At 70.2% G+C, this 55,316-nt stretch carries 59 protein-coding genes, 1 tRNA gene and 1 pseudogene; 22 read left to right on the top strand and 39 right to left on the bottom strand.

Going from position 1 to position 55,316, the window contains the following annotated elements; all coding sequences use genetic code 11:
- Positions 1-187 precede the first annotated feature (187 nt).
- Positions 188-269: transfer RNA gene (locus P3T37_RS34190), tRNA-Tyr, on the bottom strand.
- 200 nt (positions 270-469) lie between these two features.
- On the opposite strand from P3T37_RS34190, the gene P3T37_RS34185 reads away from it, so the two are divergent.
- The 4 genes from P3T37_RS34185 (at position 470) to mug (ending at position 5,135) form a co-directional block, all read left to right on the top strand.
- Positions 470-958, top strand: a complete 489-nt coding sequence (locus P3T37_RS34185; RefSeq protein ID WP_280727836.1) for a YajQ family cyclic di-GMP-binding protein — start codon at positions 470-472, stop codon at positions 956-958.
- A 972-nt stretch (positions 959-1,930) separates the two neighbouring features.
- Positions 1,931-2,512 (top strand): hypothetical protein, encoded by a 582-nt coding sequence (locus P3T37_RS34180; RefSeq protein WP_280727835.1) that lies wholly within the window; start codon positions 1,931-1,933, stop codon positions 2,510-2,512.
- A gap of 994 nt (positions 2,513-3,506) precedes the next feature.
- Positions 3,507-4,571, top strand: a complete 1,065-nt coding sequence (locus P3T37_RS34175; protein ID WP_280727834.1) for a phosphatase PAP2 family protein — start codon at positions 3,507-3,509, stop codon at positions 4,569-4,571.
- 15 nt (positions 4,572-4,586) lie between these two features.
- The gene (gene mug, locus P3T37_RS34170; protein WP_280727833.1) at positions 4,587-5,135 is read left to right on the top strand and encodes a G/U mismatch-specific DNA glycosylase; all 549 of its coding nucleotides are present in this window, start codon (positions 4,587-4,589) and stop codon (positions 5,133-5,135) included.
- 3 nt (positions 5,136-5,138) lie between these two features.
- Here the strand turns inward: mug and P3T37_RS34165 are convergent, their stop codons facing one another.
- The 3 genes from P3T37_RS34165 to P3T37_RS34155 all read right to left on the bottom strand — a co-directional run bounded on the left by P3T37_RS34165 (position 5,139) and on the right by P3T37_RS34155 (position 7,625).
- Entirely contained in the window at positions 5,139-5,540 is a 402-nt protein-coding gene (locus P3T37_RS34165; protein WP_280727832.1) for a YccF domain-containing protein, read from the bottom strand.
- A 70-nt stretch (positions 5,541-5,610) separates the two neighbouring features.
- Complete coding sequence (locus P3T37_RS34160) at positions 5,611-6,324, bottom strand: creatininase family protein (protein ID WP_280727831.1); 714 nt, start codon at positions 6,322-6,324, stop codon at positions 5,611-5,613.
- Positions 6,325-6,338: 14 nt separating this feature from the next.
- Positions 6,339-7,625: a hypothetical protein gene (locus P3T37_RS34155; protein ID WP_280727830.1), complete on the bottom strand. Its 1,287-nt coding sequence runs from the start codon at positions 7,623-7,625 to the stop codon at positions 6,339-6,341.
- Between the two features lie 181 nt (positions 7,626-7,806).
- Between P3T37_RS34155 and P3T37_RS34150 the strand changes: the two genes are divergently transcribed.
- Positions 7,807-8,253 carry an ATP-binding protein gene (locus P3T37_RS34150; protein ID WP_280727829.1) on the top strand — a complete coding sequence of 149 codons (447 nt, stop codon included), beginning with the start codon at positions 7,807-7,809 and terminating at the stop codon, positions 8,251-8,253.
- 288 nt (positions 8,254-8,541) lie between these two features.
- A complete protein-coding gene (locus P3T37_RS34145; RefSeq protein ID WP_280727828.1) occupies positions 8,542-8,808 on the top strand; it encodes a hypothetical protein in 267 nt (88 codons plus the stop codon).
- 2,036 nt (positions 8,809-10,844) lie between these two features.
- On the opposite strand, the gene P3T37_RS34140 is transcribed toward P3T37_RS34145, so the two are convergent.
- Entirely contained in the window at positions 10,845-11,633 is a 789-nt protein-coding gene (locus P3T37_RS34140) for a GntR family transcriptional regulator (protein ID WP_280727827.1), read from the bottom strand.
- Between the two features lie 245 nt (positions 11,634-11,878).
- Between P3T37_RS34140 and P3T37_RS34135 the strand changes: the two genes are divergently transcribed.
- The 6 genes from P3T37_RS34135 (at position 11,879) to P3T37_RS34110 (ending at position 17,802) form a co-directional block, all read left to right on the top strand.
- On the top strand, positions 11,879-12,253 hold the full coding sequence (locus P3T37_RS34135; RefSeq protein ID WP_280727826.1) for a hypothetical protein: 375 nt from the start codon (positions 11,879-11,881) through the stop codon (positions 12,251-12,253).
- Entirely contained in the window at positions 12,253-12,459 is a 207-nt protein-coding gene (locus P3T37_RS34130; protein WP_280727825.1) for a hypothetical protein, read from the top strand. The genes P3T37_RS34135 and P3T37_RS34130 overlap by 1 nt, the downstream gene beginning before the upstream one ends.
- A 513-nt stretch (positions 12,460-12,972) precedes the next feature.
- Positions 12,973-13,776, top strand: a complete 804-nt coding sequence (locus P3T37_RS37115; RefSeq protein WP_348533309.1) for an FtsK/SpoIIIE domain-containing protein — start codon at positions 12,973-12,975, stop codon at positions 13,774-13,776.
- Positions 13,773-13,961, top strand: coding sequence for a hypothetical protein (locus tag P3T37_RS34120; RefSeq protein WP_280727824.1), 189 nt, complete (start codon positions 13,773-13,775; stop codon positions 13,959-13,961). Before P3T37_RS37115 ends, P3T37_RS34120 begins: the two co-directional genes overlap by 4 nt.
- A gap of 188 nt (positions 13,962-14,149) precedes the next feature.
- Positions 14,150-15,625, top strand: a complete 1,476-nt coding sequence (locus P3T37_RS34115; RefSeq protein ID WP_280727823.1) for a replication initiator — start codon at positions 14,150-14,152, stop codon at positions 15,623-15,625.
- 290 nt (positions 15,626-15,915) lie between these two features.
- On the top strand, positions 15,916-17,802 hold the full coding sequence (locus tag P3T37_RS34110) for a recombinase family protein (RefSeq protein WP_280727822.1): 1,887 nt from the start codon (positions 15,916-15,918) through the stop codon (positions 17,800-17,802).
- Here the strand turns inward: P3T37_RS34110 and P3T37_RS34105 are convergent.
- From P3T37_RS34105 to P3T37_RS34040, 14 genes and pseudogenes are all read right to left on the bottom strand, one after another.
- Positions 17,783-17,908 (bottom strand): annotated as a pseudogene (locus tag P3T37_RS34105) (YccF domain-containing protein); the annotation flags it as partial. The gene P3T37_RS34110 and the pseudogene P3T37_RS34105 sit on opposite strands and share 20 nt — an antisense overlap.
- 29 nt (positions 17,909-17,937) lie before the next feature.
- A complete protein-coding gene (locus P3T37_RS34100; RefSeq protein ID WP_280727847.1) occupies positions 17,938-19,470 on the bottom strand; it encodes a CehA/McbA family metallohydrolase in 1,533 nt (510 codons plus the stop codon).
- Between the two features lie 177 nt (positions 19,471-19,647).
- A complete protein-coding gene (locus tag P3T37_RS34095) occupies positions 19,648-19,944 on the bottom strand; it encodes a YciI family protein (RefSeq protein WP_280727821.1) in 297 nt (98 codons plus the stop codon).
- 46 nt (positions 19,945-19,990) lie between these two features.
- Entirely contained in the window at positions 19,991-20,851 is an 861-nt protein-coding gene (gene htpX, locus P3T37_RS34090) for a zinc metalloprotease HtpX (protein ID WP_280727820.1), read from the bottom strand.
- Between the two features lie 127 nt (positions 20,852-20,978).
- On the bottom strand, positions 20,979-22,520 hold the full coding sequence (locus tag P3T37_RS34085) for an NADH-quinone oxidoreductase subunit N (protein WP_280727846.1): 1,542 nt from the start codon (positions 22,518-22,520) through the stop codon (positions 20,979-20,981).
- A gap of 69 nt (positions 22,521-22,589) precedes the next feature.
- Positions 22,590-24,152 (bottom strand): NADH-quinone oxidoreductase subunit M, encoded by a 1,563-nt coding sequence (locus P3T37_RS34080; protein ID WP_280727819.1) that lies wholly within the window; start codon positions 24,150-24,152, stop codon positions 22,590-22,592.
- 61 nt (positions 24,153-24,213) lie between these two features.
- Positions 24,214-26,268: an NADH-quinone oxidoreductase subunit L gene (locus P3T37_RS34075; protein WP_280727818.1), complete on the bottom strand. Its 2,055-nt coding sequence runs from the start codon at positions 26,266-26,268 to the stop codon at positions 24,214-24,216.
- Positions 26,265-26,636, bottom strand: coding sequence for an NADH-quinone oxidoreductase subunit NuoK (gene nuoK, locus P3T37_RS34070; RefSeq protein ID WP_280727817.1), 372 nt, complete (start codon positions 26,634-26,636; stop codon positions 26,265-26,267). Before nuoK ends, P3T37_RS34075 begins: the two co-directional genes overlap by 4 nt.
- Positions 26,636-27,286 carry an NADH-quinone oxidoreductase subunit J gene (locus P3T37_RS34065; RefSeq protein ID WP_280727816.1) on the bottom strand — a complete coding sequence of 217 codons (651 nt, stop codon included), beginning with the start codon at positions 27,284-27,286 and terminating at the stop codon, positions 26,636-26,638. The genes nuoK and P3T37_RS34065 overlap by 1 nt, the downstream gene beginning before the upstream one ends.
- Positions 27,283-27,768: a 4Fe-4S binding protein gene (locus P3T37_RS34060; protein ID WP_280727845.1), complete on the bottom strand. Its 486-nt coding sequence runs from the start codon at positions 27,766-27,768 to the stop codon at positions 27,283-27,285. The genes P3T37_RS34065 and P3T37_RS34060 overlap by 4 nt, the downstream gene beginning before the upstream one ends.
- 50 nt (positions 27,769-27,818) lie before the next feature.
- Positions 27,819-28,781: an NADH-quinone oxidoreductase subunit H gene (locus P3T37_RS34055; RefSeq protein ID WP_280727815.1), complete on the bottom strand. Its 963-nt coding sequence runs from the start codon at positions 28,779-28,781 to the stop codon at positions 27,819-27,821.
- Positions 28,778-29,647 carry an NADH-quinone oxidoreductase subunit C gene (locus P3T37_RS34050; RefSeq protein ID WP_280727814.1) on the bottom strand — a complete coding sequence of 290 codons (870 nt, stop codon included), beginning with the start codon at positions 29,645-29,647 and terminating at the stop codon, positions 28,778-28,780. Before P3T37_RS34050 ends, P3T37_RS34055 begins: the two co-directional genes overlap by 4 nt.
- A gap of 8 nt (positions 29,648-29,655) precedes the next feature.
- Complete coding sequence (locus tag P3T37_RS34045) at positions 29,656-30,282, bottom strand: NADH-quinone oxidoreductase subunit B family protein (RefSeq protein ID WP_280727813.1); 627 nt, start codon at positions 30,280-30,282, stop codon at positions 29,656-29,658.
- The gene (locus P3T37_RS34040) at positions 30,273-30,689 is read right to left on the bottom strand and encodes an NADH-quinone oxidoreductase subunit A (RefSeq protein ID WP_280727812.1); all 417 of its coding nucleotides are present in this window, start codon (positions 30,687-30,689) and stop codon (positions 30,273-30,275) included. Before P3T37_RS34040 ends, P3T37_RS34045 begins: the two co-directional genes overlap by 10 nt.
- 394 nt (positions 30,690-31,083) lie before the next feature.
- Here P3T37_RS34040 and P3T37_RS34035 point away from each other — a divergent pair, with 394 nt between their 5' ends.
- Positions 31,084-32,313 (top strand): sensor histidine kinase, encoded by a 1,230-nt coding sequence (locus P3T37_RS34035; protein ID WP_280727811.1) that lies wholly within the window; start codon positions 31,084-31,086, stop codon positions 32,311-32,313.
- A gap of 91 nt (positions 32,314-32,404) precedes the next feature.
- Here the strand turns inward: P3T37_RS34035 and P3T37_RS34030 are convergent, their stop codons facing one another.
- Complete coding sequence (locus tag P3T37_RS34030) at positions 32,405-33,472, bottom strand: trypsin-like peptidase domain-containing protein (RefSeq protein ID WP_280727844.1); 1,068 nt, start codon at positions 33,470-33,472, stop codon at positions 32,405-32,407.
- Positions 33,473-33,736: 264 nt separating this feature from the next.
- Between P3T37_RS34030 and galE the strand changes: the two genes are divergently transcribed.
- A complete protein-coding gene (galE, locus tag P3T37_RS34025; protein WP_280727810.1) occupies positions 33,737-34,723 on the top strand; it encodes a UDP-glucose 4-epimerase GalE in 987 nt (328 codons plus the stop codon).
- A 3-nt stretch (positions 34,724-34,726) separates the two neighbouring features.
- Here the strand turns inward: galE and P3T37_RS34020 are convergent, their stop codons facing one another.
- Positions 34,727-37,204 (bottom strand): serine/threonine-protein kinase, encoded by a 2,478-nt coding sequence (locus P3T37_RS34020; protein WP_280727809.1) that lies wholly within the window; start codon positions 37,202-37,204, stop codon positions 34,727-34,729.
- A 380-nt stretch (positions 37,205-37,584) separates the two neighbouring features.
- Between P3T37_RS34020 and P3T37_RS34015 the strand changes: the two genes are divergently transcribed.
- Positions 37,585-38,232, top strand: a complete 648-nt coding sequence (locus tag P3T37_RS34015; RefSeq protein ID WP_280727808.1) for a TetR family transcriptional regulator — start codon at positions 37,585-37,587, stop codon at positions 38,230-38,232.
- A gap of 190 nt (positions 38,233-38,422) precedes the next feature.
- Here P3T37_RS34015 and P3T37_RS34010 read toward each other — a convergent pair whose 3' ends face one another.
- The 6 genes from P3T37_RS34010 to P3T37_RS33985 all read right to left on the bottom strand — a co-directional run bounded on the left by P3T37_RS34010 (position 38,423) and on the right by P3T37_RS33985 (position 43,981).
- Positions 38,423-39,367: a beta-ketoacyl-ACP synthase III gene (locus P3T37_RS34010; RefSeq protein WP_280727807.1), complete on the bottom strand. Its 945-nt coding sequence runs from the start codon at positions 39,365-39,367 to the stop codon at positions 38,423-38,425.
- Between the two features lie 126 nt (positions 39,368-39,493).
- The gene (locus P3T37_RS34005; RefSeq protein ID WP_348533308.1) at positions 39,494-40,480 is read right to left on the bottom strand and encodes a L,D-transpeptidase family protein; all 987 of its coding nucleotides are present in this window, start codon (positions 40,478-40,480) and stop codon (positions 39,494-39,496) included.
- A 74-nt stretch (positions 40,481-40,554) separates the two neighbouring features.
- Complete coding sequence (mqnE, locus tag P3T37_RS34000) at positions 40,555-41,718, bottom strand: aminofutalosine synthase MqnE (RefSeq protein ID WP_280727806.1); 1,164 nt, start codon at positions 41,716-41,718, stop codon at positions 40,555-40,557.
- Positions 41,719-41,782: 64 nt separating this feature from the next.
- The gene (locus P3T37_RS33995) at positions 41,783-42,745 is read right to left on the bottom strand and encodes a threonine/serine dehydratase (RefSeq protein ID WP_280727805.1); all 963 of its coding nucleotides are present in this window, start codon (positions 42,743-42,745) and stop codon (positions 41,783-41,785) included.
- 7 nt (positions 42,746-42,752) lie between these two features.
- A complete protein-coding gene (locus P3T37_RS33990; RefSeq protein WP_280727804.1) occupies positions 42,753-43,214 on the bottom strand; it encodes an Lrp/AsnC family transcriptional regulator in 462 nt (153 codons plus the stop codon).
- Positions 43,215-43,333: 119 nt separating this feature from the next.
- On the bottom strand, positions 43,334-43,981 hold the full coding sequence (locus tag P3T37_RS33985) for a UbiX family flavin prenyltransferase (RefSeq protein ID WP_280727803.1): 648 nt from the start codon (positions 43,979-43,981) through the stop codon (positions 43,334-43,336).
- Between the two features lie 40 nt (positions 43,982-44,021).
- Between P3T37_RS33985 and P3T37_RS33980 the strand changes: the two genes are divergently transcribed.
- The 4 genes from P3T37_RS33980 (at position 44,022) to P3T37_RS33965 (ending at position 46,603) form a co-directional block, all read left to right on the top strand.
- On the top strand, positions 44,022-44,810 hold the full coding sequence (locus tag P3T37_RS33980; RefSeq protein ID WP_280727802.1) for a cyclase family protein: 789 nt from the start codon (positions 44,022-44,024) through the stop codon (positions 44,808-44,810).
- 54 nt (positions 44,811-44,864) lie between these two features.
- Positions 44,865-45,332 (top strand): hypothetical protein, encoded by a 468-nt coding sequence (locus P3T37_RS33975; RefSeq protein WP_280727801.1) that lies wholly within the window; start codon positions 44,865-44,867, stop codon positions 45,330-45,332.
- A gap of 39 nt (positions 45,333-45,371) precedes the next feature.
- A complete protein-coding gene (locus tag P3T37_RS33970) occupies positions 45,372-45,815 on the top strand; it encodes a hypothetical protein (RefSeq protein ID WP_280727800.1) in 444 nt (147 codons plus the stop codon).
- A 77-nt stretch (positions 45,816-45,892) separates the two neighbouring features.
- On the top strand, positions 45,893-46,603 hold the full coding sequence (locus P3T37_RS33965) for an MOSC N-terminal beta barrel domain-containing protein (protein ID WP_280727799.1): 711 nt from the start codon (positions 45,893-45,895) through the stop codon (positions 46,601-46,603).
- A gap of 4 nt (positions 46,604-46,607) precedes the next feature.
- Here the strand turns inward: P3T37_RS33965 and P3T37_RS33960 are convergent, their stop codons facing one another.
- The 7 genes from P3T37_RS33960 to P3T37_RS33930 form a co-directional block, all read right to left on the bottom strand.
- On the bottom strand, positions 46,608-46,823 hold the full coding sequence (locus P3T37_RS33960; protein WP_280727798.1) for a cold-shock protein: 216 nt from the start codon (positions 46,821-46,823) through the stop codon (positions 46,608-46,610).
- A gap of 102 nt (positions 46,824-46,925) precedes the next feature.
- A complete protein-coding gene (locus P3T37_RS33955) occupies positions 46,926-47,153 on the bottom strand; it encodes a DUF397 domain-containing protein (RefSeq protein WP_348533310.1) in 228 nt (75 codons plus the stop codon).
- Between the two features lie 14 nt (positions 47,154-47,167).
- Entirely contained in the window at positions 47,168-47,359 is a 192-nt protein-coding gene (locus P3T37_RS33950) for a DUF397 domain-containing protein (protein WP_348533307.1), read from the bottom strand.
- A gap of 11 nt (positions 47,360-47,370) precedes the next feature.
- Positions 47,371-47,574, bottom strand: a complete 204-nt coding sequence (locus tag P3T37_RS33945; RefSeq protein WP_280727797.1) for a DUF397 domain-containing protein — start codon at positions 47,572-47,574, stop codon at positions 47,371-47,373.
- Between the two features lie 14 nt (positions 47,575-47,588).
- Positions 47,589-47,780, bottom strand: coding sequence for a DUF397 domain-containing protein (locus P3T37_RS33940; protein WP_348533306.1), 192 nt, complete (start codon positions 47,778-47,780; stop codon positions 47,589-47,591).
- A gap of 11 nt (positions 47,781-47,791) precedes the next feature.
- Complete coding sequence (locus P3T37_RS33935; RefSeq protein WP_280727796.1) at positions 47,792-47,995, bottom strand: DUF397 domain-containing protein; 204 nt, start codon at positions 47,993-47,995, stop codon at positions 47,792-47,794.
- On the bottom strand, positions 47,955-48,821 hold the full coding sequence (locus P3T37_RS33930; protein WP_280727795.1) for a helix-turn-helix transcriptional regulator: 867 nt from the start codon (positions 48,819-48,821) through the stop codon (positions 47,955-47,957). The genes P3T37_RS33935 and P3T37_RS33930 overlap by 41 nt, the downstream gene beginning before the upstream one ends.
- A gap of 127 nt (positions 48,822-48,948) precedes the next feature.
- Here P3T37_RS33930 and P3T37_RS33925 point away from each other — a divergent pair, with 127 nt between their 5' ends.
- Both P3T37_RS33925 and P3T37_RS33920 read left to right on the top strand, forming a co-directional pair.
- Positions 48,949-49,185, top strand: coding sequence for a hypothetical protein (locus P3T37_RS33925; protein WP_280727794.1), 237 nt, complete (start codon positions 48,949-48,951; stop codon positions 49,183-49,185).
- Between the two features lie 135 nt (positions 49,186-49,320).
- Positions 49,321-49,482 carry a hypothetical protein gene (locus P3T37_RS33920; protein WP_280727793.1) on the top strand — a complete coding sequence of 54 codons (162 nt, stop codon included), beginning with the start codon at positions 49,321-49,323 and terminating at the stop codon, positions 49,480-49,482.
- Positions 49,483-49,491: 9 nt separating this feature from the next.
- Here P3T37_RS33920 and P3T37_RS33915 read toward each other — a convergent pair whose 3' ends face one another.
- The 5 genes from P3T37_RS33915 to P3T37_RS33895 form a co-directional block, all read right to left on the bottom strand.
- Positions 49,492-50,310 carry an alpha/beta hydrolase gene (locus tag P3T37_RS33915; RefSeq protein WP_280727792.1) on the bottom strand — a complete coding sequence of 273 codons (819 nt, stop codon included), beginning with the start codon at positions 50,308-50,310 and terminating at the stop codon, positions 49,492-49,494.
- A 220-nt stretch (positions 50,311-50,530) separates the two neighbouring features.
- On the bottom strand, positions 50,531-51,142 hold the full coding sequence (locus P3T37_RS33910) for an NYN domain-containing protein (RefSeq protein ID WP_280727791.1): 612 nt from the start codon (positions 51,140-51,142) through the stop codon (positions 50,531-50,533).
- Positions 51,143-51,363: 221 nt separating this feature from the next.
- Positions 51,364-51,750, bottom strand: coding sequence for a VOC family protein (locus P3T37_RS33905; RefSeq protein WP_280727790.1), 387 nt, complete (start codon positions 51,748-51,750; stop codon positions 51,364-51,366).
- 97 nt (positions 51,751-51,847) lie between these two features.
- Positions 51,848-52,756, bottom strand: a complete 909-nt coding sequence (gene mqnP, locus P3T37_RS33900; RefSeq protein WP_280727789.1) for a menaquinone biosynthesis prenyltransferase MqnP — start codon at positions 52,754-52,756, stop codon at positions 51,848-51,850.
- A complete protein-coding gene (locus P3T37_RS33895; protein WP_280727788.1) occupies positions 52,753-54,210 on the bottom strand; it encodes a menaquinone biosynthesis decarboxylase in 1,458 nt (485 codons plus the stop codon). Before P3T37_RS33895 ends, mqnP begins: the two co-directional genes overlap by 4 nt.
- Positions 54,211-54,310: 100 nt before the next feature.
- Between P3T37_RS33895 and P3T37_RS33890 the strand changes: the two genes are divergently transcribed.
- Positions 54,311-54,760 carry a PLD nuclease N-terminal domain-containing protein gene (locus P3T37_RS33890; RefSeq protein ID WP_280727787.1) on the top strand — a complete coding sequence of 150 codons (450 nt, stop codon included), beginning with the start codon at positions 54,311-54,313 and terminating at the stop codon, positions 54,758-54,760.
- Positions 54,761-55,316: the final 556 nt, after the last annotated feature.

Genomic DNA, 55,316 nt, shown 5'->3' with positions numbered 1-55,316 from the left:
GCCCTCCTACCGGTTGCGATCCCCCCAGCAAACCGGCCCCACCCCCGCCGAGCGCCACCCCTGACACCCCCCTGACGCCCCCACCCGATTTCCGAACGCCCCCCTGACACCCCTCTGACGCCCCCGAGCATGCAAAAAGACCGGCCCCGAACCGCGTTTCCGCAGTTCAGGGCCGGTCTCGATCCTGTGGCTGGTGTAGGGTTCGAACCTACGTAGGCTGAGCCGGCAGATTTACAGTCTGCTCCCTTTGGCCACTCGGGCAACCAGCCAGGATGTTCGTCTCACGGCGCTTACGCCCCGTTCGACGTCGTAAACGATACCTGATGGCAGGGGGTGCTCCGCCACTCGATTGGTCACGTGATGATCAAGAGGTCGGCGGACGGCGCCGCTGGATAGGCTGGGGCCGTGACCGCTCCGCATCCGGCGGAGCGCCGACAGTGCCGCCGACACCGCAAGGAGACCACCACAGATGGCCGACTCCAGTTTCGACATCGTCTCGAAGGTCGAGAAGCAGGAGGTCGACAACGCGATCAACCAGACCTCCCGCGAGATCGCCACCCGCTACGACTTCAAGAACGTCGGGGCCACCATCGGCTGGACCGGCGACAAGATCGAGATGAAGGCGAGCGGCGAGGAGCGGGTCAAGGCGATCCTCGACGTGCTGCAGACCAAGCTGATCAACCGCGGCATCTCGCTGAAGGCGCTGGACGCCGACGAGCCGCAGCTGTCCGGCAAGGAGTACAAGATCTTCGCGACGATCCAGGAGGGCATCTCCCAGGACAACGCCAAGAAGGTCTCGAAGATCATCCGCGACGAGGGCCCCAAGGGCATCAAGGCGCAGATCCAGGGCGAGGAGCTGCGCGTCTCGTCCAAGAGCAGGGACGACCTGCAGACCGTGCAGGCGCTGCTCAAGGGCAAGGACCTGGACTTCGCACTCCAGTTCGTGAACTACCGCTAGAGCAGGGATCTGACCTGCTGAAACGCCAGCTTCCCAGTCAGGGAGGGCACAGTGCTCAATCCTTCGGCACTATGCCCTCCCTGACGTGTGAACGCATGGCAGGCGGGGGGACTGGCCTCCGCCGCCCCCACCGACTGGCACGCCCCGGCCCAGCTGACGCCGTTCGAGGGCCACGAGGCCTTCCGGGGCCCGAGTGCCGGGACAGTGCTGGACTTCCGACGCTGCGTAATGCCCGACCTCCACACCGACACGACCCGGGGGCACCTCTTGGGCGGCGGCCCGAGTAGTGGAGCGGGCCCCGATCCGGGTCGATCAGCTGCTGCCGGCCCGGATCGCGCCGCACTGAAAGTCGATGTGTTCAACTTCCAGACCGAACAGCTCCTCCGCGGCGGCAGACCTACCGGAGGAGCGGCTCCGGCCTTGATATCCGGGGGCGAAGCCGTAGGACACCCGCAGCGTCGGTTGCACCAGGTCCTCGACGGGACCACCCCATGGAAAACCGATTTCCAATTCGGGATTGGCAGTTCCATTATTTAATCTGCAGTCAACCGAATGTGATCATTGCGCGGCGATTTGCCCCATTCATCACCGGGATACCCTCAACTCTTGCTCAGGTTTCCCCAATTTGCTTGATTCCCCATAGTCGTCGGACCGATGATCTGAATGCACCCGAAGTTCCCGGGTCATCAGATCAACCAAGCCGGGGGTGAAAAAATGGGGATTCGACAGAAGAATACTGTTCGGCGCATGGCAGGCTCTTCCCGTTTGTCACAACAACCAACACCAACACCGAGGGCGGCGCCTACACTGTTCCCGCCGGTAAGTGGGGTGGGATCACCGCCCACCCGCTGTACGACAACTTCTCCTTCACGACGTACGGCACGTTGGGGCAGCCGACGGGCAGCGGGTCGGCTCTTCACCCGGTGGGCTTCTGCTACGAGACCTTCGCCAACTAGGGGATCCAGTCAGCTTATGCGCCAAAAAAGGCTCATCGCGGGTGCGGCGGTCGCCCTGACCGTCGCACTCGCGGCCTCCTGCACCGGAAGTCACCATTCCGCTTCGGCTGAGCCATGGAAGCTGAGGGAAACGCCGGCCATCCAGGTTCCGGAGTCAGTCAGAACGGCAGTCGATGCCCCACCGGTCAATGGCCAGCCAAAGATCATCGGCCTGGCCACCGTAGCCGGCGCCGATATTGCTCTGGTAATTCGCGGGAACACCTGCGGCGCCGATCTTCTCGCACATTCGGCCACTGGCGAATCCTCGAACACGGCACGGACCGGGATAGGCTCCCAGCGCCCCACCGACAACGGACCACAGCCTCGTACCGGATTCCCCGGGGCCATTTTCTCGGGCGCTTACAGTCAGGCACACGGCCTCGCCTCACCGTATTTCGACTACCTCGACGTCGGATGCGCAGGCGATGCCATGGTGATCCGCCTCGAGGGCGTACCAGCGACGGCAACCGTCGACCTCCACGGAGCCTCGGTCCAGAGCTGGCGGGCGGACAACTACCTGTTCATCGGCGTCGGCAGTCCGGCAGACCTGAAGCACTGATCTGCGCGGAGTTCATCGCCGCCATGCGGGCCGTCACCGGTACGGCACCCGCCGGCAAGAACGTCCGGCGGGCTGCATGCCCATGCGCATGCGGCGGTGACGAGCGGTACGACTGGCACGGCCAGCATGCGGAGGCCATCAAGCCGGGCGATCGTGGTTCCAGCACCCACTCCAGTGGGAGCGGAAGCAGGAGGGCGGCCCACGCGACGGGTACGTATGTTCGCGACAACGGTGGCACTGGTCGCCGCGGCAGCCTGCGCCAGCAGCCATCAGGTTGTCACCAACGCGCAGAGCAACACCCCGCAGCCGTCTGCCAGCTCAGCGCAGTCCTCCACCTCGGCTGCTTCGAGCCCAGCCCCGGCAACGTCGTCGGCTCCGGCGGCCGCGTCGGTGAGCCCAACTGTCGATAAAGTCCGCAAGTGAAGCCAGCGCGCCCAAGGCCCTTCAGGGCCCGAACCCTGGATTTCCAGCCTGGACTTGCCCCGCGAAGTTGAACCCGCCCGACAGGGCGCACCCAGGGCACATGCGGATGGAAAGCGGCGCTGATCAGTGGAAACTCGCGACACGAGTCTTCGCAGGTCAGCAGCATGATCGCCAAAAACCCGCAGGTCGGCGTCGCGGTAGCGGCGCCCTCACCCTTTGTCGTCCGCGCTCGCGGGGTGACAGGGGGCGAGGGTTGCGGGCGGGGTGAACGGGAAGGCGAGGTGTGGGGGAGGTGGAGAATCCGGGTGTGGACACGGTTGGAACCGTGGAGAAACGTTTCTGCCCCGGAAGCAAGCCCACCAGGTGACCCTACGGACTACCCGCTCGATCAGTTTTCTGAAATTTTGGTGTGCTCCCGTCGACCCGCCCAGGGCAGACGGCAGAGCACGACGGTGTTGGCCGGGTCCGGCTGAGTGCGAAAGAAGTGCTTCCGCGCTCAGTGATTCTTAAAGATTGCGCTGCTACGTTGACCCGGCTCGACCGACCTGACCTCGCGAAGGGGACGCCACCGGTGACCAGCCTGTTCCACTCCGCACGCCCCACCGCCGACACGGTGCGATCCGAGGCGCCGAGCGCCGCGCTCCGGGGCGCGGGCTGGAGATCCCGTTTGGCGCAGGTCCGGGCCAAGGCCCAGTACCTGCGCCTGCTGGCCTGGCCCGTCTACATCGTCTCGCTCTGGCGGTACGTCAACAAGAACGGCCTCCCCTACAACAACGACCTGGTCTTCGTCTGGCTGATCGGCGCGCTGATAGCCGCCGCGGTGCACAGCGGCAACCGCTTCGGCTGGCTGCGCGTGCTCCGCGACTGGGTGCCGGTGATGGCCGCGGTCTGGGCGTACTCGTTGCTGCGGGGCTACGGCTCGCACACGCCCTGGGCCGTCCACTGGGCACCGCAGGTGGCGTTCGACAAGGTGGTCGGCGGCGGACAGGTGTGGACCGTCCACCTGCAGCACTGGCTGTACACCCCAGGTCACCTGCACTGGTACGACTACGCCGCGACCACGGTCTACATGTCGCACTTCTTCGCGGTCTTCGTGGTGATGGCCGTGCTCTGGCGCAAGCGACACGACCGGTTCACCCGTCTGGTGGCGCTCTATCTGGCGCTCACCTTCGCCGCGTTCGCCACCTACGTGCTCTTCCCGGCCGACCCGCCGTGGCTGGCGGCCCAGAACGGGCACCTGCCGGCCATCACGCGCATCGTCCAGGACGTCCTGAACCAGAGCGGCCTGCCGCGCGCAGGGTCGCTGTTCGAGAACGGCAGCCGCTTCGACAACGACGTGGCCGCGATGCCCTCGCTGCACGCCTCGTACCCGCTGCTGCTGACGCTGTTCTTCTGGCCGGTCGCCAAGCGGCGCTGGGTCAAGGTGCTGCTGGTCGCCTACCCGCTGGCGATGGCGTTCAGCCTGGTCTACGGCGGCGAGCACTTCGTCGTCGACATCCTGGCCGGCTGGACCTACACCTCGGCGATCTTCTTCGGTCTCAACCACGTGCTCGACCGCCGGGCCAGGATCCGCGAGGAGCGCCAGGCGGCCGCAGCTCGGCCGAAGAGGCAACCGGCCCAGAAGGTCCGCGCGTAGGGGCAGACTGGGGCCGTGCAGACTCCTTTCCGCCCCACTGCTCAAGACCTCGCCGCCGCCCGTGACGTGACCATCCCCGACATCACAGCCCCCGGGCTGCGGGTGCTGTTCTGCGGCATCAACCCCGGGCTCTGGTCCGGGGCGACCGGGCAGCACTTCGCGCGGCCCGGAAACCGGTTCTGGCCGGCCCTGCACCGGTCCGGCTTCACCGAGCGCCAGCTGCGGCCCGACGAGCAGCGGGACCTGCTCGGGCTGGGCCTGGGCATCACCAACGTGGTCGCCCGGGCCACCGCGAAGGCGGACGAGCTGACCGCGGACGAGTTCCGCCAGGGCGGCGAGGCGCTGGTCGAGCGGGTGGCCCGGCTGCGACCGCAGGTGCTCGCCGTGCTGGGGCTCGGGGCGTACCGGACGGCGTTCGGACGTCCGCGCACGGCGGTGGGCCGCCAGCCGGACGGGCTGGGCGACACCGACGTCTGGGTGCTGCCGAACCCGAGCGGCCTCAACGCGCACTACACGCTCGACGCGCTGGCCGCGGAGTTCGCCGCGCTGCGCGAGGCACTCTGAGACTCAGCGCCCGCCGAACCCCTGGTCCGAGGAGACGACCTCACGGCCCAGCGGCATCAGCGAGATCGGGATCATCTTCAGGTTCGCCCAGCCGAACGGGATCCCGATGATCGACAGGAACAGCGGGATGCTCGTCACCAGGTGCGCCAGCGCCAACCACCACCCCGCGAAGACGAACCAGATCACATTGCCCACGAAGGACCCTGCCCCGGCGTCCGGCTTGTCCACCGTCGTGCGCCCGAACGGCCACAGGATGTAGCCAGCGATACGGAAGCTCGCAATGCCAAATGGAATCGTAATAATAAGGACACAACAGACAATTCCAGCGATCGTGTAGCCGATGGCCATCCAGATCCCGCAGAAGACCAGCCAGATCACGTTGAGAACGAACTCGATCACCTTCATAGATCCAGCCTCCCACTCCTTGCGGGCTCCGACCACGGCACACACGCTCGAAGCAGGGCCCGGGACGGCTTCAGCTCTCCGTAAGGATCGCCAGGTGGGCAGCGGCCGATCGGGACAGGCTGTCCAGGAGGGCCTTGCCCTTGGTGGCGGTGGCGAGGGAGGGGCGGCCGATGATGCCGTTCTCGGTGTAGCCGGCCATGCCGAGGGTCAGCAGGTGGGGGCGGTCGGTGGCGACGTGGTCGTCCGCGGCGATGCCTTCGCGGACCAGCTCGGGGGCGCCGTGGAGGAGGATCGAGACCTCCAGCTCTCCGCCGTGCATGTCCTCGGCGCCGCTGCTCTCCAGGCCTGCGTGTTCGCGGGCCTGGTGCCAGTCGTCGCGGACGGGGAAGAGGGCCAGGTTTCGGCCGGTGGTGTTGGCTTCCTGGACGACGTTGGCGAGGACGTAGTTGCCGCCGTGGGCGTTGACGACGAGGAGGCCAGGGACGCCGGATGCCTGGAGTGATCGCCAGATGTCGTTGATGACGGCGTAGAGGGTGGTGGCGCTGATGCTTACCGTGCCGGGCATCGGTGCGTGCTCGTGGGAGCAGGCGATGGTGATGGGCGGCAGCAGGAACAGGTCGTAGTCGTCGGCGATCCGGCGGGCGATCAGGCTCGCGATCACGGTGTCGGTGGTGAGTGGCAGGTGGTCGCCGTGCTGTTCGAAGCTGCCGACCGGTAGAACGGCCACCTTGGGCCCTCGACGTCGCTCGTCCCCGGAGGTTGCGTTGGTGATCGTTGCGTCCATGAGCCCAGCTTTACTCATTGGCTGGCTCGAAGGCCATAGGCGGCGACACCTCGGGCGAGCGTGAACCGGGCGGTGAAGGCGGCAACTGACGGCACGTCGCTCCACTGTTGGAGGGCCTGTTCTGCTGCTGCCAACTCGCCCATCGCGCGGGCGGACTCGGTGTCCAGCACGATCGACAGTGCCCGGCCGGCGGCTTCAGCTCCCTGCTCCGGTTCGCCGGCGGTTGCGTAGGCTCGGGCCAGCCGGGAGAGGTAGACGCCGTGGTCGTTGCGGTACACCTGCGGCAGTATCCGCAGCTCCGACTCAAGCGCCTGGGCAGCCCGCATCGGCTCTCCCGACTCGATCAGGTAGTTGGCCCGCTGCATCTCGACGTATGTGGGCGTGCAGTAGGACGTGTCCAACGCGGTGTCTTCCTGCGACGCGGCAGCTCCGGCCAGAGCGAGTTCGTGAGCCTCGTCGAACTTCAACTGGGCGAATCTGGGATTGCCCAGCAGCGCGTGCCCCTGGGCCTCCTGCTGAGCGGCAAGTGCACGGATGGTGACGGTTACTCCCGGCGCCCGTTGCGCTGCTCGGGCAAGCGAGACAGCCTGTTGCGGACTGCGGCGTGCCGTGGCCTGGTTGCTTTTGCGGAACAGGACGTACGCCGCCATGACGTCGTCGCCGGTCTGCTGGGCCCACTCCATCGCTCGATCGGACCAGTAGGTCGCCTGGGTGAAGTCGCCGAGGTCCTGGTGCAGCCAGCCGAGGAACTCGGCGATCCGGGCGCCCAGGGTGAGCAGTCCGTCCCTGGCTGCTCCGTCGGTCTGTGTCTGGAGCCGGTTGATCACTCGAAGATGCCGCTCCACGGAGTCGAGCGCGTGGCGGGCACCGAGCAGGTTCACGGTCCGGTAGTGATTGGGCATGAGCGTTCGGATGTGTGCGGCAAAGAACTCCGGATCGATCAGAGGCCCCGGGCCGGCCTCGTCGTTCTCCAGGCCGTGGCTCTGGGCCTGCTTGGGGACTACCGTGCCACCGTGTTCCCAGGCCCGCTTGGCGAGGCCCAGCATGCTTCCGGGGATGTGGAGACCGTCGGCGATCCGCTCGACGAGATCGATCTTCTCGATCTTCCGCTTGCCGGAGATGGCCTCACCGACCCGACTGGGCGTCAGATCGCATGCGCGGGCGATCATTGAGGGATAGACGCCCGCCTGCTTGAGCAGGCGAAAGACGGCTCCGAACTCCCGCGTTCGACAAGCGGTGATCATCTCGGGATCCGTCAGGATGGCGCGCGGCAGCCCATGCGGCGGCTGGGCTGCTGTCACGAGTGTCTCCTCGGGCTTCGACGGATCTTCCGGTCGCTTCAAGCCAGTTGACTACGTGCGAGTTTACCCACGTTGGGTAATCGCGCTGGGTATATCCCGTGACTGCCGTTTGCCGATGCTGGAGTCAGACGCCGGAACTGCCGGCGCCGTACGGCCGAGTCGCATGTGAGGTGCTCCTGCCGTGGCCGTCTCCAGGATCGAACTGAACGAGAGAACGCCCGCTCCGGCGGGTGAGGATGAGTGTTGGCTGCCGCGCAGTCCCAAGTCGCCTGGATTCGCCCGGAAGTTGCTGGACAACTTGCTTGCCCGGGTCGAGGGCGGCGAGCGGTTCGCCGAAGCAGGGGAGCTGGTGGCTTCGGAGCTGGTGGCCAACGCGGTGCGGCACGGGACCCGCCGCGATCAGCTGGTCTGGGTCCACCTGGACGTGGACGAGGTCCGGTTGCGGATCGAGGTGCACGACGCCAGCAGCACCTACCCGGTGGTCCAAGGACTGGACTTGGAGCAGGAGAGCGGACGCGGCTTGCTCCTGGTCGAAGAGCTCTCGGAGAGGTGGGGCTGTGGTCCTCGTCCGGTCGGCATCGGCAAGGTGGTCTGGGCTGTCGTGCCAGCGGCTCGGGGTGGCTGCTGATGGGGCGGGACGGGGCACGAGGTGATGGCGGCTCGGCTGAGCGGATGCGTAGGGGGCGGTGCTTCTACTGCGGTGCCGGGCTGGCGCGGGCGGCGGCGGTGCGGTTCGTGCGGGTGGACGGGCGGCGGCTGATGGTTCACGCGCACCACCCTCGGCGGAACGGGGAGGTATCGGGGTGAGCAGGCACTCGACCAAGTTGGGACGTGACGTGGCCGGTCTTCCCGGCGGCGGGCCGAGTCGAGAGGGGGATCAGCGATGACAAGTGGAGTTCGTGGGTCGGTGGGGGCAGTGAGGGCGGAGATCAGCGGGATCACGGATCCGGCGACGTTCGAGCGGCTGCCGGATGCGTTGGCGGCACTGTGGGAGTCGATGCGCCACCTGCCGCTGGACGCGTTCTCGGCCGACTGCTTCCACTACTACCTGACTCGCCCCGACGCGGCGAAGTACGTGACACAGTCCCTGGTGAGCAACGGCAAGGTGGAACTGACGTGCGCTCTGCCGGACGGCCTGCACACGGTGAGCGTGCGGCCGGTTGGAGCGGTGACGTCGCAGTGATCGGACAGGGCGGGGAAGAGCAGCCGCTACGGGCCAACTGCGGCCCGGCGCATCGCGGTCAAGCCACCTCGTCCGAGTCTCCCTGAGCTGGGTCCGGGCGCCGCGTTCCCCCGGTAGGCGTCCGGACCCACCCCACCCGGCGTGGGGCAACCGAAGAAACGAGTCCGGACCACCCCGAATCCTTGGCGGGCTGGGGTGGTCCGGTGGGTGTGAACCCGGTGCCGATGGTACCGGGGTCTTCGGCATGTCCGTGCACGGATTGCCTGGGGTGGTTACGGAGCAAGGGAGTTGAGGACACTGCACGGGGATGTTGGCTTCGCTGGGCGTGGGCCTGAGAGTTGGGATCCGGACGCGTGGGCCTGGCTACCCGGCGTCGACTACGCCGCCGGCTGGCGGGCAGCACGGGATGCCGCTGAAGAGGTGAACGAGCTGCTGGTCGGGTGCGGAGTCGAGCGCTGGCAGCTGAGGGCAATCGCTGACACGGACGCCCAGGGGCGGGGCTGGGTACGCCTGGTGGGTCCGCGGCAGGGATGGGAGAGGTTGCAGCAGCTTCTCCAGCTCGCCACAGAGAAGGCGCCAGAAGAAGTCGCTTAAGAGCAGGGTGAGTTCACGTTTTCCGAAACGGGTCTCTTCGGCCCGGAGTAGCTCGGGCTCGGGTGACCTGGGGGAGACGATGACTGATTAGGCGCTCTGTTGGCCAGCGGCTGGCTCCTACCCCAACTCCCTGACCAGCAGGTCTGCCGCTACCCGGTTGCCAGCGTTGGTTGGATCCGGTTGACCTCGCACGGCTCAGAGGCGGACCTGGGATCCTAGCGCCCGGGCCGCCTCAGTCCTTTCGGGCGGGGGTACTGCCGCGACGCCCGAACGGCCGCGCAGAGCGAGTATGCTGACTCTCGTTCAGCTCACATCGCTCCAAGGCGCCTTGGCGACAGTCGAGGCCCTCGCCAGCCGCGAGGACATCCAGCGATGGGAGACGAACAGATGGGAAAGCGGCGGTCACGTGGCAGGAAGCGGATCACCTCAGCTCCAACAAGGAACGAGGTGATAGTTGCGGCTCTGATGGCGGTGACCGCAGTTGCAAGCTGCGTAGAGCGGCTGGTGCACTAAAGCTGCGCCCATGATCGAGCGGACGTACCGGACGGATGGCCTGGGCTGATACAAGTAAGCCCGGCCGGTTACTAGTCGGCCGGACTCACTCGATCTCTCTACACAGGAGCCCGGGTCTGGTTGCAGCCAGCTCGGGCTCTCCTGTTTGCAGAGCCAGGTGTGTCTACGTTCTGCACGTAGATGTAGATCTATCTAGCTACTTGCTAGCAGGCAAACTAGCTAGTACTTCCGTGCTCGGAAGCACGATACGACCAACTATAGCTTCCGTGTCTTCGTTCTTCTTACCTCTTCTCAGCTCTTCGTAGCTCTCCTCGGCTGATCAGGTTCTCCCGGATCTTGTAGCTACACCAGAGCAGTAAGAGGGCAGGGCAGACATACCGCTGCTGCAACATCGCGGTATAGGCCACTCCACCTGCGTTGAAGCCGTACTTGCCCGGCATAGACCTGAGGTCAAGCCTGATCGGCTCCTCACATCGGCCTGCTGGCACAGGTGTCACTGAGTGGGGTGGTTCCCTCCTCGATCGGGCAGCTTCGCCGCACCCGGGTTCTCCAGGGGCCGCCAAGGCTCACGTCCGTGACGCTTGCGCCTGGCCTTGGCGGCCCCTGGGGGTTCCGGGTACGCCCTTGGGTGTCCGGTCGAGGAGGGGGCCGTCCCGCGACTCACACGTAAGCCGCGCCCTCGCACCTGCCCGCCTCCCCCTCCGAGAGAGGGCCGGGGTCTGGGGCGGAGCCCCTGTTCCTTCTCTCTGCCGCTCCTCGCGGCACCGCCGGCGGCCGCGCACGCCGGGGCGAAGACAGGAGGCGGGCGCGAGCCGACGGGCGAGTGCCGCGCCGCGCTCGCGCGGCGCCTTGAGCAAGTAGAGAAGGTATGCGACAGCCCCCGGGGTGGCCGTCGTGCGGCTGTGTTCGGGGGGTCTCGCGGGCTGCTGCTATTGGGTGGCCTTGGCGCGTCGGGTGCGTTCGGGGGCCTGCTGGGCTTCGACGGCGTAGGTGAGTGCGGCCGTCTCGGCGCCGATGAGAAGGCGTTCGAGGATGAGGGGCTGGTCCTGGGTGCGGTCGATGGTGACGCGGTGGGAGACCAGGAGGGCGGCTGCTTCGGAGAGTTGCAGCGTGCTGCGTTCGTCGGGCTGGGGGATGCGGGCGCTCACGTGCTCGCGCCAGGTGAGGTCGTGCCCAGCGGTCGCGAGAATGGCGTATGCCTTGGCGGGTGTGACGTCCGGCGTTCGCACGAGCGGCGTGTCCTCGATGTGCTCCATCGGGAGCATGAGGCGGTGCAGGGCGCGGGTGCCGGTGGCGGGGTTGGTGAGGAGGCGGTCGCAGACGATCGTCATCTCGCCCTCGTCCATGCCCAGCAGTGGGGCGGTGATGCTGTCAGTCGGCACCCGGTAGACCGTGGCTTCCTCCGCGCCGGTCCACCACGCATCGGTTGAGGTCTCGAATCGGATGCCGTGCCGGGTGATGCTCTGCTCGACGGTGGCGCTGGGGCCGTGGACGGTGTCCCGGACGAAGGTGCCCCTGCCTTGCTTCACGTCCAGCAGGCCTTCGGTGCGCAGTGCTGCGACGGCGAGGCGGACGGTGGGGCGGGAGACGCCGTAGGTGGTGGCAAGGTCGGTCTCGGTGGGGAGTTGGGTGCCTGGCGGCCATTCGCCGGCCGTGATGGATGTGCGCATGGCGGTGGCGACCTGCTTGTGCAGGGCTTCGTTGCGGATGACGGCCATCGGCTGTTGACCCCTTGGTGCGGGCGCCGGGGAGTGGCCCGCTCGTGTGTTGTCGAGTGGTGTTTTGTGATCGTTTGCCCAGCTCGGGCACCTATAGAGAGTCTGTCGTCAGACGGCAAGCGTTAAACGTCAGCATGAATCGCTTGCACTGGGGCGTCAAGCGGCGCATCATCAGGACCGGCAAAGGTACGTACGTTTGACGACAATCGTCATCCGGCCTTTGCGTGTCCCTGGAGTGTGTTCCCATGCAGTCGATCCCTGTCGACGGCGCCCGGCTCGGCGCCATGACCTGCATCGTCGCCCCCGAAGTGCGCATCGCCAACCGGGAAACCGGTGAGGTCAAGACCAACCGCGACGGCGTCCCCGTCTTCACTGTCGGCGTCGCCGTGCGCCAGGAGGGCCGACGGGCCTCGATCATCGAGATCAGCGTCACCGGCGAACCGGCCGGCGTCACCGAGGGCGTGCGGGTCGACGTCACCGGACTGATGGCCTTCTCCTGGGCCATGGGCGACCGGCACGGCCTGTCCTTCCGCGCCGACTCCATCACCCCCGCCGCGCCGCCGGCCCCGGCAGCCGCACCCGCTTCGGCGCCGGCCTCGTCGCGCAAGGGTGACGCCTGATGAGCGGCCGGACGCGGGTACGTCTGCGGTTACTGCTGAACGAACTCGGCGGCCTGGCGCCGGAGATCGACCCGTTCGCCCCCGACCACACCGGGGGCCTGCTCTTCCCCCACATCGCCACCCTCGCCGACAAGGCAGCCGCACTGGCACGCGACCTGGTGACCGAGGCCCGGAACAGGGCGGCCGAGAACGGGGAGTCGAGCTGATGGCGCTCCAACTGCTCTGGCTCGCACTGCTGGCCCTGGTGGCCGCCACGCTGATCGTCGCTCCGGTGCTGCACCGCTCCCGCCCCGACGTCTGGTGGGTCCTGATCGGCTACCCGGTCACCGTGGTCCGCATCTGGTCCACCTGGCGGCGCCTGACCACGATGGCGGGTCTGGCCGTCCCCAAGCGACCGGCCCGCGCCCTGATCGGTGGCCTGGTCGTCAAGGGCGATCCGCTCAAGCCGATCCCACCCCGACTCGGCATGACCAAGCTGCGCCGGGGCGGCCTGGTGGTGGACGTTCGGCTGCACCCGGGGCAGGTCCCGGAGCACTTCGCCGAGGTCTGCGAGGCGCTGACTCACGCCTGGCGGGTTCACACGGTGCGGGCCGTCTCGGACGCGCGGGGCTTCGTGCGCCTGACCGCCCTGGCCTGGGACCCGCTGGCGCTGCCGCAGCTCCCGCGCAGCGTGCGCCGCCGGCTGCTACGGGCGGTCGTAGGCCCTGCGGGAGGACGGGGTGACGTGGGCGATCGACCTGCGGACCGTCCCGCACTGGCTGGTCGTCGGCGCCACCCGCTCGGGCAAGTCCACCTTGATCGCCGCCCTGGTCACGCAGTGGGCACCACAGCCCATCGCGCTGTTCGGGATCGACCTCAAAGGCGGGATGGAACTGTCCCTCTTCGAGGAACGACTCTCAGCCCTCGCCTCCACCCGCACCCAGGCAGCAGACCTGCTGGCCGAACTGGTGGCCGAGGCCGAGGCCCGGATGGAGCTGTGCCGCTCGGTGGGGGCCCGCTCCATCTGGGAGCTCCCGGAGAAGCTGCGCCGGATCCCGATCATCGTCATCGTGGACGAAGTCGCCGAGCTCTACCTCATGGCCACCCGCGAGGAGAAGGCCGAGGTCGGCGAGATCTCCACCAACCTTCTGCGCCTGGCCCAGCTCGGCGCCGCCCTCGGCATCCACCTGGTGATCGCCGGCCAACGCGTCGGCTCCGACCTCGGCCCCGGCGTCACCGCGCTGCGCGCCCAACTCGCCGGCCGGATCTGCCACCGCGTCAGCGACCCCGCCACCGCCGAGATGGCCCTCGGCGACCTCGACAAGGACGCCCTCGAAGCAGCCCAGCGGATCACCCTGACCGAACAGGGCGTGGCGATCACCTTCGGCGAGGACGGGCGGTGGACGCGGGCCCGCTCCACCCGCACCACCCCCGACGAGGCCCGGCGCGCCGCCCGCAAGTACGCCCACCTCGCCCCCTCCTGGCCCGGCCTGCACGAGGCCGCCGACCCGGCCGAGCCTGACGACGAAGGGGTGTACCTGTGACCCTCGCCCTCCCCCTGGCCGTGCTCCTGGCGATCATCGTCTACCTCCTCGTCCGCTCCGGCGAACTCCGCACCTGGCAAGTCGTGTTGGTGGGACTGCTCGGCTTCTACCTCGCCCGCACCCACCTCGCCGACCCGATCGGCGCCGCCGTCACCTGGCTCATCACCGGCCTCACCCACACCTGACCCCGCACCACGACCCCGAAGGCAGTGATCCCCGTGACACCCGCGACAACCAGCCCCTGCCCTGGCACACCCCAAGGCCCCGACCAGGCCACCCGCCCGCCAGCACGTCTCGACGCCCGCCCCGGCCCTGCACCAGTACGCCTGGTCTGGCCGGGGCACGGCGCCCCACTTCCGTGGAGACACCCCACATGACCGCCCCGACCGGAAACCCGCACAGCGACCCGGCCGCACGCCGCGCCCACCTCAACCGTGAGGCGCGGCTCCGCCAACTGCCCGACATCGACCGCGACCTCGTCCGCCTCGGGCAGATGCCCGACCTGGACCGCTGGCTCGACCAGATCCGCGCGACCGGCGGATGCGCCGCCCCGGTCTACCTCGCCGGCCACTCCACCACCATCGACGCGGGAAGCGGTGATGTGCTGCGGCACTACTCCACCGTGGACGAGCCCGGCAGCCGGCTCGCGGTCCGCTGCCGCAACCGCCGGGCCACCCGCTGCGGGCCGTGCTCCCGCGAGCACAGCGGAGACACCTTCCACCTGGTGCGCGCCGGACTGGCCGGTGGCAAGGGCGTCCCCGCCTCGGTGCGCACTCACCCGAGGCTCTTCGCCACCCTCACCGCACCCTCCTTCGGCCCGGTCCACCGCGCCGGCCCCTGCCACCGGGCCCGGCGCGGCACCTGTCCCCACGGCCACCGGCACGGCTGTGGACTCGACCACCCGCAGGACGACGCCCGGATCGGCCAGCCGCTCTGCCCGCACTGCTACGACTACGTCGGCCACGTCCTGTGGAACTCGGCAGCGCCGACCCTATGGAAGGCCTTCCGGGACAACCTGTACCACCACCTCGCCGCCCGGGCCGGCGTCGGCCGAACCGCCATCCGCAAGCTCGTCCGGGTCTCGGCCGCAAAGGTCGCCGAGTACCAGAAACGCGGGGCGATCCACTTCCACGCCGTCATCCGCCTCGACGGCCCCGACGGCCCCCACACCCCACCACCGGCCTGGGCCACCACGGATCTCCTCCTGGACACCGTCCGCACCGCCGCAGCCGCCGTCGCGCTCACCCCGCCGGAATCGGCCGCGTACGGGGACGTCCGGCTTCGCTTCGGCGCCCAGCTCGACGCGCACGAGCTGAGCGACGGCGACGGCAGCCGCATCACGGATGAGTTCGTGGCCGCCTACGTCGCGAAGTACACCAGCAAGAGCGTGGAAACCGCCGGCGCCGTCGACCGCCGCATCAACTCCCTCACCGACATCCGCGCCCTGCGCGTCACACCGCACGTCCGGGCCTTGATCGCCACCGCCTGGCGCCTCGGCGGCCTCCCGGAGCTGGCACACCTGCGCCTGCGGGCCTGGGCCCACATGCTCGGCTACCGGGGCCACTGCCTGACCAAGACCCGCGCCTACTCCACCACCTACGGCGAACTCCGCACCGCCCGCGCCGAACACGCCCGAACCCTCGCCAGCACCCGCGAACTCTTCACCGACTGGGATACCGAGACTGCTGTCGAATCCGTCTGGCGGTATGTCGGCCAGGGACACAGTCCCGCCCAACAGCTCATCGCCGTTGGCATCGCCGAAGACATCGCCACAAACCGCGAGATCGCGCGGAATTCGGCAGTTGGCGGATCACACCCGGTCCACAGCACGCTTGAGAGCGTCAGATGAGTGGAATCAAAGTCATCTGGCTCCCCGACAAGGAACTAGTCCCGGCCGAACGTGCCCGACTGCTTCGACTCCTATTCGGACATCGATCTGAACATCCAGCGGAATCAGAGAAAGAGCAAACTGACCGTCAGATGTGAAGTAATCTACAAGGATAGAAGCGCCCCGGTGACGGCTGCAACCGTCCCGGGGCTGGCCGACTGCTTGGAGTCGACATGGCCAATAAAAGCACACGCATGTGGAGCATCGCGGACCTGACTGCCCAAGTCGGCTACCCTCGAACGCTCCGTGCAGTGGACTACCTCCGCGTGAGCACGGAGGAGCAGCGGCGCGGCTACGGCGTCGCCAGTCAGGGGAAGAAGACCAGCCGTCTCATCAGGCGCAAGACCTGGGAACACGTCGGCACCTACAAGGACGAGGGCGTGAGCGGCAGCCTGGAGGCCGCCGACCGGGACGACCTCAGCCGTCTCATGGAAGCCGCAGTCAGCGTGCCTCGACCCTTCGATGTCGTGGTGGTCAACGAGGGACGGGCCATCGGCCGAGTCGGCCGAGCCTTCTGGCGCTGGGTCTGGGCTCTCGAAGACATCGGAATCTTCGTGGCCATCGTCGACGGCGACATCGACAACACCACGGCGGACGGGCGCGGGGAGATGCGGCGCCAGGCTGACTTCGCCGAACGCGAGTACGAGACAATCCGCAAGCGCACTCAGGGCGGGCTCCAGGAGAAGGCCGAGGATCCCGGTTCGCCTCATATCGGCGGCCGACCTCCGTATGGCTACCGAATCGAGGCGAAAGGCGTCAAAGGTGAATCACGCCTGGTAATTCACGACGGCGAGCGAGATATCGTCCTCCTCGTCTACGGGATGGTCGTACGTGAGGGCCTGAACCTCCGCCAGTGTGCCATCCGACTCAATGCCGAGGGAATCACCTGCCGCTCTGGGAAGCCGTGGTCGATCGCCAATCTGCGAGACCGCATCATGTCTCGCGCAGTTCTCAACGGCGAGTTGATCTTCCGTGGCGGACACGCCAAGACCGATGCTGACGGAAAGCCGCTTTGGGGAACCTCGGTACCGATCTCACTCCCCCGTATCCTGACCGATGACGAGGCTGCGGCTCTGCGACGGAAGGTTGCGGCGCGCGCGAGGAAGAGCAGCCGCAACCGCGCGGTCTACCCACTCTCGGGTCGACTCATCGGCCTCTGCGAGGCCGTCTACACGGGCATCAGTCGCGAGTCGGTCTCCTATGGCCGCCGCAACTACCGCTGTAGCGGCAAGTCCGACTCGATCCCCGGGCAAGGCGTCTGCGCGTGCTCGTACGTGGACGCGGAGGCAGTGGAGCAGCACGTCTGGTCCGAGGTCGTCACCCTGCTCGGCGACTCGCAGAAGTTGGAGTCCCTGGCCGCCGAATGGGTCGGTATGGCCCAAGGCGACCAATCGGCCCACGAGGACCGAATCTCCGACCTCGACCGGCAGATCGACAGCATGAACGCGTCCATCGCCGCTGTGATCGTTGCCGCAGCCAAGCAGCAGCAGTCCCCGGAGGCCATCGGCGCAGCTACGAAAGCGCTCAACGCCGAACTGCGGCAACTCCAGGAGATGCGTACCGAGGCTGCCACCTGGCTGACCGAGATCGAGGATGCGGACCGCCGGGCCCGTGACCTCAAGGCACTTGCCGAGATGGCCCGGCACCAGCTTGCGGGCATGACGCCTCAGGAACAGGCCGAGGTACTTGCCCTACTGGAGGTGAAGGTCTTCATCGAAGGTCCAATCCCCCTGCGCCGAGGCGGCGTGCACTGCACTGTGCAGTCCTGGTACCGCACCGCCGGCGTGCAGATTCCCGCTGCCGACCTCACCGACGACCAGTGGAGCTCGATCGCCCACCTGCTGCCCACAGGCCGCCGTGATCGGGTGCGCCGCTCCGTGGACGCGATCTTCGCCAAGGGGCGGAGTGGAGACTCCTGGCCGATGCTCCGCGCTGTTTACGGGTCGACCAGCACCGCTTCGAAGTACTTCAACGAGTGGATCGCCGATGGCACTTGGGCCAAGGTCAATGAGGCCCTGCCCGATGTCGACCGGGTCCCGATCCCCGTCCTCGACCTCATCCCGCCTATGCGAATCGAAGGCCGGATCGATCCCCGCGTGATGCTGATCCCTGAGGAACGATCCCGAAGGGAATCGTGATGATGAGGATGCAGCAGACGATCCCGGCGGCCACGTAGGCGATGGCCATCCAGATCCCGCAGAAGACCAGCCAGATCACGTTGAGAATGAGCTCGATCATCTTCATACGTCCAGCGTCCCACGCGCCGGGCAGGGTCAGGTGGTGGCGCGCAGCAGGATCGGGTTGGTGAGGGCGGCCATCGGGCCCCAGGGGAGGGTGGGGCCCATGGTGTTGCCTGCGCCGGGGGTGCCGTCGGGTAGGGGGTGGCGGACTTCGGCGCGGACGTAGCAGGCGAGTGAGGCGGTGGTCCGCCAGGTCACGGTGCCGGCGCCGGTGGCGGGCAGCGACTCCTGGTGCAGCTGGCCCTCGTCCGTAAGGAACCGGACGGTGCCGCCGGGGACCCCGGAGACCGCGAGCCGGACGTCGACCGGGGCGTCGGCCGCGACGGTCAGCGTCTCGCCGATGCCCGCCTGCCGACCGGCGCCGGTGGCCGTGAAGGTGAGCTCGACGCCGGCGGCCTCGGCGATCCAGCTGCGCCCGGAGCGCAGCCCGTCGATGATCCGGTCGCGGGTCAGGTCGTCGGCCTGCACCACGTTGTGCGGGGTGCCGATCACCTGCGGCACGCTGTGCGCGTCGCTGTTGCCGAGGGCCGGCAGCCAGGGGCGGCCGCTGCGCAGGTCCTCGCCGAGGCGGGCGTCCCAGCTGTCGACGGCGGACTCGTCGTCGTACGTCCAGGGGCCGTTCCACACCTCGACCGCGTCGGCGCCCTGGTAGCCGAACTTCCACTGGCAGGCGACGTACGGGCAGAACGGGTGCGCGGGGACCACCAGCCCTCCGTGGCCGTGCACCTGGCGGGCGAAGCGGGGGTAGGCGCTGTCCCGCGAGCGGTAGCGCCAGTCGATCCAGGTCCCGGGCGGCAGGCCCAGCGCGAGCCAGTGGCCGTTGCGGGTGGTGACCTCCTCGCCGGTGATGATCAGCAGGTCGGGGCCGGCCAGCGGGCCCCAGACGGCGTGCGAGGAGCTGGTGTTGTGGTCGGTGGAGACCATGAAGTCCAGCCCGGCCGCGCGCGCTCCGGCGGCCACCTCGGCGGGGAGCCGGCGGCCGTCCGAGTAGACCGTGTGCAGGTGGCAGTCGCCGCGGTACCAGGCCCGGCCGCGGCCGCGGGCGCGGTCGGCGGGGTAGTCGGGCTGGAAGGCCGGCCCGGGAGCGCCGAACCGCACGGTCACCTGGACCTGGTAGTCCAGCCCCTGCGGCGCCACCTGGTACGGGCCGAGCACCACGTGCCAGCGGCCGGCGTTGACCGGGCCCGGCAGGTAGCCGGGGGTCGCCTCGGTCCGGCTGATCGCGAACGAGCTGCGGAACCCGCCCGACCAGCCGCGGAAGCCCGGGCCGCCGAGGTCGGTGCCGCGCTCGTCGAAGATGCCGATGTCGCACGAGTTTCCGGGCGTTCCGGCCGGCACCGCGGGCTTGTCGTAGCTGTACGAGACGGCGATCTCGCGTACGCCGTCCGGAAGTTCGACCGGAAGGTAGATGAAGTCCGCCGCCCCGGTGTCGAGATGACCGGTGATCAGCTGGGTGCGGTCGGCGGCGCCGGGGTCCGCGGCGGCCGCGAAGGAGATCGGAGCCAGGACGAGGGCCGCGACGGCTCCGGTGCCCAGCCCGGCCTGGAGCAGCCGACGCCGGTCCACGACGGGGTCGGTGCCGGATCCGTGGTGCGAGCAGGTCTCGTCGGCGCACACAGCAGGCCTCCCGGGCCGTCCGGGCGGGCCGCCACCGCGCGGCGCCGCCTCCACCCCGTCACCTTCCCCGATCGGTGAACGACTGATGAGGCGGACACGACATACGGCACCCCGCTGGACGAAGCCTCAGGGCGACGGGACGGCCAGGGCGGCGAGTGCGGGCGCGGTCTTGGTCGGCAGGAACTCCGTGACCTGGTACTCAGCCGCCCCGGCCAGCGCGAACGGGTCACCGGCCAGGATCGCGTCCAGCGCGGCCGGGCTCTCGGCGTCGGCCAGGATCACACCGCCAACCCGCGGCACCCGGCGGCCGGAGGCGAGGAAGGCGCCGGCCTCGTACTGGCCGTCCAGCCAGGCGACGTGCGCGGGCAGCAGCGCGTCGATCCGCTCGAGCGGCGCGGTGTAGGTGATGGTCACGACGAACACGTCGTCCTCCGTAGGTTGTTGCTCCCGGGCGCGGTACGGGCCGACGCTACCCGCGCCCGGCCAGCCGTTCCAGCCGGGCGATCCGCTCCTCCATCGGCGGGTGCGTGGAGAACAACCGGGTGCCCGCCTCACCCGGGCGGAACGGGCTGGCGATCATCATGTGGCTGGCGGTCTGGAGCTGCGGCTCGGGCGGCAGCGGCAGGCGCTGGGTGCCGGTCTCCAGCTTGCGCAGCGCACTGGCCAGCGCGAGCGGGTCGCCGGTGATCCGGGCGCCGTCGGCGTCCGCCTGGTACTCCCGGGACCGGCTGACGGCCATCTGGATGAGCATCGCGGCGAGCGGGCCCAGGACCATGATGGCAAGGGTGCCCAGGAGCCCGGGTCCGTCGTCGTCCTCGTCGCGGCCGAACGGGATCAGCCAGGCGAAATTCACCAGGAACATGATCACCGAGGCCAGCGCTCCGGCCACCGACGAGATCAGGATGTCGCGGTTGTAGACATGGCTCAGCTCATGGCCGATCACACCGCGCAGCTCGCGCTCGTCCAGCAGGTGCAGGATGCCGTCGGTGCAGCAGACGGCGGCGTTGCGCGGGTTGCGGCCGGTCGCGAAGGCGTTCGGGGCCGGCGTCGGAGAGATGTAGAGCCGGGGCATCGGCTGGCGGGCGGAGGTGGAGAGCTCGCGGACGATCCGGTAGAGCGCCGGGGCCTCGATCTCGCTGACCGGGCGGGCGCGCATGGCGCGCAGGGCGAGCTTGTCGCTGTTCCAGTAGGCGTAGCCGTTGGTGCCGAGCGCGACCAGCAGGCCGATGATCAGACCCATCCGGCCGAAGAGGCTGCCGATCAGCAGGATCAGTGCCGACAGCGCCCCGAGCAGGACGGCCGTTCTCAACCCGTTGTGCTGGCGGTGCACGGCAGCCCCTCCAAGTGGTGCGGTGGGAAGCCTCTGCTCACATCCCTCTGCCCTGGTCAACGGCGGGACGCCTGGTCCTGGTTCCCTTCGCGTACACCGGAGGGATGAGACCCCGATCAGGACCGGATCAGAACAGCGAGCCGCTGACCACCTGGAGCACCAGCTGCGGGGCGACCGAGAGCACCACGGCGCCGACCGCGGTGAGCGACAGCGTCGCGGCCAGCGAGACCGGCACCCGCGATTCCCCGGAAGTCGCCTCGGTCGTCGGCGCGACGAAGAGCTTGGCCGTCCACTGGAGGTAGTAGAAGAGCGCGATCACCACGTTGACCGCCATCACCACGGCCAACCAGCCCAGGCCCGCGTCCACCGCGGCGCGGAAGACCACCACCTTGCCGAAGAGCCCGACCACGCCCGGCGGCAGCCCGGCCAGGCAGAGCAGGAAGAAGGCCAGCGCCAGTGCGGCCCAGCGGCGGCGGGCGAACAGGCCCTGGTAGTCGTCCAGCCGGTTGTCGGGGGCCGTGCGGCCGACCAGGGCGGCTACCCCGAAGGCGCCGAGGTTGACCAGGCCGTAGATCAGCGCGTACGCGACGGTGGCGCCCAGCGGGTGGGCGCTCCCGGCGTAGCCGGCGGCCGCGAGCGGGACCAGCAGGTAGCCGGCCTGGGCCACCGAGGACCAGGCCAGCAGTCGCACCGCGCCCTGCGCCGTGTCGGAGCGCTGGCGCAGCGCCGCCACGTTGCCGGCCGTCATGGTGACGGCGGCCAGCACGGCGAGCAGCAGGCCCCAGGTGTGGCCGTAGGGGCGGAACGCGATGCTGGTGACCAGCGCGAGCCCGGCGAAGCCGGCCGCCTTGCCGACCACCGAGAGGTAGCCGGCCACCGGCAGCGGGGCGCCGGTGTAGGTGTCCGGCACCCAGAAGTGGAACGGGACGGCCGCGACCTTGAACGCGAAGCCGACCAGGGTCAGCGCGGCGCCCGCCTCGGCCAGCGGCTTGAGCTGCCCGGGCGCCTGGCCCAGGCCCTCGGCGATGGCGGACAGGTGCAGGCTGCCGGTGGCGGCGTAGACGAAGCTCACGCCGAGCAGCATCACGGCGGTCGCGGTCACCGAGGAGAGGAAGAACTTCAGCGCCGCCTCGCCGCCACGCCCGTCACGCCGCAGGCCGACCAGCGCGAAGGAGGGCAGTGAGACCACCTCCAGCGCCACCACCAGGGTGGCCAGGTCACGGGAGGCGGGCAGCAGGGCGGCGCCGGTGGCGCTGCTGAGCAGCAGGAACCAGAACTCGCCGGAGGGCAGCTTCTCCTCGTCGACGGTGTGCAGCGACAGCAGCGCGGCGATCAGTGCGCCGCCGAGCGCGAGCAGCTGGAAGACCAGCGCGAAGTGGTCGGCGACGTAGCTGCACCCGGCGTTGTCAGTGGCGCCTGTTACGTTCTGTGCGCAGAAGGTGGCCCGTGGGTGACCACCGGTGAGCGGGAGGAGGGCGAGCAGGGCGAGGGCCAGGCCGGCGGCGGTGAGTCGGCCGAGCAGCTTCTTGTGCCGCTCCGGGAGGAAGAGGTCGGCGAGCAGGACGGCGAGGGCCGTCAGGGCGGCGATCAGCGGCGGGGCGATGGCCACCCAGTCGACGGACTGGATGAGCCCGCCCGGGTTGCTCACGGCGAGAAGGGTCGGATGCACAGCGGGCTGCCCCAGGAGTTGGTGGCCGGCGGCGGCGGACACAGGCGCGGACACGGAGCTGATCATCGGTCAGCCACCCCCGAGGAGGTGCTTCACGGCGGGGTCGGACAGACCCAGCAGCAGGGCCGGCCAGAGCCCGGCGACCAGCGTCAGCGCAGCCAGCGGGGTCCAGCTGACGGCCTCGTACGGGCGCAGGTCGGCGATGCCCTCGACCACGGCGGGCTGCTTGGGATCCCCCATGCAGACCCGGCGCACCACGATCAGCAGATAGGCGGCAGTGAGGAGGGTGCCGAGGCCGGCCAGCACCATGTACGTGACGAAGGCGGGGCGGGACAGCCCGGCGGCCGGGTCGAACGCGCCGAACATCGCGAGCACCTCGCCCCAGAAGCCCGCCAGCCCGGGCAGGCCCAGGCTGGCCACGGCGGCGAAGGCGAGCAGGGCGCCGATCCGCGGTGCCCGGCCGTAGAGCGCGGCGCCGGTGGCACCCGCCAGGGTGTCCAGGTCCGCCGTGCCGTAGCGGTCCTTGAGGGCACCGACCAGGAAGAAGAGCAGACCGGTGATCAGACCGTGGGCGACGTTGGCGAAGAGCGCGCCGTTGACGCCCACCGGAGTGAGGGAGGCGATGCCCAGGAGCACGAAGCCCATGTGGCCGACCGAGGAGTAGGCGATCAGGCGCTTGAGGTCGCCCTTGCTGCCCTGGCGGGCCAGCGCGAGGCAGGCCAGCGAACCGTAGACGACGCCGACGGCGGCGAGCGCCCCGAGGTACGGGGCGAGGGTCGCCGTGCCGTCCGGCACCACCGGGAGGAGGACACGGACCAGTCCGTACGTACCCATCTTCAGCAGCACACCGGCGAGCAGCACCGAGCCGACCGTGGGGGCCGAGGTGTGCGCGTCCGGGAGCCAGCTGTGCAGCGGCCAGGCCGGCGCCTTGACGGCCAGGCCGAGGCCGATCGCGAGCGCGGCCAGCACCTGCGTGGTGTGCGAGAGTCCGTGGCCGTGGGCGGCGGCCAGCGCCGTCATGTCGAAGGTGCCCGCCTTCAGGCCGACCAGCAGGAAGCCGAGCAGCATGACGGCCGAGCCGAGCAACGTGTAGAGGATGAACCGGTTGGCCGAGGCCACCTTGGCCCCGCTCCCCCACCGGGCGATCAGGAAGTACATCGGGATCAGCACGATCTCGAAGGCCAGGAAGAAGAGCAGCAGGTCGAGCACCACGAAGGTGGCCAGCATGCCGACTTCGAGCAGCAGCAGCAGTCCCACGAAGACCCGCGCCGAGGGCACCCCCGGCCCGTCCGGCAGGCGCCTGGTCGAGTACACCGCGCAGAGGAGGGTGAGCAGCGCGGTGAGCACCACCAGCGGGAGCGAGATGCCGTCCACGCCGAGGTGGAAGCGGACGCCGATGGCCGGGATCCAGGCCGTGTCGGTGACCGCCTGCATCCGGCTGGCGTGCGCCCGGTCGAAGCCCGCCGCCAGCGCGACGGTCAGCACCAGCACCAGGCCGGTGACCAGCGCGCCGAACCGCAGCGCGCGCTTCTCCTGGGTCGCGCGGTCCGGACCGAAGGCGGTGGCCGGGGCCAGCGTCAGGGCGGCGCCGAGCAGCGGCAGCGCCAGGAGGGCGATGAGGACCGCGTTCATCGGAGGCTCCCTGGACGTGCTGCGGTGGACGGGTTGGCGAGATGGGCGAGGCGACGGTGGGTCATGTGCCGACCGCCACGAAGACGGCGATCAGCACCACGCCCGCCAGCAGCGCGCTGAGATACGTCTGCGCGTTGCCGGTCTGGGCGCGCCGGACGGCCCAGCCGAGCAGCCGGGCCCCGCCGCCGGAGGCCTGCACGTAGCCCTCGACCACCTCGCGGTCGAGGAAGCGGACGAGCTTCGCGGCGCCGACGGTGGGCAGGACGAAGAGCCGCTCGTAGAGCCGGTCCACGCCGAAGCCGTGCTGGGCCGGGCCGTAGAGCGGGCCGAGCAGGGCCCGACCGGGGTCGGTGGCGTCCGTCGACTGCGGCGCGGGCGCGCCCTCGGCCACTGCCGCGCGGGCGGCCCGGGCGGTGACGGTCCGCCAGGCGGCGTAGGAGATCAGCACGCCGGCCAGGGCCAGCCCGGTGCCGAGCACGGCGGTGGCCAGGCTCGGCCGCAGCGAGCCGCCGTCCAGCAGCGCGGGCAGCCAGTTCGGGCGCAGCCCGGCGACGCCGAAGCCCATCGCCGGGATCGCCAGCACCCAGAGCGGCCAGCGCATCGCGGCCGGTTCGGTGGCGTGCACCGAGGGTGCGGTGGCCGTGCTGCTGGCGGCGACCGGCAGGTCCTCACCGGTGTCGGCGAGCGCCGCCGCGTGTCCCTCGGCGGCCTCACCGCGCGGCACGACCGCGCCGGCGAGGGCGACGGCGCGGCGGCCCGGGAAGGCCAGCAGCCAGAGCCGGGTGGCGTACGCCGCGGTCAGCAGCACGGTCAGCCCGGCCGCGATCAGGACGATCCAGCCCGCCGCCTCGGGCACGCCCGAGGCCGGGCCGACGCCGTTGGTCAGCGCCTCGCCCCGAGCGGCGTGCTCGGCGGCGGTGAAGACCGCCTCCTTGCTGAAGAAGCCCGAGAACGGCGGCAGGCCGACCAGCGCCACCAGGCCGATGCCGAGCGTCCAGCGCGCGTCCGGCACCCGTTCGGCGAGCCAGGGCATCCGGGACATCGCGGAGAGCGAGTTGGTGTGCGCGGCGTGGATCAGGACACCGGCGGAGAGGAACAGCAGCGCCTTGAACGCACCGTGGCTGACCAGGTGGAAGACGGCCGCCTCGCGGTCGCCCGCGGCCAGCGCGCCGGCCATGTAGCCGAGCTGGCCGACCGTGGAGTAGGCCAGCACCCGCTTGATGTCGTCCTGGGCGAGCGCGCAGAGCGCCGATCCGATCATCGTCACTGCGGCCATCACCGCGAGCACCACCAGCGCGGCACCCGAGAGCAGGAAGACCGGCAGCAGCCGGGCCACCAGGTAGATGCCGGCCGCGACCATGGTGGCGGCGTGGATCAGTGCGGAGACCGGCGTCGGGCCGGCCATCGCGTCCGGGAGCCAGCTGTGCAGCGGGAACTGCGCGCTCTTCCCGGCGACCCCGGCGAGCAGCAGCAGCGCGATCAGCGTCGGGTGCGCGAGCCGCCCGTCGGCCGCCGCGGCCAGCACACCGCTGATCCGGAACGTCCCGGCGTCCGCGCCGAGCAGGAAGAGCCCGAACAGGAACGGCACGTCGCCCAGCTTGGTGACCAGGAAGGCCTTCAGCGAGGCCGAGCGGGCGTCCGCGGTCTCCCAGTGATGGCCGATCAGGAAGTACGAGCAGATGCCCATCACCTCCCAGCCGACCAGCAGCACGATCAGGTCGCCGGAGTACACCACCAGGAACATCGCGGCGGTGAAGAGCGAGACCAGCGCGGCGTACGAGGGGTAGCGCGGGTCGTCGCGCAGGTAGGCCGTCGAGTAGATCTGCACGCAGCTGGCGACCAGGCCCACCAGGACGGTGACCAGCGAGGTGTAGCCGTCCAGGTGGATCGCGAGCGAGATGTCGGGGCCGCCGGTCGGGGTCAGCCGGGTGGCGGCGTCCAGGGTCCGGCCGGTGCCGAGCTGGAGCGCCGTCACCAGGGCCAGCACGCCCGACAGCACCACCGGCACGATCGCCAGCGGCCGGGCGAACCGGGGCGCGCGGCGGCCGGTGGCGAAGGTGGCGGCGGCGCCGAGCGCGGGCAGCGCCGGGACCAGCGCGGGGAGGGCGGTGTTCACGAGACGGCCTGGCCCTTCGACGCGTCAGCGGTGTCGTCAGCGGAGTTCTGGCGCTCGGCGACCCGGTCACCGAGGGCGGTCAGCCGGTCGATGTCCGGGGTGCCGCGGGTCCGGAAGACCAGCAGGACGATGGCCAGGCCCAGACCGATCTCGGCGGCGGCGATGGTGATGGTGAACAGGGTGAGCGCCTGCCCGGCGTGCAGCGCGTCGCGCAGCCAGGCGTCGAAGGCGACGAGGTTGAGGTTGACGGCGTTGAGCATCAGCTCCACGGACATCAGCACAAGGACGGCGTTGCGCCGGGCGAGCACGCCGTAGACGCCGACGCTGAAGAGCAGCGCGGCGAGCACGGCGGGGTAGGCGAGGTGCATCAGCTCTCCCGCTCGGAAGACGGCGACTTGGCAGCCCGGGCGGCGCCGACCGGCTTGCCGGCCCGCAGCTTGCCCGGGCGCGGCTTCGGCACGGCCGCCTGCCGGGAGCGGGACAGCACGATCGCCCCGACCAGCGCGGCCAGCAGCAGGACGGAGAGCGCCTCGAAGGGCAGCACCCAGGTGCGGAACAGGCTGGCCCCGGTCACCGAGGCGCTGCCACCGCCCGAGCCCAGGTCGATCCAGGAGGTCCGGAACGCGTCCACCACCAGGGTCACCAGCGTCCCGGCGGCGGCCAGCGCGACCAGCAGGGCGACCCAGCGGTTGCCCGAGTCGGCGTCCGGCGACCGGCCGATCGGGGCCTTGGTCAGCATCAGGCCGAAGAGCACCAGGACGACCACCGAACCGAGGTAGATCAGCACCTGGACCCAGGCCACGAACTCGGCCGTGAGCAGCAGGAACTCGATCGCCAGCCCGCCGAGCGCGACGACCAGCCAGAGCGCGGCGTGCACCAGCTGCTTGGTCCCGACCGAGATCACGGCCGCGCCCAGCACGGCCAGGCCGACCAGCACGAAGACGATCTCGACGCCGGTAGGCGACAGGAAGCCCCGCGTCGCGGGCGCGAGCGAGCCCGCAGCGGCAAGGATGCTCACGCGGAGTCACCCCCGGCCGCGGCCGCCAGCTTGTCGGCGGCCTTGCGCGCGGCGGCGATCTCCTTGGGCTCCTCGGCCCCCGGGTCCAGCGCGGGCGGCGCGGGCACCGTCCACATCCACTCGCGGAGCTTGTCCCGCTCGTGGGTCAGTTCCAGGATGTCGGTCTCGGCGTACTCGAACTCCGGCGACCAGAAGAGCGCGTCGAACGGGCAGACCTCGATGCAGATCCCGCAGTACATGCAGAGCGAGAAGTCGATGGCGAAACGGTCCAGCACGTTGCGGGTGCGGGCGCGCGCGTTCGGGTCGACCGCGGGGAGGGTCTCCTTGTGCGAGTCGATGTAGATGCACCAGTCCGGGCACTCCCGGGCGCAGAGCATGCAGACCGTGCAGTTCTCCTCCAGCAGCCCGATCACACCGCGGCTGCGCGGGGGCAGGTGCGGCTGCACGTCGGGGTACTGCGCGGTGACGGTCTTCTTCGTCATCGTCCGCAGGGTGACGGCGAGGCCCTTGGCCAGGCCGGAGCCGGGGAGGTTCACTGGGAGATCGCCACCTTGATGATGCCGGTCAGGGCGAGCTGGAGGAGCGCGAGCGGGACCAGGACGGTCCAGGCGAAGCGCATCAGCTGGTCCTCGCGCAGGCGCGGGTAGGTGACCCGGAGCCAGATCACCACGAAGGCCAGGGCAAAGGTCTTCAGGATCGTCCAGAGCCAGCCGAGGCTGTCGGGGAGCGGGCCGTGCCAGCCGCCGAGGAAGAGCACCGTGGTCAGCGCGCAGACCACCAGGATGCCCGCGTACTCGGAGAGCAGGAAGAACGCGAAGCGCAGGCCGGTGTACTCGGTGTACGCGCCGAAGATGATCTCGGAGTCGGCCACCGGCATGTCGAACGGCGGGCGCTGCAACTCGGCGATACCGGACGTGAAGAAGACGAAGGCGCCGATCGCCTGCCACGGCAGCCACCACCAGTGGAAGGCGTCGACGATCCCGGTCAGCGAGAGCGTCCCGGCCGCCATCGCCGCGGAGGCGGCGGCGAGCACCATCGGCAGCTCGTACGACATCAGCTGGGCGGCCGTGCGCAGACCGCCGAGCAGCGAGAACTTGTTGGCCGAGGCCCAGCCGGCCATCAGCTTGCCGATCACCCCGACGCCCATCACGGCGAGCACGAAGAAGATCCCGGCGTCGACCGCCTGGCCGACGAAGCCGTGCGGGCCCACCGGGACGACCAGCAGGACGAACAGGTACGGCAGCAGCGAGACGGCCGGGGCCAGCTGGAAGATCCGCCGGTCGGCGTCGGCCGGGACGATGTCCTCCTTCTGCGCGAACTTCACGCCGTCGGCGACCAGCTGCGCCCAGCCGTGGAACCCTCCTGCGTACATCGGACCGAGCCGGCCCTGCATGTGGGCCATCACCTTGTGCTCGGTCTGCCCGATGATCAGCGGGAAGGTGAGGAAGACGACCAGGGCCGCGACGCAGCGCAGCAGCGTGTCGAGCAGGTTCACGCGCTGTCTCCGTCCTGTGAGTCCTGTGATTCCGGTGATTCCTGCGGGGTTTGCGGTGCCGGCTCCTCGCGAGCGGGCACCGGGGAGTGCCACGGCGCGTCCGAAGCGGGCGGGGTCGCCGCCGCAGGAGCCGGAGCGGCCTCGGCCGCCTGGCTGGTCGAGCCCTCGGTGATGCTGCGGGTCCGCCGCGGCCGGTCCGCCCGCACCGCGGGCGCGCCCTCGGCTGAGGCCGCGGGAGTGGCGGCCCCCGCGCGCGGCGTCCGGGCACCGCGCGCCGGACGCTCGGCGACCGGCGGCAGGGTCCCCTTCAGCGGGCCCCACTCGTTCGGGTCCGGCACCCCGGGCGGCTGCATCTTGCGCCGCGCCGGACCGTCCCCGTGATCGCTCTCGCCCGGCTCCTTGGCGCCCGGCCAGGCCTTGGCGACCCGGGCGGCCAGCACGAACTCCTTGCGCAGCGGGTGGCCCTCGAAGCCGTCCGGCAGCAGCAGCGTCACCAGGTGCGGGTGGCCCTCGAAGCCGATCCCGAACATCTCGTGGGTCTCCCGCTCGTGCCAGCCGGCGCCCGCGTACACGCCCGCGGCCGTCGGCAGCGAGGCGCCGTCGCGCGGCACCCGGGTGCGCAGCAGCAGGTGCCGCACCGCACCGCCGTCGCCGGCGGCCGCCAGGTGGGCGCAGACCGAGAAGCCCTCGCCGAGCTCGTCCACCGCGCTCAGCCAGTCGAAGTAGGTCAGGCCCAGGCCGTCCCGGGCCGCCGTCAGCGCCTCGATCCAGTGCTCGGCCGGCACGTCGACGGTCAGCAGCTGGTAGGCCTCGGCGGCGCTCGCCCAGGGGCCGATCGCGGCCGCGGTCTGCTCAGGGGTGGTCACCGCGCCGGTCACTGCGCACCCCCGGGCCCCGCCACCAGCGGTCGCCGCAGCGCGCCCGCCGACAGGCCCGCGTAGCGCTCCGGCAGCGACTCGGCGGCGATCTTCTCCTGGAGCTTGAGGATGCCCTGGAGCAGCGCCTCCGGCCGCGGCGGGCAGCCGGGCACGTAGACGTCGACCGGGATGATCTGGTCGACGCCCTTGGTCACCGAGTACGAGTCCCAGTAGGGCCCGCCCGAGTTGGAGCAGGCGCCGAAGGAGATGACGTACTTCGGCTCCGGCATCTGCTCGTAGAGCCGCTTGACGGCCGGCGCCATCTTGTCCGTCACCGTGCCCGAGACGATCATCAGATCGGCCTGGCGCGGTCCGGGCGCGAACGGGATCACGCCCATCCGGATGAAGTCGTGCTTGGCCATCGAGGCGGCGATGAACTCGATCGCGCAGCAGGCCAGTCCGAAGTTGAAGCACCAGAGGCTGTAGCGGCGTCCCCAGTTGAGCACCACCTTGACCGGGTCCGGCGCGAGCCGGGCCAGCGGTCCGATCCGGCGCTCCGCGAGGGCGCCGGCTCCCGGCTGGGAGGGGTCGGGCATGCCGAGCGGAATCGGTCCGCCCGAGCCGTGCGCGTGGGTCACGTCCATTCCAGAACGCCCTTCTTCCAGGCGTAGAGCAGCCCGACCGCGAGGAAGCCGATGAAGATGAACATCTCCACCAGGGTTCCCATGCCGTATCCCGCGCTGGCGAACACGGTCGCCCACGGGAACAGGTAGATCGCGTCGACCGCGAAGATCACATAGAGGAAGGCATAGACGTAGTAGCGGACCTGGGTGTGCGCCCAACCCTCGCCGACCGGGTCCACGCCGCATTCGTAGGTCAGCAGCTTCTCCGGCGACCAGATCGCCGGGCGCAGCAGCCGGTTGGCCGTGAAGGAAACCGTGACGAAGAGCACGCCGACCACCGCGAGCAGACCGACCGCCGCGTAGGCGTCGAAATAGCCACTGCCCGCAGCAGGGTCGGCCGCGAGGGCGGCGGCCAAGGGCCCCTCCATGCGTTCGCCTCCAGATCGGCCGAGCCGTTTCCCGGGGCTGAACCAGCCCGGGTCACCGCGCGTCTTTACACTTCCATAACCTCGCTACGGCGTGAGTCTAAGTCCACGACCGGATCACTCCAGCACCCTGCCCGGACTGCAAGACGTCCGGTGGACACCCGCCGCGTTCCGGGCCGCCGCCGCACGCCTCCCGAGGTGGGGTTATCCCCCCTCGGAAAACGGGCCCAGGCCCCCGTGCGCACGACCTTCCGGGCAGGCCAAGCTGATACCCCGACCAACCCCGGTACTGGCTACCCCATCTCAGTACGCCCCGAACGCCACGACTACCCCTATGTCCCCCCAGCCCCACCCCCTCCCAACAGTCTCCCCCGCGAGCAGGACGGACCCGCAGCCCATGAAGCCCCTCCGCGTGCCCCTGCGCGATCAGTTCGGTGACCGCAGGCCGCTGTACGGCGCGCAGCTGTGGCGCGAGGTCCGGCACCTGCTGGTCAACCTGCCGGTCGGCATCGCCTCCTTCGTCTACACCGTGTTCACCCTCTCCGTGGGCGCCGGTCTGTCCGTGACGGTGGTCGGGCTGCCGCTGGCCGCCGGCGGGCTGGCCGGCCAGCGCCTGCTGGGCACGCTGGCCCGGTTCCGCGCCCGGCGCTCGCTGGGCGCCGAGGTGGCCGAGCCCGAGCCGCTGAAGCCGGCCAAACCGGGTTTCGTCCCCTGGGTGATCGCCTCCCTGACCGACGGGCTCAGCTGGCGCTCGGCGCTCTACTCGCTGCTGATGCTGCCCTGGGGGATCATCAGCTTCACCGTGACGCTGGTCTTCCTGGTCGTCGGCTGGCCGCTGCTCCCGTGGGTGGCGCGCTACCTGGCGGTCGTCAACCGGCTGATGGTGGAACTGCTGCTCTGCCCGGACACCCTGACCGAGCGGGTGCGCGAGCTGGAGGAGGACCGCGGCGCGGTGGTCGACACCGCCGCCGCCGACCTGCGCCGGATCGAGCGCGACCTGCACGACGGCGCGCAGGCCCGGCTGGTCGCCCTGGCCATGGACCTGGGCCTGGCCAAGGAGAAGCTGCTGGACACCGAGATGACGGCCGAGCAGGAGGCCGCCGCTCGGATGGTCGGCGCCGCGCACGGCGAGGTGAAGCTGGCCCTTCAGGAGCTGCGCGACCTCGCCCGGGGCATCCACCCGGCCGTGCTGACGGACCGCGGGCTGGACGCGGCGCTCTCCGCCGTGGCGGCGCGCTGCACCGTCCCGGGCGGCGTCAGGGTCCATGTGGATCTCGCCGACCAGGACGGCCACGTCGAGCGGCCGGACTCAGCCGTCGAGGGCATCGCCTACTTCACCGTGAGCGAGCTGCTCACCAACACGTCGAAGCACGCGGCGGCCCGCACCGCCACCGTGGACGCCTGGCGCTCCGCCGATCGGCTGATGATCCAGGTCGCGGACGACGGGCGGGGCGGGGCGGTGGCCCCGGACGGCGGCTTCCGGCCCGGCGGCGGGCTGGCCGGCCTGGCCGAGCGGGTGCGCGCGGTGGACGGGGTCTTCCTGGTGGAGAGCCCGCAGGGCGGCCCGACCACGGTGACCATCGAGCTCCCCTGGCGCACCCGGGCCGCCCGCACCGCCGCCCGCTGAGCCGGAAAGGGACGGACAGCAGCGGCGACCCGGCGGCGGTGACCCTTGCGCGGTGCACCGCCGCCGGGAATTGTGAGACAGGCCCTGCCCGTCAGGAGGTGGCGCTCAGCGTTCCCAGCGTGACGTCGGCGGTCTTGGTCTGGCCGCTGCGCTGGTAGGTGACGGTCACCTTGGAGTCGGGGGTGAGCGAGGCCAGCGCCGTGGTCAGCGAACTCAGCGAGGTGATCTGGGTGCTGCCGAGCTGGGTGATCACGTCCCCGGCCTGCAACCCGGCCGAGGCGGCCGGTCCGCCGGAGGTGACGCTGACGACCACCGCGCCGGCCGGCTTGAAGTCGCTGCCGTAGTAGGTCCGCGCGGTGATGCCCAGCGCGGCCCGGCCCGAGTTGGTGACCTTGCCGCTCTTGATCAGCTGGTCGGCGATGTTGGTGATGGTGGCGCTCGGGATGGCGAAGCCGATCCCGGGGGCGGCGCTGCCGTTGGTCTCCTGGTCGACGGCGGCCAGCGTGTTGATCCCGATCACCTGGCTGGAGAGGTTGACCAGCGCGCCGCCGCTGTTGCCCGGGTTGATCGCCGCCGAGGTCTGCACCATGTTGCCGATGGTGGCGCCGGGCGAGCCGCCGCCGTTGGGCTCGGAGACCGTGCGGCCGGTGGCCGAGACGATGCCCTCGGTCACGCTGCTGGAGAGCCCGAGCGGGCTGCCCATCGCCAGCGTGATCTGGCCGACCTCCACCTTGCCGCTGTCCGCGAAACTGGCCGGCCGCAGCCCGCTCGGCGGGCTGCTCAGCCGGACGACCGCCAGGTCGGAGTCCGGGTAGCTGCCGACCAGGGTGGCCGGCAGCGTGGTGGTGCTGTTGGCCAGGGTGACGTCGAAGGTGGTCGCCGTGCCGACGACGTGGGCGTTGGTGACGATGTCGCCCTTGTCGTCGTAGACGATCCCCGAGCCGAGCCCGGAGGCCGTGGTGATCTGCACCACGGACGGCAGCACGTTGGCGATCACCTGCTGGTAGTCGTTCTGCAGCTGGTCGCTGGTGGTGGGCGCCGCACCGGGCGAGGACGCCGACGAGGCGGACGTGGAGGTGGACGAGGTCGACGGCGCGCTGCTGCTGCACCCGCTCACCGTCAGCGCGGCAGCCAGCAGAACGGCACCGGTCAGCGCCAGCTTCGGCCCGGTGGGGCGCGGACCGGCCGGGAACGGGCGGTTGTGATCCTTGGTGGGGTGCACCTGAGCTGCCTCCGGTTCCGAACGCGTGGGGCGGCACCACGTCCCGGCGGCCGGGCGCGCCGGAGCGCGCCAAAGCCGGGCACTGGGCCGACTTTTGTCAGCATTTCACCGGTATGTCCATTTCCTGGCCAGCGGCGCGCCGAAGTCGGAGGCCACACCCACCGATCCCCGGCACGGACAAACCGGTCTTACGATCCACCTATGACTTGGTTGATCACGGGCGGCGCCGGCTACATCGGCGGACACGTAGTGCGGCAGCTGCTCGACGCCGGGCGGCCGGTCGCCGTCCTGGACAACCTGAGCAGCGGAGCCCGCACCCGGCTGCCGGCCGGCGTCGCGCTGGTCGAGGGCTCGATCCTGGACCGCTCGGCCGTGGACCGGGCGATCCGCGAGCACGAGGTCGAGGGCGTGCTGCACTTCGCGGGGAAGAAGCAGGTCGCCGAGTCGGTCCAGCGCCCGCTGCTCTACTACCGGGAGAACCTCACCGGCCTGCAGACGGTCCTGGAGGCCTGCGCCGAGGGCGGCGTCCGGCGCTTCCTGTTCTCCTCCTCCGCCGCCGTCTACGGCATGCCGGACGTCGACCTGGTCACCGAGTCCACGCCCTGCGCGCCGATGAACCCGTACGGCGAGAGCAAGCTGGCGGGCGAGTGGATGGTCGCCGCGGCCGGCCGGGCGTACGGGATGTCGACCGTCTCGCTGCGCTACTTCAACGTCGCGGGTGCGGCCACCCCGGAGCTCGCGGACAGCGGGACCTCCAACCTGGTGCCGATGGTCTTCGAACGGCTGACGGCCGGCCGGGCGCCGCTGATCTTCGGCGCCGACTACCCGACCCCCGACGGCACCTGCGTGCGCGACTTCATCCACGTCGGCGACATCGCCTCCGCGCACCTCGCCGCGACCCGCCGGCTCGCCGAGGACCCGCCCGGCCGGACCTCACTGGTGCTCAACATCGGGCGCGGCGAGGGCGTCTCGGTCAAGGAGATGCTCGACGTGGTGGGCCGGGTCACCGGCTACGACGCGACCGGCGAGATCGCCCCGCGCCGGCCCGGCGACCCCGCCCGGGTGGTCGCCTCGGCCGAGCTGATCGGCCACGAGCTGGGCTGGAGCGCCCGGTACGGGGTGACCGAGATGGTGGCCTCGGCGTGGGAGGGCTGGTGCGCCCGCCACCCCGAGGCCCGCCGTCCCTAGCGGCTACCGCTGGTCCGGCACCGCCGTGCCGTAGCGGGCGTCCAGGGCGTAGACGCAGCGGTCCTTGCTGCTGACGAAGACCCGCCCGCCGAGCGCCACCGGGGAGCCGGTCAGCTCGCCCTTGGTGCCCAGCTCCCAGCGCAGCCGGCCGCTGGCCAGGTCCACGGTGTGCAGCGAGTGGTCGCGGCTGCCCAGGTGCACCAGGCCGTCGGCGACCGCCGGGGCGCCCACCACCTCACCGCGGGCCGCGTAGCGCCACAGCTCCCGCCCGCCGGCCGTCTCGAAGGCGTAGAGCGTCTCGCCGCTGGCGATCAGCGCCGTCCCGTCCGACACCACCACCGGCTCGGCGCCCTGGCGGCTGGCAGTGCGGCCCTGCCAGCGGACCCGGCCCGAGGCGCCGTCCAGCGCGTACAGGGTGCCCAGGTAGTCGGCGACGTAGACCGCGGGGGTGGCCGAGTCGTCCAGCGTGGGCGGGGTGAAGAGCACCACCGGCGCCTCGAAGCGCCAGCGCTCGGCGCCGGTGGCCGCGTCCAGCGCGTAGACCCTGGTCCCGGCCGTCACGTAGAGCACCCCGCCGCGGGCGACCGGGCGGGACGGGACGTCCTCGCCGACCGGGACCGTCCAGCGCAGCCGCCCGCTGCGCGGGTCGACGCAGCGCAGCCGCCCGCCGCCGTAGTAGTGCACCGCGCCGGCCACCAGGGCCGGGCCGGACTGCGGGTTCTCGTAGTCCTGCTGGGCGTCGTCGGCGCGCCACAGCTCCGCGCCGTTGGCGGTGGAGCGCACGTGGACGCCGCCGCCGCGCAGGCCGCAGCAGAGCACCCCGTCGGCGGCGTCCAGCGAGTAGACCCAGCCGTCCAGCGAGGTGCGCCAGCGCTCGGTGCCGTCCGCGACGTCGACCGTGTAGAGGTGCGGGCCGTCGGCGGCGTGCAGGCGGCCCGCGTCGACCGCGACAGCCCAGGCCACGTCCCGGGTCTTGTAGCGGCGCCGGCCGGAGCCGATGTCGAGGGCGTGCACCTCGAAGCTGGAGATGAAGAGCGTGCCGTCGGCGACCAGCGGGGTGCCCCAGACGTCGTTGGACATCCGGAACCGCCAGGGCCGCCAGCGGGGCTGCGGCGGCACGACGGGCACCGCGGGCTGCGGCGGGGTGGCGCCGCGGCGGACCCAGTCGGTCTCGGCGGGCGCCGGCGCGGCCGGCCGGGCCGGCTCGACGCCGTGCACCTGCGGTCCGGGTCCTATCCGTACCGAGGCACCGGAGAGCTGGATCTCCTCGGCGGCCGGGCCGCCGCGGTGGCGCCGGGCCGAGCCCAGTTTGGCCGTGGCCGCCTCGCTCACGTCCCCCGCCCCGGTCTGCGGGCGGTTCGGCCGCACCAGCGAGCCGTGCGCCCCGGTCCGCGGGTCGACCGCCTCCGGCCGGCGCTGCCCGGCGGGCGGCGAGCCGCTCCAGCGGGTGTCGGGCACGCCGATGGACGGGTTGGCCGAAAGGTACGGCTCCGGCACGGAAGCCGGGATCACCGGCGGCACGGTCGGCGGCGGCGGGGCCTGCACGGGCGCCGGAGCCGGCACCGCGCCCCGGGCCGGCGCGGCCGGCTGGCGGCGTCCGCGCTTGCGCTCGATCAGGTCCAGCGCGTTCGGTGGCAGCCACTCCCCCACCTCCTCGCCCGCGTCGTCCCGCGAGAAGAGGTGCGGCGCCAGCTCGGCCTGGATCTGGGCGGGCGTCGGGCGGTGCTCGGCGGCCGGGCGCATGCAGGCGCGCACCAGGTCGGCCAGCTCGGCCGGCAGCCCGGACAGGTCGGGCTGCTCGCGCAGCAGCTTGAACACCGTCTCGACCGGGTTCCCGCCGTGGTACGGCGGGTGGCCGGTGGCGCAGAAGACCAGCAGCGAGCCGAGCGAGAACACGTCGCTCGCGCCCGTGACGCTGCGGCTGTCCTTGGCCTGCTCGGGCGACATGTACGCGGGGGTGCCGACCGCGACGTTGGTCATCGTCAGCCGGGAGCTGGAGACACCCGCGGCGATGCCGAAGTCGATCACCCGCGGGCCGTCCTCGACCACCAGCACGTTGGACGGCTTCAGGTCGCGGTGGACCAGGCCCACCGCGTGGATCGACTGCAGGGCCTCGGCGATGCCCGCCACCAGCCACCGCACGGCGTCCACCGGCAGCGGCCCGCACTCGCCGATCAGCTCCTCCAGCGAGGGCGCCGGCACGTACGCGGTGGCCAGCCAGGGCACCCTGGCGTCGGCGTCGGCGTCGACCACCGCCGCCGTGTAGAAGCCGCCGACGGTCTTGGCCGCCGCGATCTCGCGGGCGAAGCGGACCCGGAACAGCTCGTCCTCGGCCAGCTCCCCGCGCACCGTCTTGATCGCCACCCGGCGGCCGGACGCGGAGCGCGCCAGGTACACCAGCCCCATCCCACCGGCGCCGAGGCGTCCGAGCACCTCGAAGGGCCCGATTCGTCTCGGATCCTGCGCCGTCAGCTGGTCCACTCCGCTGCCACCTCCCCGTCCGCACGCCACCCGATCGGGCGCCCGGAGTTGATTCTCCAATGCACCTGGCGTCTGAGCCAATCTCCCCCTGCCCGGGCCCGCCTCCGTGTCGCGACCCGATGGCCGGTTCCCGCTGTCAGGTCGTCGGATCCGGCTCGCTCGGTGCGATCTGACGCACCTTCCGGAGATAACCGCATTCATGCGCAGGACTACACAGAGCTACCCGATCGCCCTTCAGCCCACTGGCCGTCACTCTGTGCCGCCATCAGCACACGGGGGGGCTTCGAATATCGCTATCGAGTCCCCCATTACCACCCCCGAGCGGAGTAATAGTCGCATCACCGAATCGCGCCATGATCGGTGCGCGGTAAGCTGACGGCATGACAGGACAAGTTCGCACCGTCGACGGTCGCGTCGCCGGGCGACGCGGACAGGAGACGCGGCAGAAGCTGCTCGACTGCCTCCGCGAGATGCTCAGCACGTCGCCGTACCGGGACGTCAAGGTCATCGACGTCGCCCGTATGGCGGGAACCTCCCCCGCGACCTTCTATCAGTACTTCCCAGATGTCGAGGGCGCAGTCCTTGAGATCGCAGAGGAAATGGCCAAGGACAGCGTCGAGCTCAAAGAGCTCGTCGACGGAAAGTCCTGGGCAGGAAAGTCCGGTACCACCACCTCGGAAGAACTGGTGGACGGATTCCTTGCCTTCTGGCGCAAGAACGACGCCATTCTGCGTGTGGTCACCCTCGGTGCCGCGGAAGGGGACAAGCGGTTCTTCAAGATCCGCATGACCGTCCTCAACTCGGTGGCGAAGCCGCTCGCTGATGCCGTCAAGGACCTTCAGGCCAAGGGCCAGGCCGACAGGGCGCAGGATGCCGCCGCCGTCGCCGGGTCCCTGATCTCGCTGCTGGCCTCGGCAGCGGAGCATCAGAAGGCCTTCACCTCCTGGGGGGTCAAGATCAAGGATCTGAAGCCCACCCTCGCTCCCCTGGTGTACCTGGGCGTCACTGGCAAGAAGGCGCCCAAGTAGACCGTCCTACAACCCGGCAGTAGCCAGTTGTGCTCGCGCGTGGCCCCGGCCTCCTGTCCGGTGGAACGTCGGGCGGCGGCCGTGTCTCCTCGGGGGAGGTTTGCCGACGTACCGCACCGCGCCAGCGCAGACATGACGGTGGGCGGGACCCCGTGGAAGGGTCCCGCCCACCGTCATGTCCGGCTTGGATCTAGGGGCAGCGGACGACCTGGCCGGCGTAGGCGAGGCCTCCGCCGAAGCCGAAGAGCAGCACCGGGTCCCCGGTGGTCAGCTCGCCGCGCTCCACCAGCTTGCTCAGCGCCAGCGGGATGGAGGCCGCGGAGGTGTTCCCCGAGTCGACCACGTCGCGGGCGATCACCGCGTTCGGCGCGCCGAGCTTGTTGGCGATCGCGTCGATGATCCGCAGGTTGGCCTGGTGCGCCACGAAGCCCTTGAGCTCGCTCGGGTCGATGCCGGCCTTCTCGCAGGTCTTCCGGGCCAGCGGGGCGATCTGCGTGGTGGCCCAGCGGAAGACCGACTGGCCCTGCTGGCTGATCACCGGCTTCCAGCCGGTGATGGTCACCGCGTCGTTCTTCTCGGGCTCGGAGCCCCAGACCACCGGGCCGATGCCCGGCTCCGCGTCGTCCGGCTGGGCCTCGATCACGGCCGCGCCGGCGCCGTCGGCGAAGATCACGGCGGTGGTGCGGTCGGTCCAGTCGAGGGTGTCGGACATCCGCTCGGCGCCGATCACCAGTGCGCGGGTGGCCGCGCCCGCGCGGATCGCGTGGTCGGCGGTGGCCAGTGCGTAGGAGAAGCCGGAGCAGACGGTGTTGATGTCGTAGGCCGCGGGCGCGGGGATGCCCAGGCGCGCCGCGACGGCACAGGCCGTGTTGGGGCTGCGCTCGACGGCAGTGCAGGTCGCGACGACCACGAGGTCGATCTCGTCGGCGCGCCGGCCGCTGGCGGCCAGCGCCTTCTGGGCGGCCTCTGTTGCGAGGTCGACGAGGGTCTCGTCCACCGCGATGTGCCGCTGCCGGATGCCCACTCGGCTGCGGATCCACTCGTCGTCCGTGTCGACCACCTGGGCCAGGTCGTCGTTGGTGAGGACCTTGGGCGGCTGGTAGTGGCCGAGCGCCACGATGCGGGAACCGGTCATGGTGCCACTCAACCCGTTACCCGGGCGTCTGCTGCTCACGGCCGGTGACAGGATACCGAGCCGGATGCTGTAGGGGCTCGACAAGACCCCTTGTCCTGCAACGGGTCCCCGCAGGTCATCAACTGGTCAAGCCGCCAGTGAGGTGGCGTCACCCATCGCGATCACGGGGTGCGCGGCCGGGTCCAGGGTCTTCAGCAACTCGATCATATGGTCCTGGGAGAGCGAGACACAGGCGTGCGTCGGCCCGCCGTGGTCGACATGCAGCCAGATTCCGCCGCCCTTGTCCGCGCCCATCGGCTCGCGGGGATCCAGCGGGGAGTCCCCGGTGAACCGGTTGTAGTCGATCGCGACCACGTAGTCGAAGGCACCGGCCAGCGGCTCACCCGAGAAGCCGGTGCCGCTCGCCACGAAGCCGTTGTCCTGGTGGTACGGCAGGCGGCTGCCGGGGTCGCCCTTGAGGCCGCCCGCGTCGCTGAGCGTGAAGACGCCTATCGGGCTGCGCAGGTCGCCGCTGGAGTGGTCGCCGGTCCAGCCGGCGAAGCCGTTGTGGGCCGTCCAGGTCTCACCCGGGCGCCAGCGGCCGTCGGGGGTGCGGCTCCACAGCGTGACGCTGGAGTCGGAGGAGTCCTTGCCGGCGCCGGAGGCCAGCACCACCTGGTTGCTGGTGGCCGGGATCTTGGCGCTGAAGCCCGCGCCGAGGCCGGGTATCGACGCGAAGGTGCCGTCCGCCCGGTCCGAGCGGTCCGCGGTGGGCGCGTCGGTGTGGGCGGCGTCGGCCGGGACGCCGGCGGCCGAGGGCGCACTGTCCGCCGTGGGCACGGGCGCGTCGGGCATCGAGAGGGCGGCGTCCTTGCCGTGCGCGGCGAGCAGGCCGCCGGGCCCGACGGTGAACCAGCCCAGCGCGGCCGCCACCAGCATCGCCACCGCGCTCGCGCCGGCCGCGCCACGGCGCTTGCGGGCCTTGCGGCGCCGTCCCCGGCCCAGCGACTGCCCCGGCTGCGACGGCGGTCCGTGTCGCCGCGGGCCCGGTACGGAAGCGCCGCCGGGCGGGTCCGCGGCGGCGGGACCGGCACTGCGGCGGCGCTGTACAGAAGCACGATGGGATCCGGACATGCGATCGATCCTTGCAAATCGAACCCTCGTTGGGAAACCCGAGGTGCCATAAATCCTCGTGAAGAGGCGCTCCGTCAGAGCCGCATCGCCTGGGGGACCTCACGGCGTCCCAGGTCAGGGCCGTCGTACTCGCGGATGACCTCGTAGCGGGTGTTCCGCTCGGCGGGGCGGAACCCGGCGTCCCGGATCAGGCCGAGCAGGTCGTCGCGGCTCAGCTTGTTGGGCGTGCCGAAGTTGTCCGCGTCGTGCGTGATCTTGTACTCGACGACCGAGCCGTCCATGTCGTCCGCGCCGTGGCTGAGCGCCAGCTGCGAGGTGGTGACGCCGTGCATGACCCAGAAGACCTTCACGTGCGGCACGTTGTCGAAGAGCAGCCGGGAGACCGCGAAGGTCTTCAGCGCCTCGGCGCCGGTGGCCATCTCGGTACGGGCCATCAGCTTGTTGCGGACCACGCCGTCTTTGGAGTCGTGGAAGTCGTGCTGGTAGCGCAGCGGGATGAAGACCTGGAAGCCGCCGGTCTCGTCCTGCAGCTCACGCAGCCGCAGCACGTGGTCCACCCGGTGCCGGGGCTCCTCGATGTGGCCGTAGAGCATGGTGGAGGGGGTCTTGAGGCCCTTGCTGTGAGCCAGGCGGTGGATCCGCGACCAGTCCTCCCAGTGGGTGTCGTGGTCGACGATGTGCTGGCGGACCTCCCAGTCGAAGATCTCCGCGCCGCCGCCGGTCAGCGACTCCAGGCCGGCGTCGATCAGCTCGTCCAGGATCTCGGAGGCGGTCAGGCCGCTGATCTTCTCGAACCAGTGGATCTCGGTGGCCGTGAACGCCTTCAGCGAGACGTTCGGCAGCGCCGCCTTCAGCTCGCGCAGGCTGCGCGGGTAGTAGCGCCAGGGCAGCGTGGGGTGCAGGCCGTTGACGATGTGCAGCTCGGTGAGCGAGTCCACCTCCATCGCCTTGGCGAGCCGGACGGCCTCCTCGATCCGCATGGTGTACGCGTCCTTCTCGCCCGGCTTGCGCTGGAACGAGCAGTACGCGCAGGAGGCCGCGCAGACGTTGGTCATGTTGAGGTGGCGGTTGACGTTGAAGACGACGACGTCGCCGTTCTTCTGCGTCCGCACGTGGTGCGCCAGGCCGCCCAGCCAGGCCAGGTCGTCGCTGTCGTACAGGGCGATGCCGTCCTCGCGGGTCAGTCGCTCACCCGCGTAGACCTTCGCCTCCAGCTCCCGCTTGAGCCCTGCGTCCATGCGGCGACCCGCCTCCTCGTCCTTGGATCCGATGGCCGAAAAGCGGCCGCAACCGAGACTACGCCTACGCGGCCAGCAACTCCGACAGCACCGTGGGCTCCACGTTGCCGCCGCTGACGACGGCCGCGAAGACCCGGCCGCCCAGTTCGGCGCCGCGGTAGAGGTAGGCGGCGGTGGTGACGGCGCCGGACGGCTCGGCGACCAGGCGGCCGCGCCGGGCCAGCACCGCGACCGCGTCGCGGATCTCCTTCTCGGTCACCGTCACCATGTCGTCCACGTACGCCTGGAGGTGCTCGAAGTTGAGCTCCCCGAGCGAGGGGGTGCGCAGCCCGTCGGCGAGGGTGCGGTAGGTGTCGGCGACCGGCCAGACCACCCGTTCGCCGGTGCGGAAGCTCTCGGTCGCGTCGGCGGCCAGCTCGGGTTCGACGCCGATCACCCGCACGCCGGGGGTGGTGAGCTTGATCGCCGCGGCCGTGCCGCCGATCAGTCCGCCGCCGCTGACCGGGACCAGCACGGTGTCCAGCTCGTCCGGGGCGTCCTCGCCGATCTCCAGGCCCACCGTGCCCTGGCCCGCGATGATGTACGGATCGTCGTACGGCGGCACCCAGACGTAGCCGTGGCGCTCCGTCAGCTCGGCCGGCACGGTGTCCCGGTCGGCGGGGGCGACGAGGATCACCTCGGCGCCGAACGCGCGGGTGTTCTCCACCTTGACCGCGGGCGAGGTGTCCGGCATCACGATGACGGCCTTGATGCCGAGCAGCTGCGCGGCGTAGGCGATCGCCTGCGCGTGGTTCCCGCTGGACTGGGCGACCACACCGCGGGCCCGCTCGGCCTCGGTGAGCGCGGCCAGCCGGTTGTAGGCGCCGCGGATCTTGAACGCTCCGGTGGGCTGGAGGTTCTCGGGCTTGAGCCAGAGGCGGCGGTTGCCGTCCTCGGCCCACGGGCAGGGCATCAGCGGGGTGCGAACGGCCACCCCCGCTATCCGCCGCTGAGCTGCGCGCAATTCCTCCAGGCTGACCAGGGCCATGCCGGACTCACTCTCCTGTGTCGAGGGGCAGTTCGCTGACGCGGTTCTCCCACTTGGTGGACAGAACAACCGTGGTGCGGGTGCGGGCCACGCCCTTGGTGCCGGAGAGGCGCTTGACGACGGACTCCAGGCCCTCGACGTCGGAGACCCGGACCTTGAGCATGTACGAGTCGTCGCCCGCGATGAACCAGCAGTCCTCGACCTCGCCGAGGTCCTTCAGCCGGTGCGCGACGTCCTCGTGGTCGGCGGCGTCGGTCAACTGAAGCCCGATCAGGGCGGTGACCCCGAAGCCGAGCGAGGCCGGATTGACGGTGGCGCGGTAGCCGGTGATCACTCCCGCCTGCTCCAGGCGGTTGATCCGGTCCGTGACGCTAGGTCCCGACAGGCCTACCAGACGGCCCAGTTCGGCATAGGAGGCGCGACCGTTCTCGCGAAGCGCCTGAATGAGCTGCCTGTCCACCGTGTCCATAAACCGTCCGCGTCCTTCCGAACCTTGCCAGACCCAGAGATCATTATCCGGATTCCAAGGGCCCGCCCGCGGACCAACCCGGATATCGCAGAGAACATACTCTCCCGGCGCGGGGGTTCCTACGCCCCCTCCGCCCTCGCGGCACCCAGTTCGCCCCCCCAGCGCCGGTAGAGCGCGTGCTCCACCCCGACCGCGTCGAGCACCCGGCCGGCCACGAAGTCCACCAACTCCCGGGCGGTGGAGCCCCCCGCGTAGAAACCCGGCGAGGCGGGCAGCACGACGGCGCCGGCCGCATCCAGCTCGACGAGGTGGCGCAGCGTCACTCCGTCGAGCGGCGTCTCCCGGACGCAGACCACCAGCGGGCGGCGCTCCTTGAGGGTGACGGCGGCGGCCCGCTGGAGCAGGTCCTTGCTCAGGCCGAGCGCGATCCCGGCCACCGCGCCGGTGGTCGCGGGCACCACCAGCATGCCCTTGGCCGGGTACGAGCCGCTGGACGGGCCGGCGGCGAAGTCGCCGGCGGGCCAGTAGCGGACGTTCTCGACTTCCTGGCCCAGCCACAGGGCGAGATCCTGCTGCCAGTAGGCGTCCCGGAACGCGATGCCGGTCTCGTCCAGGATGGTCAGCCGGGCGGCCCTGCTGACCACCAGGTCCACCGCCTCACCCGCCGCCAGCAGCGCCCGGAGCACCGACGCGGCGTACGGGGTCCCCGACGCGCCCGACACCCCGACCACCCACGGCCGCCGCACGCCGTCTGTTTCCTTGCCCATACCTCGCACCCTAGAGCCTTCGACGCGGGAGGATGGGCCTGTGACCGCCACCCAGGCACCGACCGCACAGCCGCCGGCCGCACCGGCCCCGATCCTGGTCGACCTCACCCACCAGGTCACCACCGGCATGCCCGTCTACCCCGGCGACCCCGAGGTCGCGCTGCGCCCGGCGCTGACCACCGACACCGCCGGGGTGAACGTGCTGAGCGTGCACCTCGGCTCGCAGTCCGGCACGCACGTGGACGCGCCGTACCACGTGGACGTCACCTGGCCGACGCTGGACGGGCTGCCACTGGAGCTGTTCACCGGCCCCGCGGTGATCGCGGACCTGCGCGCACTGCCGGCCCGGACGGCGGTCACCCCCGAGCAGCTGGCGCCCGCGCTGGCCCGGGTGACGCCGGGCGCTGTGCTGCTGCTCGCCACCGGCTGGCCGCGCTTCTGGGGCACCGACCGCTACCTCGCCCACCCCTACCTCAGCCCCGCCGCGGCGGAGGCGATCGTGGCGGCGGGCGTCCGGACGGTGGGCGTGGACGCGCTGAGCATCGACCCCACGCCCGACCCCGGACCGGCCGACCCGGCCGTCGCCGTCCTGCTGGCCGGCCTCGCCGACGAGCACGACGGCGCACCGACGGCCGAGGAGCCCACGCTGGCCGCCCACCGGGTCCTGCTCGGGGCCGACGGCGGCGCGGTGATCGCGGAGAACCTCACCGACCTGACGCAGCTGCTGGAGGCGCAGGCGCGCGACCGGGCGATCTCGGTCAGCCTCTTCCCGCTGCGGCTGGCGGCCGCCGACGGGGCGCCGATCCGCGCGGTGGCAAAGGTCGGCTGAACTGTGATGTGAGGGGGTCAGGCCTGTGACCAGCGAGTAAGTACCCTCCCTCAGGTGGACACCCTGACTTTCACCCTCTCGCCCGGCCGTCTGCTGCGCTTCACGGCCCGGATCGTGCTGCTCTTCGGCAGCCTCACCGCGGTCTCCCTCGTGGTCAACCACAGCAACACGGTGCTGCTGGTCTCCGTGATGTCGCTGATGGTCGCGCTCTTCGCCCTGGGCGCGGCCGGCGGCCGGACCACGCTCAGCAGCGAGGGCCTGCGGGTCCACCGCTTCTTCGTCCCGATGCGGCTGCGCCCGTGGAGCGAGATCGCGTCGGTGGCCGAGAAGCAGGCGCGCAGCACCTCGCTGATGACGGTGCGGACGACCGGCGGCAAGGAGTACACCCTGCCGTATCCGGTCAACACCGCCAGCAACCCCGACCCGGAGTTCCCGGCGCACCGGGACCAGGTCATCGCGTACTGGCGCAAGCAGGCCCGGGCGGCGAAGGGTGCCAAGGCGGCGGGCAAGCGTCGGGGATAAGGGCTGTCGGTGACGCGTACGGGTCAGTAGGGTCCAGCGGTGGACACTTTGATCTTCAGCATCCCGCGTCGCCAGGCTCGCTCGATCTTCGTACGGCAGGCCCTGCTCGCCATCTTCTTCTGCACCATGGCGACTCTGCGCCTCCATCGCACCCCCGTCTTCACCATCGGTATCGACCTGGCGCTGCTGGTGCTGCTGGCGTTGGCGATCTTCGGTCAGCGAATCACCCTCAGCGGCGGCGGAATCCAGATCCGTCACTTCTTCCTCCCCGCGACTGTGCGCCCCTGGAGTGACATCACCTCCATACACGAGGAGCGCGTGAGGAATGTCCTCGTGCTCAAGGTCCGGACCACCGACGGGAAGGAGCGCAGGCTTCCGCATCCGATGAGCAACGCCACGAAGTCCGACCCGGAGTACTACACCCAGCGGGACCAGATCATTGCCTTCTGGAGGCAGCACGCGGTCACCCCCAACGCCCGGTGATCCCTTCGGAGTCGGCGGACGCAGAGCTGTCGATAGGTCTAGACCATCACCCGTCCCGCCGGATAGGCTGCCTGCCCATGGCAGAGATCATCGGAGTGGTCGAGCGGCTCTGGCGCTACCCCGTGAAATCCACCGCCGGTGAACGCCTGTCGGAGGTCTCCGTCGACGGACGAGGCCTGGCCGGCGACCGGTTGTACGCGGTGCGGGACGGGGAGGGGAAGTTCGGCTCGGGCAAGAACACCCGGCGGTTCCGCCGGATGGACGGGCTGCTCCGACTCGGCTCGCGGCTCGGGCACCGCCTCGACGGCCCCGACCTGCTCGACCCGCTCGGCCGCCCGGTGGCCGACCCGAACGCCTTCCTGCGCGCCTACCTCCAGCGCGAGGACGTCGAGTTGGCCCGCGAGGACGAGATCTCGCACTTCGACCAGCTGCCCGTCAGCCTGCTCACCACGGCCACCCTGGACTGGGTCCGCGAGGCCGTCCCCAGCGCCATGGTGGACGAGCGGCGGTTCCGCCCCAACATCGTGCTGCGCACGCCGCCGGGCACCCCGCCGTTCGTCGAGGACGAATGGTTCGGGGCCGAGGGCCAGTTCACCTCCGGCGCCCGGCTGGCCTTCGTCCGCTCCAGCGAGCGCTGCGTGATGACGGGCGTCGCCCAACCCGGCCTGCCGCACGCCCCCGAGATCCTGCGCACGCTCGCCGGGGCACATGGCAACCGGCTGGACGCGCTGGCCACCGTCAGCGCAGCCGGGTCATTGCGGGTGGGCGACCGCCTGCGGCTGGGATGAGCGCTCAGCCCTCGGGCTGGACCTCGTCGGCCTGCATGCCCTTCTGGCCCTGGACGGCGATGAAGGTCACCTTCTGGCCCTCCACCAGTGACTTGAAGCCGTTGCCCTGGATCGCCCGGAAGTGCACGAAGAGGTCCGCGCTGCCGCCATCGGGGGTGATGAACCCGAAGCCCTTCTCATCGTTGAACCACTTCACTGTGCCGCTCTGCCGCTCAGCCATGACTGCTCCCTCGGGGTGCGTTCAACCTGTGACGGCCGGACGGCCCCACGGAGCCGATCATGCCTCAGTCGGCGCAGTGTGTAAACGACTTCCTACGGAAAGTCACCGCCTGCTCGTCCCATGCGCGGAGCCTGGGACAGGCGGGGAGCCACTTAGGCGCCCGTCCCGGGCGGCGGCGACGAACGACTGCCAGGCGGCGGGAGTGAAGTGGAGGTGGGGACCGTCGGGGTCCTTGGAGTCGCGGACGCGACCGGGGTTCGCGTCGTCCACCTCGATGCACGCGCCGCCGTCGCCGTTGCTGTGGCTACTCTTCCGCCACCGGGATCTCACCACTTTCGCACTCCTCAGACTGAGCCGAAGTCGCTGGCCAGAACGCCTGCCACGAATACATGCCAGGCGACAGGAGTGAAACAGAGGTGGGGACCGTCGGGGTCCTTGGAGTCGCGGACACGACCGGGGTTCGCGTCATCGACCTCGATGCACTCGCCGCCGTCATTGTTGCTGTAGCTGCTCTTCCGCCACCGGGCTTGCGTCACGTTCGCGCTCCTCAGACTGCATCGAAGTTGCCTTCTCGGGCAGCTGCGACGAACGACTGCCAGGCGGCGGGGGTGAAGTCGAGGCGGGGGCCGTCCGGGTGCTTCGAATCCCGGACGCGACCGGGGTTCGCATCATCGACCTCGATGCAGTCCCCGCCGTCGGCGTTGCTGTAGCTGCTCTTCCGCCAGCAGGCGGGGTGCGGGTGGCTTCGCATCGTGGTCGCGCTCCTCAGACTGCGTCGAAGTCGCCGGCCCGAACCCCTGCCACGAACACCTGCCAAGTAGCAGGAGTGAAGCCGAGGCCAGGACCGTCTGGATCCTTGGAGTCGCGGACACGACCGGGGTTCGCGTCGTCCACTTCGATGCAGTCGCCGCCATCAGGGTTGCTGTAGCTGCTCTTTCGCCAGCGGGCTCGCGTCACGTTCGCACTCCTCAGACTGAGTCGAAGCTGCCTTCACGAACATCCGTAACGAACAACTGCCAGGCGGCGGGGGCGAAATGAAGGCAGGGGCCGCCGGGGTTCTTGGAGTCGCGGACACGGCCGGGGTTCGCATCATCGACCTCGATGCAGTCCCCGCCGTCGTTGTTGCTGTAGCTACTCTTCCGCCACCGGGCGGGCTGTGAGTCGGGTCGCATCGCGCTCGTACTCCTCCATTGCCGCTCTGATCATCGCCGCAGAGGCCTTGGGCGACAAGGCCTGCGCTCTCAGGAGATCGTATGACTCCTGGTAGGCGATGACAGTGCCCGGGTCCTCTTCAAGTTGCCCTGACCGGCTGCCTTCAAGGTAGGCGACCACCGTGCGTTCCGGGGAGGTCAAGAGGGTCAGCGAACCGCCCATCTCGGCATGCACTCCCGAAGAGAACGGCAGGATCTGTACCGTCACGTGAGACCGGGACATGTTGCGCAGAAGCGAATCCATCTGATCGCACATCACCTTGGCGTCACCGACCGGTCTACGCAGGGCGGACTCGTCCAGGACGAACCAGTAGCGCGCCGGACTGGGTCCGTGAATGCGCGCCTGGCGGTTGAGTCGAGCCCTGACCTTGTCGTCGGTCTCCTGCTCAGCCTCGTGCGGATTTCCCGAACGGAGTGCGACCCGCGCGTAGTCGGCTGTCTGAAGCAGACCCGGCACAGCCAGGGTAAAGCTCTCGTGGACCGCCGCCTTCGCCGCCAGATCCATGAACCGCCGGTAGCGGTCCGGGAATTCCTCGCGTCTTGCGAGCGGGTAGAGGCGGACGAAGATGCCGTCTGTCCCGAACGCCGCGTCCAACGCCTCGGAGAGGCCGGGCGGCGGGAGGGACTCGGCCGTCTCGATGCGGGCCAGGTGGGACTTGCTGAACTTCAGGATGTCCGCCAGTCGCGTGAGCGACATGTTGGCACGGTAGCGCCGCGACCGGATCTCGTAGCCATAGAGATCACGGTTCGAGCGTTCCGGGTACAGGTCGTTCGGCTTGAAGCCCATCGGCTGGTGGCCCCTTTCGCAACTCCCGATCCCAGGGTCTGGGACGCGGTACCACTGTCGAGAGTAACTCCGAAGAGCCACGATTGAGGCACAGTCGGTGACAAACCTCTACGAACGGAGCCTCCCCATGGCATCTCACCTCGACCGGCGGACGGTCGAAGCGCGGCAGCAAGTTGCCGACGCCCTCGCCGAGTTGATCGCCGCGCTCGAACTGGCCGGCATCGTCCTCCCCTCGCTCGGCGTGGACTGGCACTCCGGCAAGCTGACCGGGGTCTACCTCATCGACCTCGGGGCCGCTCGGCCGGACGTGATCCTGCTGCTCGCCAAGGTCGTTCGGGTGGGGGCCAACTATGCGCAGCCGTGAATGTCATGGGCTTGGCCAGGCGCTGGTTGGTCGCGCTAAGGGCCGGACGGCCGGTGGTCCGCCGATGTCCGCTCGGGTGGCCGAACTGTCCGCTCTGCGAGGGAGATTGACCGCGTGAGCCGTCGGAGGAGTTCGATGACCATCCGGACCTACCGGCTCACCACCGCCGGGGAGCGCGTCGAAGTGTCGTGGAGTGAGGTCGTCGAGGCCGATTGGGCCCCGCACGACCCGCTCAACTGGCCGAGTTGCCGGTGTCCGCGCCATCGGACCGAGTCAGACGAGCAGGACACCGGCTGACCCATCGCGTCAGGCATCGATGAACTTCAGCAGATCCTCGTTCAGTTCGTCCGCGTGCGTCATGAACAGGCCGTGGCCGGCGGTCGGGTACTCCTTGTAGACGTTGCCCGGGATCAGCTCGGCCGTCCTCCTCGCCGTCAGGTCGATGTTCGCGGAGAAGTCCGCGACGCCGTGGATGATCAGGGCGGGGATGGTGATCCTGCGCAGCCCGTCCCGGAAGTCGGTGCGGCACAGGGCGTCCATGAGCTGCACGCTGGCCCACGGTGAGGCGGTCAGGCTCTGCTGGATGGTCGCGTCGATGGCCGCTGGACTCACCACGTTGCCCAGCTGGGTGGCGAAGAAGAGCTGGGACTGACGGGTGAACCAGTTCAGCCGGTCGCGGCGCAGGTCATCCAGACCGGCGGCCAGGATCTCCTCCGGGACGCCGGCCGGGTTGTCCTCGGTCCGCATCACGAACGGGAGGGTCGCCGACACGAACGCGACCCGGGAGACCCGGTCCTCGCCGTGCCGCGCCAGGTAGTGGGCCGCCTCCGCGCCGCCCATCGAGTGGCCGACCAGCACCGCGTCGCGCAGGTCCAGGTGCTCGATCAGGGCGGCCAGGTCGTCGGCGGTGGTGTCCAGGTCGTAGCCGGTCGACGAGCGCTCGGAGCGGCCGTGGCCGCGCCGGTCCAGTGCGATGCAGCGGTAGCCGCGCGCCGCGAAGTACGGGATCTGGCGCTCCCACATGTCCGCGTTGAGCGTCCAGCTCGCGTTGAAGATGACGGGTCGGCCGGTCCCGTAGTCCTCGTAGGCGAGCCGGGTTCCGTCGGTGGTCTCGAAGTACGGCATCTGGGGCTCCTGCAACTCGTTGCTGCGGCCGGGGTGTTCCGTCCGCTGCCCTGAGTCTGGTGGAGGTGACAGGAAACCGAATCAGTCATCTGTCAGTACGGCACCGGTAGCCGGTTCAGCCGGCTCGTGCACGAGGCAGAACAGTAGGCCTGCTGGATCGCCGATAGTCGCTGCTCACCCGGTGGGACATCCACCAAGTCAACCTCGCGCCAGGGGGCTTCTACGGTGTCTTGGTGTAGTCGGTCGTGTCCTTCACTCGACGGTAGATATCCTCTCCGACCCAGTGGCAGTACAGCGGCGGCTTGCCCGCGATCGAGAGTCGAGGCGAGTGCTGACCGGCGGCTGACCAGGCGGCAACCTCCGCGCGCGGCTTCCCGTCCTGACGAGTCAGGTCTGCTACGAACTCCAACGCAGGCTTGAGGTCGGTGTCCGTCGACATCATGATCCCCACGTCGTACTGACCCCGAGCCGCCATGACCGCGAAGTCGAGGGTCAGCTGTACGTCGATGCCCTTCTCCTGCGGGCGCTCGCCAGGCTGCTGGTTCGGCCAGTTCTGCGGATACCGCAGCGGCCGTGTCACCAGATGGACCAGAGGATCACGCTGCCACCGGGCGTGCTGACGGCGGGACGCACCGTACGAGCCCGGCTGCTTCGTCGAATCCGGCTGCCCGCGGTAGATACGGACCTGCGCCAACTCACGATCGAAAGGGCTGTCCCGAGCGATGTACTGAGCCAACTCCACCGGGTCGAACTGCCCACATGGTGCAGGTTCCCATGCGTCGTGGAACCTACGGCGCGCACCCATGTAGACGTTCTGGTAGTCGAAGAACACGACGACGCGGTCTGGCACGCGATCCCCCGGTCGGAGAGCTGAGCTGTCCCGGGAAATAATAATCCCCGCCAGTGCGGGCTGAGCCCGGACGGCGGGGAGGAGTGCTCTCACTCTAGCCGGTCTGGCCACATCAGCAAGAGGGCCGGGCGGCGAAGCTGGCGAGGGCTTCATCACATCCACTCCATCGGGTGATGTCAGCCCTCGGAGAGTGTCCTGCGAGGCTACTGCGTTGAAGAACTGGGCTCGTGGACGAGACAGAAGGGATGTCCCGCCGGATCCGCGTAGACGCGCCAGGTCGTGTCGCGGCGCAGCGGGGCGGCGCCGTGGGCGATCACCTCGCGCTCGGCGGCGTCCAGGTCGGGGACGCCGATGTCGAGGTGGAACTGCTGCGGGTGGGCCGGGTCGGGCCACTGCGGTGGGTGGAAGTCGGCGACCCGCTGGAAGGCGAGGACCGGGCCGGTCGGGGTGTGCAGGGTGGACCAGTCCTCGTCCAGCACGAAGCGCGGGTCCGGCCGGTCGATCTCGCCGCCGAGCAGGGCGGCGTAGAACCGGGCCAGCGCGGCCGGGTAGTGACAGTCGAGAAGGACGCACTGCAGGGTGCCGATCATCGCGATCTCCTCCGGGCTCAGGTACCGGAATCATCGCGCAGAAGCCCCCGCGCGGCCGGGATTTTGCACCGGCCGCGCAGGGGCTCCCAAAGGAATCTCAGCCGATCCGCAGGCCGCGCAGGATCAGGTCGAGCAGGGCGAAGGCGAAGAGCGAGATGCCGACGAACCCGTTGGTGGTGAAGAACGCCCGGTTGAGCCGCGACAGGTCGCCCGGCTTGACGATCGAGTGCTCGTACAGGAACGCGGCGATCACCACGACCAGCCCGACGAAGAAGGCCGGTCCCGCGTGGGTGAGCACGCCGTACCAGGCCAGCAGGCCGGTGGTGACGACGTGGCAGCCGCGCGCGCCGTACAGCGCAGTGGCGACGCCGAAGCGGGCGGGCACCGAGCGCACCCCGTCCGCGCGGTCGGCGGCGACGTCCTGGCAGCCGAAGATCAGGTCGAAGCCGCCGATCCAGATGCCGACCGCGAGACCGAGCACCACCGCGTCCCAGGACCACGACCCGGTGACGGCCAGCCAGGCGCCGACCGGGCCCATCGCCTGGGCCAGGCCCAGGATCGCGTGCGGGAAGTCGGTGAAGCGCTTGCCGTACGGGTAGACCACCATCGGCACCACCGCGACCGGCGCCAGCGCCAGGCAGAGCGGGTTGAGCAGCGCGGCCGCGCCCAGGAAGACCAGCAGCGCTATCGCCGAGCCGGTGTACGCGGTGCGCAGCGAGACCGCGCCGGTGACCAGCTCGCGGCCGGCCGTGCGCGGGTTCCGGGCGTCGATCTCGCGGTCGATGATCCGGTTGGCGGCCATCGCGAAGGTCCGCAGGCTCACCATAGCGACGGTGACGATCAGCAGTTCGCCCCAGTGCACCCGCTTGTCGGCCAGGAACATCGCGGTCAGCGTGGCGATGTAGGCGAACGGGAGGGCGAAGACCGAGTGCTCGATCAGGACCAGGCGCAGGAAGGCCTTGGCCTTGTTCGGCGGGGCCTCGAACGCTTCGGCGGTCGTGCTCACAGTCCGTACTCCTTCCAGCGCTCGGTGACCAGCGCCGCGGTGGCGGGGTCGGAGGTGACCATCTCGGGCCAGCCGCCGTCGCGGGTGTAGCCCTCCTCGGGGAGCTTGCGGGTCGCGTCGATGCCCGCCTTGCCGCCCCAGAACTGCTGGTAGGAGGCGTGGTCCAGGTGGTCCACCGGGCCCTCGACCACGGACAGGTCGCGGCTGTAGTCGGTGTTGCCCAGCGCCCGCCAGGCCACCTCCTGGTAGTCGTGGACGTTGCAGTCGGCGTCCACCACGATGATCAGCTTGGTCAGCGACATCATGTGGGCGCCCCAGATGGCGTGCATCACCTTCTGCGCGTGCTTGGGGTACTTCTTGTCGATCGAGACGATCACGCAGTTGTGGAAGCCGCCGGCCTCGGGCAGGTCGTAGTCGACGATGTCCGGGATGATGATCTTCAGAAGCGGCAGGAAGAACCGCTCGGTGAACTTGCCCAGCGGGCCGTCCTCGGTCGGCGGCCGGCCGACCACGATGGACTGCAGGATCGGGCGGCGGCGCATCGTCACGCAGTCGATGGTGAGCGCCGGGAACGGCTCCTGCGGCGTGTAGAAACCGGTGTGATCACCGAACGGGCCCTCGGGGAGCATCTCGCCGGGCTCCAGCCAGCCCTCCAGGACCACCTCGGCGTCCGCCGGGACCTGGAGCGGGACGGTCTTGCAGTCGACCATCTTCACCCGCTCGCCGGCCACGAAGCCCGCGAAGAGGTACTCGTCGATGTCGCCCGGCAGCGGCGCGGTGGCCGCGTACGTGACGACCGGCGGGCAGCCGAAGGCGATGGCGACCGGCAGGCGCTCGCCGCGCTTGGCGGCCACCGCGTAGTGGTTGCGGCTGTCCTTGTGGATCTGCCAGTGCATGCCGATGGTCCGCTTGTCGTGCCGCTGGAGGCGGTAGAGGCCGAGGTTGCGGATGCCGGTGTCGGGGTCCTTGGTGTGGGTCAGGCCCAGGTTGAAGAAGGACCCGCCGTCCTGGGGCCAGGTGAAGAGCGCGGGCAGCGCGTCGAGGTCGACGTCGTCCCCGGTCAGCACGACCTCCTGGACCGGCGCCTCGGTCGCCTTGACCTTGCGCGGCGGCACGTGGGCCATCGAGGCGAGCTTGCCGAAGGCGTCCCGGAAGCCGGTGAAGCCGTGCGGCAGCTCGGGCTTCAGCAGGCCGGCGATCTTCTCGGCGATCTCCTCCGGGCCCTTGAGGTCGAGCGACTTGGCGAGCCGGCGCTCGGTGCCGAAGACGTTCATCGCCAGCGGCATCGAGGAGCCCTTGACGTTCTCGAAGAGCAGCGCCGGGCCCTTGGCCTTCTGGACCCGATCGACGATCTCCCCGATCTCCAGATGGGGGTCGACCTCCGCCTTGATGCGCTTGAGGTCACCGTCTCGTTCGAGAGCCCGCAGAAACGAGCGGAGATCGTCGTATGCCATGCCAGCAAGTATCGGGTACGCGCTAGCCTGAGCTGGTCAAGAGGGTCCCCGCTGCCGTCCGGCGGCCTTGTCAGGCCCGCCAGCTGTCGGGGAGAGCGCCGTGCTGAGGTTGCTGCCGTTCGTCGTCGTGTTCGGCCTGTGGCTCTGGGCGTTCATCGACTGCCTGACCACGCCGGAAGAAGAGGTGCGCCACCTGCCCAAGGTGGTCTGGGTGATCATCATTCTGCTCTTCGGCGAAGTGCTGATCGGCCCGATCGCCTGGCTGGCGGCGGGCCGGCGGCGTGGTGCGGCCGGGGTGCGCGCGGGCGAGCGGCTGTCGTGGCCGTCCGGCGAGTCCGGCGAGGCCTCTGCCGAGCGCACTGGCGCCCGTCCCCTCGCGCCCGACGACGATCCCGCCTTCCTGGCCTCGCTGGGCCGGCAGAACAAGCAGCACGAGGCGATGCTCGCCCAGTGGGAGGCCGACCTGCGCCGCCGCGAGCAGGAGCTGCGCGGCACGGACCGGCCGGAGGACGAGCTCCCCGAGGACGGCACGGGCCGGCCGAGGGCCTGAGCAGCGCTCTCTACTAATTTTTTGGCGCATCCCTACGAGCCCGATCGGCGGGCCCGGCTCCCCGTACCGCTCCCGGCGACCCGGGCCAGCCGTCGCCCGCGGCCAGCCGCAAGCTCCCTCGCGCGCCCCCCGCACCCGATCTGAGCTGCGCAATCACCCGATCAGCTGATCACCCCGGCAGGTCTTGACATGGCCACTGAAGTGATCTTCGGCACCACCGCCGGGTCGACCCCTGTCGACCCGTACCCAGCAGCCCTTCTGTACGGCTCCGACATGTAATCAGCCTTGACCTTGTACGGAATCAACGCCGAAACCGAGTGGTCACCCCTCGTACTGTCATAGGTGAAGATGCGAATCGCAGCCGGGGGAGACAAGCCGACACCGACTGCTCGGACACTCGCCTCATACCTTGGAGTTCGAGATGACGGTGCTGGACGGGGCCCCCGCCGACGCTGACGGGCCGGCCGATACTCGTGGCCGGGTCGCCGAGTTGCACGAGCTGCGTGAGCAGGTGCGGCGCGGCCCGAGCGAGAAGGCGACCGAGGCGCAGCACGCC

The sequence above is a fragment of the Kitasatospora sp. MAA4 genome (genome assembly GCF_029893355.1).
Classification (GTDB): Bacteria; Actinomycetota; Actinomycetes; order Streptomycetales; family Streptomycetaceae; genus Kitasatospora.
Note: the sequence above shows the minus strand (reverse complement) of the source record. Positions and strands in the feature narration are given on the sequence as shown.

Coding starts and splice junctions, on each gene's coding strand:
- P3T37_RS33995 (WP_280727805.1), bottom strand. CDS start 42,745: ATGGCCCTGGTCAGCCTGGAGGAATTGCGCGCAGCTCAGCGGCGGATA.
- P3T37_RS33920 (WP_280727793.1), top strand. CDS start 49,321: ATGACCATCCGGACCTACCGGCTCACCACCGCCGGGGAGCGCGTCGAA.
- P3T37_RS34180 (WP_280727835.1), top strand. CDS start 1,931: ATGCGCCAAAAAAGGCTCATCGCGGGTGCGGCGGTCGCCCTGACCGTC.
- P3T37_RS34165 (WP_280727832.1), bottom strand. CDS start 5,540: ATGAAGGTGATCGAGTTCGTTCTCAACGTGATCTGGCTGGTCTTCTGC.
- P3T37_RS34080 (WP_280727819.1), bottom strand. CDS start 24,152: ATGAACGCGGTCCTCATCGCCCTCCTGGCGCTGCCGCTGCTCGGCGCC.
- P3T37_RS34140 (WP_280727827.1), bottom strand. CDS start 11,633: ATGGCCGTCATCCGCAACGAAGCCCTGCACAAGCAGGTCGCCACCGCC.
- P3T37_RS34035 (WP_280727811.1), top strand. CDS start 31,084: ATGAAGCCCCTCCGCGTGCCCCTGCGCGATCAGTTCGGTGACCGCAGG.
- P3T37_RS33915 (WP_280727792.1), bottom strand. CDS start 50,310: ATGCCGTACTTCGAGACCACCGACGGAACCCGGCTCGCCTACGAGGAC.
- P3T37_RS34005 (WP_348533308.1), bottom strand. CDS start 40,480: ATGTCCGGATCCCATCGTGCTTCTGTACAGCGCCGCCGCAGTGCCGGT.
- P3T37_RS34160 (WP_280727831.1), bottom strand. CDS start 6,324: ATGGACGCAACGATCACCAACGCAACCTCCGGGGACGAGCGACGTCGA.
- P3T37_RS33930 (WP_280727795.1), bottom strand. CDS start 48,821: ATGGGCTTCAAGCCGAACGACCTGTACCCGGAACGCTCGAACCGTGAT.
- P3T37_RS34045 (WP_280727813.1), bottom strand. CDS start 30,282: ATGGACGTGACCCACGCGCACGGCTCGGGCGGACCGATTCCGCTCGGC.
- P3T37_RS33945 (WP_280727797.1), bottom strand. CDS start 47,574: ATGCGAAGCCACCCGCACCCCGCCTGCTGGCGGAAGAGCAGCTACAGC.
- P3T37_RS33935 (WP_280727796.1), bottom strand. CDS start 47,995: ATGCGACCCGACTCACAGCCCGCCCGGTGGCGGAAGAGTAGCTACAGC.
- nuoK (WP_280727817.1), bottom strand. CDS start 26,636: ATGCACCTCGCCTACCCCGCCGTGCTCGCCGCGCTGCTCTTCAGCGTC.
- P3T37_RS34135 (WP_280727826.1), top strand. CDS start 11,879: ATGCAGTCGATCCCTGTCGACGGCGCCCGGCTCGGCGCCATGACCTGC.
- galE (WP_280727810.1), top strand. CDS start 33,737: ATGACTTGGTTGATCACGGGCGGCGCCGGCTACATCGGCGGACACGTA.
- P3T37_RS34015 (WP_280727808.1), top strand. CDS start 37,585: ATGACAGGACAAGTTCGCACCGTCGACGGTCGCGTCGCCGGGCGACGC.
- P3T37_RS34060 (WP_280727845.1), bottom strand. CDS start 27,768: ATGACGAAGAAGACCGTCACCGCGCAGTACCCCGACGTGCAGCCGCAC.
- mqnE (WP_280727806.1), bottom strand. CDS start 41,718: ATGGACGCAGGGCTCAAGCGGGAGCTGGAGGCGAAGGTCTACGCGGGT.
- P3T37_RS34115 (WP_280727823.1), top strand. CDS start 14,150: ATGACCGCCCCGACCGGAAACCCGCACAGCGACCCGGCCGCACGCCGC.
- P3T37_RS33895 (WP_280727788.1), bottom strand. CDS start 54,210: ATGGCATACGACGATCTCCGCTCGTTTCTGCGGGCTCTCGAACGAGAC.
- P3T37_RS33925 (WP_280727794.1), top strand. CDS start 48,949: ATGGCATCTCACCTCGACCGGCGGACGGTCGAAGCGCGGCAGCAAGTT.
- P3T37_RS33905 (WP_280727790.1), bottom strand. CDS start 51,750: ATGATCGGCACCCTGCAGTGCGTCCTTCTCGACTGTCACTACCCGGCC.
- P3T37_RS33965 (WP_280727799.1), top strand. CDS start 45,893: ATGGCAGAGATCATCGGAGTGGTCGAGCGGCTCTGGCGCTACCCCGTG.
- P3T37_RS34185 (WP_280727836.1), top strand. CDS start 470: ATGGCCGACTCCAGTTTCGACATCGTCTCGAAGGTCGAGAAGCAGGAG.
- P3T37_RS33990 (WP_280727804.1), bottom strand. CDS start 43,214: ATGGACACGGTGGACAGGCAGCTCATTCAGGCGCTTCGCGAGAACGGT.
- P3T37_RS34010 (WP_280727807.1), bottom strand. CDS start 39,367: ATGACCGGTTCCCGCATCGTGGCGCTCGGCCACTACCAGCCGCCCAAG.
- P3T37_RS33985 (WP_280727803.1), bottom strand. CDS start 43,981: ATGGGCAAGGAAACAGACGGCGTGCGGCGGCCGTGGGTGGTCGGGGTG.
- P3T37_RS34040 (WP_280727812.1), bottom strand. CDS start 30,689: ATGGAGGGGCCCTTGGCCGCCGCCCTCGCGGCCGACCCTGCTGCGGGC.
- P3T37_RS34130 (WP_280727825.1), top strand. CDS start 12,253: ATGAGCGGCCGGACGCGGGTACGTCTGCGGTTACTGCTGAACGAACTC.
- P3T37_RS33960 (WP_280727798.1), bottom strand. CDS start 46,823: ATGGCTGAGCGGCAGAGCGGCACAGTGAAGTGGTTCAACGATGAGAAG.